Genomic DNA, 57,671 nt, shown 5'->3' with positions numbered 1-57,671 from the left:
TTTCGCGTGAGGATGAGTGGCAGGAACGCAGCGATGGTCAGGAGATCCTGCGTACCACTATCGGTGAATATGACCGCCGCCAGTGGGGCAACGGTGGTGAGGACTTTGACTGGTGGTGCACCAATGATCCCGCCTGTCACGGTGGGCCAGATGCGCAGCCGGTGTGGAAATCCATGAAGGCGGAGCTGACGCAGTTGATTGGGGAGGGGCCGTACGCGATCGTCGAAAAGCATTGCGCAGCACGTGCCGCCCTCCCCGCGGATGCGAAGGCGGTTCACCCAGCGACGCGCGCCGCTGAATCCTGATGCCCCCTAGTATCTTGATGCCCCTACTATCTTGATGCCCCTACAAGGGGCATCAAGCCTCGAACTTGTACCCCAAACCGCGGACTGTGATGAGCTGCTCTGGACGCGAAGGCTCCTTCTCAATCTTCGTGCGCAGACGCTTCACGTGCACGTCTAGAGTCTTCGTGTCACCGACATAATCTGAACCCCAGATCCTGTCGATGAGCTGCCCACGAGTGAGCACGCGCCCGGCGTTACGCATGAGGTACTCGAGCAAATCAAATTCCTTCAGTGGCATGGCCACCGGCTGATCCTCAACAAACACCGTGTGGCGCTCCACGTCGAGGCGGACGCGACCGCCCACCAGCACATCATCGCCCTCCGCTTCCTGCGCGGCCTCGGCGGCTCCATTGCCACGACGCAACACAGCGCGAATACGCGCGATGAGCTCACGGGTGGAATACGGCTTAGTCACGTAATCATCGGCGCCGAGCTCGAGGCCCACCACCTTGTCAATCTCCGAATCACGCGCCGTCACCATAATGATCGGCACATCCGACGTGGCGCGCAGCTTCTTGCACACATCCGTGCCAGACATTCCCGGAAGCATGAGGTCAAGCAACACCAGATCAATCTGGTTCTGCTCGAATTTCTTCAATGCCGTCGGACCGTCCACCGCAATAACGGCTTCAAAACCTTCCTTCTTCAGAAGGTACGCGAGCGGATCCGCCAGTGATTCCTCGTCCTCGACAATCAGGATGGTCGATGTCATCGATTCTTCCTACCTCTGCTTCACAGGTGCAGCTGATGGTTATTTATCTGGGTTTTCTTGTTCAATTTGTTCAATTTCTTCCGGCACCACCGCTGAGGCCATGGAGTCAGGAGCGAAAACCGGAAGTTCAATCGTGAACGTCGAGCCTGTGCCCAAGCGCGACCACACTTTGATATTACCGCCGTGGTTAGCCACCACATGTTTCACGATGGCCAAACCCAGGCCAGTGCCACCCGTCTGACGCGAACGGGCCTTGTCCACGCGGAAGAAACGCTCAAACACGCGCTTCTGATCCTCTGGGGCAATGCCGATTCCGCGGTCTGTTACACGGATGAGCACCACCGAATCACGTACAAGCTTGTGTGTGACACTGACCGGTTGACCCTTCGGCGAATAATTAATCGCATTTGTAATCAAATTGGCCAACGCCGTAGTCAACAGGGATTTATCCCCCATGACAAACGTGTCGCTCCGCTCGCCCCGGGTCAGCTCAATCTCATGGTTATCCGCCACGATGAGGTTGCGTTCAATCGCTGCATCAATCAGATCATCCACCCGCAACGGGGACATCTCCGGCAACGCCTCAGCGCCCTGCAGCTTGGACAGATTGATCAGATCCGTGATCATCGCGCCCATCCGATGAGCCTCACCGAGGAGCTTGTCGCCGAAGTACTTGACCATCTCCGGATCATCCGGATCTTCCAGCAGCGCCTCTGCCAGCAACGACATACCACCCACCGGAGTTTTCAGTTCGTGCGACACATTCGCCACAAAGTCCCGGCGCGCTGATTCCATGCGCACATTCTCCGACTCATCTGCCGCGTAGACGATGATGTAGGAATCCTCCGCCAACGACATTGGCTGGATGACTGCGCGAACGTTGTTCACCCGACTGCCCGTCGAGCGATGCCTCATGTTCAGGTCCAGCACCCGCGTTTCCCGGTCCTCAAAGACCTGCTGGCCAACCTCCCACACCTGCGGGTTGAGGGCTCGGTCATGCACGATGGACATCTCATGTGCTCGCGCGTTGGACAGGATCACGTCACCGTTGCGTCCCACCACAGTCACACCTGTCGGCGAGCTTTGGATGACTAGGTGCAGGATCTGACTGACCGTACGCACCCGATTCTCATCCGGGCCCGGGGCAGCACGACGAGGCCCTCGCCGTTCATTGAAGAGCTTTACTCCATAAGCGGCGAGGGCAACAACGAGGCCTCCAGCAAGGAAGGCAACAACCGTGTTCACCAGGACAAGCAGGCCTTACTTGTTGCCCTGGTTCGCAACAGCAGCGGCACCTGCAGCTGCTGCCTCCGGGTCCAGGTAGGTGCCGCCAGGGTTGAACACCTTGCCCTTGCCGTCAATCTCGTACACGAGCGGCATACCCGTCGGGATATTCAGCGCCGCAATGTCCTCGTCGGAGATGTTGTCCAGGTACTTCACCAGAGCGCGCAGGGAGTTGCCGTGCGCGGCCACCATGACAGTCTTGCCCTCGAGTACCTCTGGAAGGATCACGTCGATGTAGTAAGGCAGGAAGCGCTCCACAACATCCTTCAGGCACTCCGTGCGGGGGACCTCAGGCAGGAATGCGTAACGCGGATCATTCGTCTGCGCGTACTGGTCATCCACGTCAATCTCTGGCGGCGGGGTGTCGTAGGAGCGACGCCAGGACATGAACTGTTCCTCACCGAACTTGTCCCGGATCTCAGCCTTGTTCAGGCCCTGCAGTTTGCCGTAGTGGCGCTCATTCAAACGCCAGTTGCGCACAACCGGAATCCAGTGCCGGTCAGCCGCATTCAAGGAAATATTGGCGGTGCGAATAGCACGACGCAGCAGCGAGGTGAACACGATGTCCGGGAGGACGCCTTTCTCGGCCATCAACTTGCCAGCGTTGATAGCTTCCTGCACACCTTTATCCGTCAAATCCACATCCACCCAGCCGGTGAACTGGTTGGACTCATTCCACTTGCTTTGTCCGTGACGGACAAGGACTAGCTTTCCGTTACTCATACTGCCCAGCATGCCAAAACATCGGCTTCTTCGCCGGTGAAACGGGGTTCCCCTACCGAAATAGGGTAGTACGAAAACTTACCGGCGCTGTTATTCCCCAGATGTGCCCCCTGTGGTCTAAATTAACTGGTGTGAATTTGCGTCGTTTTTCCTCCCCCGCCATCGTTTTCGCCGTCCTGTGTAGTCTCATTCCCGCTACCCAGGCTCCTTCTGCCGCTGCTGAGCCAGTGAGTAATCAAGGAACAACGGCCAGCCCTGCCATTGCTGCTCCCGGCGCGCCCATGCGCCTGCGCCCCTTTGATGCGGCGTCCCCGTTTGGCCCCGGCAATGCAACCTTCAAGGAGGTCACCGGCCTTGACGTGCATCCGGACATGCTCGCCCGCGTGTGCACCCAGGGTCCTGTGGGCACTGTGACGCTTCCGGATGGCACACAACAGCGCATCATGGTGTCCGCCGGTCACTGCCTTGTTGCTGAAGATGTCAGCGGCATGCTCATGGGCCGTAACGTCGACGCGCCGGTGCGTGGCGGGTACAAGAAGCTCGGTTCCATCGACCTCGTGCACACCAACGGTCTGCCCAGCGGGTACGAGACGCTCGGCGAGTCCACGCAGAAAGCTCTGCGCGCGGAAGACTGGGGCATTGTGGTGCTTGACGACGGCGCGGGGGCCGACGGCTCCGCCTCCTCCCGCGACCAGTTCAACCGTGGACCCAGCGCCCCTGTCACCTTGACGGGTGTGCGTACGTACCGCACGCTCGCTCCGGGTGAGATTGCTCTGGATAACTTCGCGCAGCCGGTGTGCAAGGACGGTTCCACGAAGGGCCGCACCTGTGGCGTCCAGCTGTTCTACACGGCTAATAACGTGTGGTCCCTGAACCTGGGTTACGCCACCGGCGATTCCGGCGGTGTGAACTTTGACCCCAACACTGGGCAGATCATCGGCGTGACCTCGCTTGGTCTTGGCCCACTGGGTACTGCACAGCGCGCTGACCGTGCGATTGAATCCGCCTATGCACTGCCTGCGGGCAAAGTGAATGACTACTTCACCCCGGCTGCGCCGAATAGGAACCGTGCTGACTTCATGTCCATCAAGGATGAGGAAGTGGAGTTCAACCGGTACTTCACAGAGCACAACCCGGGTCTCTCCCCGGAGATGATTGCGCAGCCTACGCCACGCCAGCAGTTCGACCAGGCAGTAGCTAACGCCACTGCTGATGTGGATGTGATCGCCGCAGACCTGCGTGATTTCGCTGTTCTCGGCGCGGCAGCTGCCGTTGCCGGTGTACCCCTGGACCAGATCGCTGATGCCGGCAACACCCTGGCCAACGCCGTAGGTAACTACGCCGGCGCCCACGTCAACAACATTGTGAACACAGGCGTGTACGCCGCGCTCGACGGACTGAACTAACAGTTCCTGGCTCTAATTGCCCACTGCACGCCTTTGTGGAGTGGGCTCAAATCCTTTCACGGCCTCCCCGTACACCTGCGCAAGCGCTGCAGCGGAGGCAGCCCAACTGAACTGCGCTGCGCGCTCGACGGCGGCTTCGGCCATGGTGATGCGCCCGGAGTCGTCGATAAGCAACTGCTCTAGCGCATCAGCCCAGTCGACCGGGTCATGGCCGTCCACCAGCACACCGGTCTCCCCATCAGCCACCGCAATGGGCAACCCGCCCGCACGTGCGGCCACGACCGGGGTGCCCGTCGCCTGCGCCTCAATGGCAACAAGCCCGAAAGACTCGTTGTAGCTGGGCACCGCGACGACGTCTGCCGCCTGGTAAATCTGCACGAGCTCCTCCGGCGGGCGCGGACCGAGGAAACGAATCTTGCGGCCCACACCGAGCTTGTGCGCCATCGCGCGGTAATAATCCACCGACGCATCAGCACCAGACGCACCACCGCAAATGATGGCGCGCACATTGCTATCCGGATCCCGCTCCAGCAGCTCCGCAACCGCCCGGATGAGCACCTGTGGCCCCTTGAATTCCTGGAGCCGGCCCACAAAAGCAATCACCTTGCTATCCAGCGGAATACCCAGATGACGCCGAGCCACTTCCGTATTCCGGTTCGTACCCGGCGTGAACATCCGTGTATCCGCGCCCGGAGTGACCACGCGGATGCGGGCAGGGTCCGCGTCATAATGGCGGCCCAGCTGCGTGATCTCATCAGGCGTGTTCACCACCAGGACATCGGCATTGTCCACCAGCTGCTGCTCACAGATACGCCGCGCTTCTGTCTCCGGCGAATCCGCATCATCCGCAGAAGCCGCACCCAGGCGCGCCGCATTTTTCACGGCGGCCCACGTGTGCCCAGTGTGGATCAGTGGCACACGGACCAGATCCCGCAGGAGCCATCCCACCTGGCCGGACAGCCAATAGTGGGAATGAATGAGGTCATACTCCAGCCCCTCATCCCGCGTGAACTGCACGATCCCGCCAGCAAACGCCGCCATCTGCGTAGGCAGTTCCTCTTTAGCCAGGCCTTCATACGGTCCCGCCACAATGTTGATCACACGCAGGTTCTCACACACCTGCACCACATCCCCCTGGCTTGGCCGCGTGGCGCGGGTATACACATCCACGTCCATGCCAGTAGCGGCAAGCTCACGGGCGATATTCAGAACATAAACGTTCATACCGCCGGCATCACCCGACCCCGGCTGTTCAAGCGGGGATGTGTGCATGGACAACATGGCTACGCGCATGGTCCCCCAGCCTAGCGCGCATGCTTGTGCCACTGCTGAAAATCCGTGGCCAGTGTGGCCGCGAGCTCCCGGTAGGCACGCAGAGTGCGCCGGTGCATCCGTGCAACATCAATGCCAGATCCTTCCGCCAAATGCGCGTCATACGGAATGACGTGGACTGCCCGCGTACGCGCGGCGAAGTGCCCCACCACACTATCCATACACACCGCGACCTTGGGGGATGGGGAGGACACAACCACGACCGCATTCGCCGCCAAACGGTCATAGCCGTGCAGACTCAACCAATCCAGGGTGGCTGCCGCGGATTGCGCCCCATCCAACGCGGGTGAGGTCACCAGAATCAGCGTGTTAGCCAAATCCAGCACGCCCTCCATCGCCGAGTGCATCAACCCTGTCCCGCAATCCGTGAGAATGAGGTTGTAGTGGTGCTGCAGAATATCCACCGCGTGCCGGTAATCAGCCTCACTGAATGCTTCTGACACTGCCGGGTCGCGCTCACTGCCAATCACATCCAAGCGTGACGTGCCCTGCGTGGTGTAAGCGCGCACCTGTCCGTAGCGGTTGGTGTCCGGGGCACTCAACAAATCTCGAATCGTCGCAGCACCCGCCGCATCCGCCGCCACACGCTGCGCGAGGGTGCCAAAATCCGGGTTCGCATCAATCGCGATCACGCGATCCCCGCGCTCTTCCGCCAACACAGAACCCAATGCCACCGTCGTTGTTGTTTTACCCACGCCGCCTTTCAGCGACATCACCGCAATCCGGTAATCACCACGCAGCGGGGTGCGGATCAACTCGGTGAGATCATTGAGCTCCTGCTCGCGGGGAGAAGCACCCGGATTCACGCGCCCGCCTGTCACCCCGTGCACAAGCTTGCGCCAGCCAGACTTCGGGGGAGCTTTTGCAGGCTTAACGACGACTCCCCCATCCAACGCCTTCGGCCCCTCCATCACCGACGGTGGTTGGGCTGGCTCGGCTGGTGGTGTTGGTTGGGCCTGCTGCGCTGGTTGTGCTGGTTGCGGTGGCACTGGCTGCACCCCCACGGGACGCTGTAACTTCTGGCACCCACTCTCCCAATCCGTTGTGAGCGAACCGCCTGTAAGGCTGCTCACGGTGCTGCTGAGGATGGTCGTGCGTATCCGTCACTTAAAAAATCCCCCCCTTTACCGTGCGCGCTGCCCCTCTACAGCCCGCTGTGGCCCATCATCCTAGCGCGCCAATGCGCCTTACTCGGAACAAGCAAAGGTTGCGTGATTTAAGTTACAAAATTTCCCCCATAGCTTACGGATCACATATATACTTCGCGGGAGTAAACCAATTCACAACAAACGTGGAGGGCAGACAATAATGTCGGCATTCGAAGAAAGAGCCTGGCTATCCAGCTACGCAGAGTGGACTCCGCCGGAGGTAGAACTCGGCGATGACACCATCTTGGACATCTATGACGAAACGTTGGCCAAGAAGTCCCATAAGAATGCTCTGTACTTCTTCGGCAAAACCACCACCTACGCTGAGCTTGACCGTCAGGTCCGTAGCTGTGCTGCCGGCCTCCAGGCCTTCGGCGTCCGTCCAGGTGACCGCGTTGCACTGGTCATGCCGAACTGCCCGCAGTTTGTTGTCTCCTTCATCGCCACACTGAAGCTGGGCGCATCCGTTGTTGCACACAACCCGCTCTACACCGAGCACGAGCTGCGCGGACAGTTCCAGGACCACGGCGCACGCGTGGCCATCATGTGGGACAAGGCTGCAGGCAACCTCGCAGGCCTACGCAAGGACACTCCGCTGGAGACCATCATCTCCGTGGACATGACTAAGGCAATGCCTAAGTACATGGAGCTCGCGCTCAAGTACGTTCCGGTGAAGAAGCTGCGCGAATCCCGTGAGAAGCTCTCCGGCCCCGCACCGGACACCATCGCATTTGAGATGCTGCTGTCTTCCGCCATCGGCGGCGAAGGCCATGATCTTGCCCGCCCGGAGATTGACCAGGACACCACCGCCGTGATCCTGTACACCTCCGGCACCACCGGTGAGCCCAAGGGTGCCCAGATCACCCACGGCAACTTCAACTACCAGATGAAGGCCGGTAAGGCTTGGGTGAAGGGCCTCGGCGAGACCGATGAGAAGATCTTCGCTGTCCTCCCGCTCTTCCACGTCTACGGTCTGGCCCTCAACCTCGGCCTGGGCATCATGGTCGGCGGCGAGATCATCCTGCTGCCCGCACCAGAGCCAGACCTGATCCAGGACGCACTGAAGAAGAACCCGCCTACCTGGATGCCGGGCGTGCCCACCCTGTACCAGCGCATCAGCCAGTCCGCCATCAAGAACGGCACCACACTGGACTCCATCCGCAACTCCTTCTCCGGCGCATCCACGCTGCCGGTCTCCACGGTGGAGGCATGGGAGAAGGTCACCGGCGGTAACCTCGTGGAAGGCTACGGTCTGACCGAGACCTCGCCGATTGTCACCGCGAACCCGATGGACGGCACCCGTCGCCCCGGCTACATCGGCATCCCGTTCCCGAATACCCTCGTGCGCATTGTTAACCCGGACAACCCGACCGAGCTCATGCCGGACGGCGAGCCAGGAGAGCTCATTGTCAAGGGCCCGCAGGTGATGAAGGGCTACCTGAACAAGCCCGAGGCTACCGAGAAGGCGTTCGTGGACGGCTACTTCCGCACCGGAGACATGGGCATCATGGAAGAGGACGGCTGGCTCCGCCTAGTCTCCCGCATCAAGGAGATGATCATCACCGGTGGCTTCAACGTCTACCCGGATGAGGTTGAAAACGTCATGCGTGAGCACCGCGACATCGAAGACATCGCTGTCGTGGGTCGCCCGCGCGATGATGGCTCCGAGGATGTCGTTGCTTGTATCACCCTCGCCGAGGGTGCAGCGCTCGACCCGAAGGGGCTGCAGGACTACGCGCGTAAGCGCCTCACCGCGTACAAGGTGCCGCGCACCTTCTACCACTTCGAGGAGCTCAACCGCGATATGACCGGCAAGATCCGCCGCCGTGAGGTCCAGCAGTCTCTGATCGACCGCCTCAACGCCGGCACCGCTGCCGACGGTGAGAACGCCGCCGGCACCCCGGAGGCACCGAGCGAGGAGCAGATCGAGCAGGGCAAGCAGGACAACTAACGCCTAGCCCAACGCCACGCGAGCCTCTTCCCGCCAACGCGGGAAGAGGCTTCGTCGTTGTTGGCTGCGGAGCCGGTTTGACTATGCCACCGCACGCGCAGCAAAAACCCAGGTCAAAAACACACAGCGAAGTGCATAGTCAAACGGACCCGAAAGCCGCTCGAGGCGCCAAGCAGCGTGTGCACCAAGAACCTAGCTCTACCCCCGGCCACCCACTCAACATTTAGATTGATGTGACATTAGGCTAACCTTCATTCACCTGATCTGGTAATTTTCCAGGACCATTTTCCCAATCTTTTTAATCCAAGGAAGGCTCATGTCCATCTCCGCAAGGCGCACATGGGCGGCACTGTTCATGGTGCTCGCGATCATTTCGAGTGCGCTCATGCCACCGCCCAAAACTGCCCATGCCCAAGAAAGTTTCTCCATCACTCAAGGCCGAGTGACTTGGGGAATCTACGAGTCTTGGCGCAACTACGTCGGTGCCCAAGCAGCAACAGTATCTGGGGGCGTTGAAGTGCTACCCAGCGGTGAGTACAGCTGGCCAATTGAATCCGGCACGTACGACCCGGAGTCGAACACCCTAAAGGTGAAAACCAAAGGCCAAGTTAGGTTCACGCAGTACAAAATGCCTGACGGCACGTACCAGCTCGATTCGACCTATAAAAACGTTGAAGTTGTGATTTCTCCTACCTCCCAAGAGATTCGTTTGGACTACGTGGGCAACTCTCGGTCGACCGGGCAGCTGGAAGAAAAATCCGGCACGTACGCGACCCTGAATCTCTCCGACGTGAATCCCACGACGGAAAACAACACGACCACGTGGAATCGGATTCCTGCTTTTCAGGCCTCTCTCATTGACCTCTACCCGGAGGGCACACCCATCGACCCAGTGTCCATCGAGTATGAAGGACCTGGTGGCAAGCCCGATACATCCCAACCGGAACTCCCCGGTGGCATTCCCGTCTTGTCCCCGAATCAAACATGGGTGAGCAACACCCAGGACGAGCAACCTTTTGTCACCTTCGCCTCACCAACAAATGACCTGTTGCACGTCATCGAATATTCCAAGATCACCTCGGACACACCTGCGCTGACGCTCCGGCATATCAAGGCCAGCACGATGGAGGAACTTGCGTCCGAACCATTGCCGGTGAGCAAGTCAACCTCGGCCCGTTTTGCCTACGACCCGGAAAGCGAGTCGGTGTTTTACAGTGATTTATCGCTTGGTGCGAACCGCTCTGGCCTGAGCAATGTGGACATCAAGAGGGCTCAATACAATCCTGAAACCAAGCAGACGCAGGTCAGTACTGTCGCAACGCTTACCGACGACCCGGATTATCGCCGTATCGGCTCCATCGTCTGGGACTCCCACGAAAACGAGCTTGTTGTCGCAATCGACACTGGCACGAACAATCCGAAGAAGATCGGGTTCGTGTATCTGGACGGGGAGGACTGGAGCGAAACGATCGCACCGCTGAACCTTGAATCCCGTCGAATCGGCGAACAACAGCCCTTCATGCTCAGCCCGTCAATGTTCACCAGTGAGTCTTTCCAGCCAATGAATATCGTTCCCATCGGCGACGGTGTTTATGTGGCTGCACTCGGTGGCACCTACCAAACTGCGGGGAGCGCGAAACGTAAAGGTATGCCAGCGTTTCTCCTTGAGCGCGCCGGCAAGCAAACATTTGCAACACCGATCGCAGGCACCACTCCTTCAAAGCAGGCACTGCTAGGAACTGCATACTCCATTGCTCAACGAATAGACGATAAGCACGTCCTCCTTAGCACCGCTGACCTTTTCTACGGTGACCTGCAGGTAGTCACTGTAGAAGACGACGAGGCCGAGGCAGGCGAAGAATTCACCCTTCCTAACTGGGAAAATACTGCAGCTTACGCCGCAACCTTCGATCCAACATCGGGATTCCAGTATGTGCTCGGCCGGGATAAAGCCCTGTATGTTCTCCGTGACGGTGCGTTTGTCCACCGCTACCAATTCCCTGATACCTCGAATGCCGGCTTGTCTCCACAACCAACGTTCCCACTCACGGTCACCGCAGACGGATCCGTGGTCTTCCAGGTGACAGACCCTGAAACCAAAAACGCTGGCTTGAGGCGCTTTGAGCTGCTCGGAACATCGCCGTCGTTCACCGCTTCGCCAGCGTCCGCCACAATCAACCTCGGACGTGACTATGAAGGGTCCGTGACCCTGAACGCGGAGGCAACGAAGACAGACCTGGCTAGCACTCGCCAGTGGCAGGTCAAACGCCCCAATGAAGGCTCCTTTGAGGATATCGCCGGAGAAACAGGGGATGAGCTGACAATCAATGTCACCGCGGCCGATAACGGCACACAGTTCCGTGCGGTCGAACGCACTGCACGCGGGGACGTGGTGTCCGATGCCGCGACCATCACTGTGACAGGCGCACCGGCTGTGACCCAACACCCCAAAGACATCACCGTTAAGGCAGGTGATCAAGCCGCTTTCAGCGCGAGCTTCGCATCCCATCCGCCAGCAACCAAAGTCGTGTGGCAGCGCTACTCCAACGGGTTCTGGGCAGATATTTCGCTTGACGACGACACGACGGTAGAAACCCATGACACCACCTCGGTGCTTACCCTGTCCAAGATCACTCCCGACATGAATTCAGTGAGGGTCCGAGCACACGCAGTGAACGACGCGGGCGATATCTTCACCGCTCCGGCAACACTGACCGTGAAGCAGACAGGGAGCTCAGGCGAAACACCAACCCAACCAGAAGCGCGATCTGTCAAAGAGGCCAAAATGCGCTGGGCTTTCAACGACGAGCTCCAGCGCCGTCCACCCGCTGGAGGCGTTAACTACCTCTCGGCTGGCATTTCTGATGGAACGGAAGCAACTTACTCCGCCGACAACGGTGATGTATCCATCAAGATTCTCAACGGCGATTCCGTAGTGTCTCCTTCATGGGAGACCAAGGCTGACTTCCTCGGTACGGAAAAAGCACAACAGGTAGTGGAGCTTTCGGGCGGTCACGGTTCTATCAATCCAGATGGATCTGCCACGATCGTGTGGAAAGGCTCAATGAGCTTCAACTACTACGGAGGCTTGGCGGTATTTAGCATCACTAACCCCCGTCTCGTGACCAACGCAGATGGAACTGGAGAACTACGTGGCAACCTATCCGGTTACGAAACTGATCGCACTGCGTTAACAAAACGCCCACTACAGCCCCGCAAGGACGTTCAAATTGCAACATTCAAGCATGTCCATATTGATGGAGCTGGATCCATTACCGTCTCGCCTGAATTCGCGGGCCGGGAGATTGAAGTTCCCGAAGGACATCGACCGCAGAACCGTTCCGTAGCAGGATGGGGAGCATGGCCGCAAGAGTTTGTGGACTTCCAGTTCGAAACAGGCCTGTCCTCTTACTGGTACTCGTCGGGAGGCTCCTCTGACAGTGCCAAGGTTCCGCATCCGGTTACCTTCGACTTCGGCACTACGGCAGATCAGGACTCCACCACCACGCCAACTCCTACGCCGGAGCCGCCAATGCCTACCCCCTCAGAATCTTCTGATGGCCCCTCCTGGCTTCGTATCCTCGGCGGGACGTTGCTGGCCCTTTCAAGTGTGATTAGTGCGCTTTCGCTCGTGGGCATGATGCTTCTCAACGCATATCCAGACCTGCGAAAGTACCTGCCTTCAATCGGCCCCAACTAACGCCTCGCTCAACCGCTAAAGCCCCTTCCCGCCAATGAACTAGCCCCCGAAAGTTGGACTGAGAAATCAGTTACTGACTAGTGGGGAGCAGTTCAAACGCGGGAAGGGGCTTCGTCGTTGTTGGCTGCGGAACTGGTTTGACTATGTCACAGCACGCGCAGCAAAAACCCAGGTCGCGGATGGGCAGCGGGGCACATAGTCAAACCAGCCCGAAATCCAATCTGACATGCCCCCACAAACCACTCACCATTTCGATTGATACAGGTTTAGGTTACCCTTTATTCATCTGATCCCGCGGGTTCCCGCGGTCGTGTTCTCAATCCCCTCAACCTAAGGAAGGCTCATGTCTATCTCCGCAAGGCGTATATGGGCGACACTGTTTATGGCGCTCGCGATCATTTTGGGCCCACTCATGCCACCTCCCACAAGCGCTCATGCCCAGGAAGCCACCCCTGTTCCGCAGGAAGCACGGACCATCAAGGACGCACAGCTGCGTTGGTCTATTAATGATCAGCTTCAAAAACGGCCACCTGTAGGCGGTGTCAACTACCTCACAGCTGGTATTTCCGACGGAAAGAAGGGGACCTATTCCGCCAGCGACGGTGCCGTGGCCATCAAGATCATCAACGGTGATTCCGTCACTTCCCCTACCTGGAATACCAAGAACAACTTCCTGCGCATGGGCAATGCACAGCAGGTAGTTGAGTTTTCTGGCGGCCATGGCGTGGTCAATCCGGATGGTTCTGCCACAATCGCGTGGGAAGGCTCAATGAGCTTCAACTTCTTCGGAGGGATGGCGGTGTTCAGCATCACCAACCCCCACCTGGTGGTCAATTCAGGCGGCACCGGGGAATTGCGTGGGGACCTGTCAGGCTACAGATCTGATCGCGTCAAACTAACAAAACACCCACTGGCACCCCGTCAGGATGTTCAAATTGCGACATTCAAGAATGTCCACATTGACGGCACTGGATCTGTTGTTATTTCGCCTGAATATGCGGGACGCGAAATTGAGGTAGAGCAAGGGAACCGACCACAGGTGCGCTCCGGAGCAGCGTGGGGAGCGTGGCCACAAGAGTTTGTGGACTTCCAATTTGAAACAGGCCTGTCGTCGTTCTGGTACACCTCAGGAGGCTCCACGGACGCGGCTAAGGTTCCGCACCCCATAACCATCGACTTTGACGCCAAGACGGAGCAGGACCCTACCATCACACCGATTCCTTCGCCGGAGCCTCCGAAGCCCGTCCCTTCGGAATCGTCTGATGTTCCTGCGTGGCTTCGCATCCTCGGTGGGACGCTGGTGGTCCTTTCAAGTGTGATTAGCGCACTTTCGCTCATGGGCGTGCTGCTTCTGAACGCATACCCGGATCTGCGAAAGCACTTGCCGCCGATCGGCCTTAACTAACGCAAGCTAGTCCAGGGAAACACCCACCCACACCGGTTCCGGCACGAGGGTGACACCGAAGCGGTCGCGGACGCCGTCGCGGATGGTGCGGGCCAGCGCGACGATGTCGTCGGCGGTGGCGGTGCCACGGTTGGTTAGCGCCAGGGTGTGCTTGGTGGACAGGCGGGCGGGGGCGTCTTCGCTGGGGAAACCACGGGAGAAGCCAGCGCGCTCAATGATCCAGGCGGCAGACAGCTTCACCATGCCGTCGGGCTGGGGGTAGCGCGGCATGGTGGCGGCGTCGGGGCCGACGGTACGGGCGACCTCGTCAGCGACGGCCGCGGGCACGATCGGGTTGGTGAAGAAGGAGCCGGCGGACCAGGTGTCATGGTCCGCAGCCTCCAACACCATCCCCTTGGAGGCGCGGACGCGGAGGATGTCCGCGCGGGCGTCGGCAAGCGGAAGGCGCTCCCCGCCCAGGTGACGCAGTGGGATGGACAGGTCAGCGGGCGCGAGCTGCATCTCGATGTCCAGGACAACCGCGCGGCCGGTGAACTTCAGGTTGGAATAGCGGTATGCCAGTTCAAGAGAGCTGGCGGGCACCCACTCAGTCGCACCGGTTTCGCGGTTGTACAGGTGGACGCGAGTGAGCACGTCGGACACCTCCGCACCATAAGCGCCGACGTTTTGTACCGGCGTGGCACCGGCAGAGCCGGGGATCCCCGACAGGGTTTCAATACCGGACAGGCCCGCTTCCACCGTGACGGCCACAACGTCGTCCCACACAGCACCTGCGCCGGCGCGAACAAGACCCGGCACACCATCGGCGTTCACCTCAATACCGTCATTGGCGGCGATCACCACAACAAGATCAAGGTCCCCCTCAGCCACGACGAGGTTGGAGCCGCCGCCGATGATGAGGAGGGGGGTACGGGAGGCGTCGATAAGCGAAACGGTGCGCGCAAGCTCGTCAGAGGTGCGGGCGCGATATGCGTAGCGCGGGGAACCTCCCACACGCAACGTAGTCAGGTCGGCTAAACGCACGTCGTCAATTTGCTCGGCCGGTGGAGTCGCTGAATGTTCATGCACTCAAACAACGGTAGTCTGTTTGGCATGGCAACTCATAGCGAAAACACCGTGACCATCAACCAGCCCGTAGCAAAGGTGCACGAGGCATACTCCTCCCGCGCATACTGGGAGTTCATCGCCGCAAACCTGTCGCCTGAGGCAGGCGAGGTCAACGAATTCACCGATAACTCCGTTACCCTCTTCGAGGTTCTACCCACTACCGTCCTGCCAGAGGCTGTGCAGTCCATGGTTTCCCAGGCGCTGAAGGTCAAGCGCGTGGTCAACATCGGCGCGCTCGAGGGCGACGCAGCTGAGGTCTCCTACACCGCTGACGTCAAGGGCACCCCGGTGGATTTCGGTGGCACCATCAAGCTCGCCGGTGCTGGCGAGACCACCACGCTGAGCTACGACAACGAGGTTTCCGTGAACATCCCGTTCATGGGCCCGGCGATCGAGCCGAAGGTGGGCGAAGCCCTGGGTGACCTGTTCAACCAGGAGGGCGAGCTGACCGAGAAGTGGATCAGCGAGAACCTCTAAACCCCGCCTCACGCCACACCGCTTCCCCCCAGGAAACTCACAGGATCTTTGGTGGGAGCACACGTGGCAATGTCAAGTGTGTGATGAACAATAACGTTCCATGACGCGCACGAAATCACGCCGAGGACTCAAAATTGTCCTTGGAATCCTCGCTGCGCTGATCGTGCTGTTTTTCGTTTTGGAAATAGCCATCCGAGTGTTCATCACGCAGCAAATCAAAACAAGTTTTCTCGATGGCGCGCCCGAAACCGTGACCGTGGAGCGTGAGCCCAAGGTGTACTTCGGTGCGCAGCCAGTTTTGTTTGGGCTGGCCACTGGGAAGATCCACCACATCAACCTGGATCTGCCGTCCACTCTCACCCCTGATAGCACCTCTATTGCTGGCACCCCAGCTGCGAAAATCAATGCGACTGGGTTCATTCTTGATCCTGATGATCCTCGGGCAGACCGGGTTGAGGTGCACACTATTTTGCCGCAGGCGGTTGTCCGCGACATGCTGCAGCGCGAGCTTGGGGCCTCGCTGGAGGAGACCAGCGATGGGCAGTTCCCCGGCTACAACAAGATCCTTAATGTCTCCAACGTGCAGGCAAACCCGGATGGTGGCACCTTCACCATCGTGTTTTCCAGTGGTGCTTTTGCCGTAGAGTTACGCCCGAATATTCAGAACGGCCAGCCCGTGTTTGAGGCGGTGTCCACTCAGCTTCTGGGGCGTAGTTTGCCGGACTTCTTCTCAGACGCAGTGAGCGTTGCGCTCGAGCGTGGCCTCAATGACCAGGTGGTTGGCCCCATGAAGGTGGAACGTTTTGACGTGGTTGATGGCGGTTTTGCCGTGACCATCATCGGAGAGAACGTTCACTTCAACGACTTGCAGGTGTAATAAACACGCGGTGCGCGCCAGCGTAGAGCGCGTCCACTGCCCCCTCAAGGGTCTCCACACCATAGACCGCCAGTTCACAGGCCGTCGACGGTAGATCCGCCCCAGCAGGCACCGCGAGGACAGCTACCTCTGCACGTTGCGCGATGCGCGCGAGAGCTTCAATTTTTTGCTTATCGACGCTCCCTGCAACCACCCCCACCCTCGCCGGCTCATCCACCACCTGGCTTACTGCAATGATGTCCGCCAGCACGGCGCTGGCACTGCTGTTGTCGCCGGCGACAAGCAGATCAGTATCCACCGCTAGCCAAATCTCCCCTGCACCTTCCTGGACCGCCAGGCGTGCCTCAGCCGCTTTGATCAGGCTGTGGTGGCGTCCCGTTGGCCACCCCACGAGCGCGATGACGGGGGCTGCTGACCCGGCCACTCCGGTGGGTTCGACGACAAGGCCTGCCTGAGGGTCGTCGATAATGCTGCTGCTTGATGGCGCTTTGGCCCCCGGGTCAAAGACTCCGATGCGCTGTGAGAGCCACGCAAGATCCTCAGCGGAAACGTCCACGCCGACTACCAGCCGTAATTACCGCGCAGGATGTTATTGATCTGGGGGCGCACATCGAAGAAGTAAATACCGATGAACACGCACCCAATCAGGCCGAGGAAGCCGAAACCGCTCAAGCAGGCAGCACCACTGCCTACGAGGACGGCCACCCACGCCCACTTCTGCATACGGTCTGCCGCAGTAAACGCATCATCGCGCGTGACACTCGCCATCCCCGCCCCCACGAGGCCTGCGAGACCCACGAGCGCCATAACCAACTGGCGCAGCAAGGTGGGTGAAAGCATGATCCACGCTTCAAGCGGAAGGTTCGAGAGCTGGAGCAAGGTCATGGCGGGATCAAAGCCTTTCTACGGTCAGGAATTGTCTTGGGTTTGAGCTTAGAGCAGGAAGTGACTCACCGTGTAAATAGCAATGCCGGCGAGCGCACCGACAATCGTGCCGTTCAGACGAATGAACTGCAGATCCTTACCCACCTCCACCTCAATCTTCTCCGCGGCTTCCTGGCCATCCCAGCTCTGAATCTGCTTAGCAATCATTCCAGTGATTTCGTCCGCGGCATACTTCGCCGACCAGCGGGCTAGGCCCTCAATACGGCGGTCCAAGTCTTCCCGCAGCAATGCATCATTGTTGATGCGCTCACCCAACCTTTGAGCGGAGGCGGCACCACGGCGACGGAGGTAGGAGTTGGGGTCCACCGCAGCGTCGATAAGCGACTCTGAGGCCGCATCCCACAACTCTCCCGCAAGATTCGCTGCTGCACGCGACCCCATTATGTCCTGCTTCAGCTCCTCGATGCGCGTGATCATCTCCGCATCAAACTGGAGGTCCTGCGCGAACTGCGAAAGCGTACGGCGGATCGCGCCACGCGCCTCATGCTGCGGATCAGTATCCACCTCCGCCATGAACACAACCAGCTCGCGGTACACCCGCTCCCCCACAAGCTCCTTGGCAAAACGCGGTGCCCAACGTGGCATACGCTCATCAATCAAGGTGACCACCGTGGGTTCCATCTCCCGCACCTTGACGCGGCCCCATGAAATGATCTCCTGCACAACCGGCTCAACCTTGCCGTCCGCAATGAGTGCATCAAGTATCCGCCCCAACGGAGGCCCCCACGCTGGTTCCGTAAACCGGCTGATCACCTGCTGATTAATCAGGGCCTCTGCCTCCGTACAATCAATCGCATTGATGGCGTGCACAGTGAACTGGCACGCCTTGTCCGTAACCAGCTCCGCATTCTCCGGCTGCGCTAAGAATGAACCCAGTTTCTCCGAGAGATTCGCATTAGAGATCTGCTGCGCGATCTGATCCGCATTCAGAAAATTATCCCCAACGAACTTAGACAAGTCCCCAGCGATCTGATCCTTCTTACGAGGCACCAACGCGGTGTGCGGGATTGGCAGTCCCATCGGGTGCCGGAACAGCGCTGTAACAGCGAACCAATCCGCCAAACCACCAACCATGCCGGCCTCAGCGCCTGCGCGTAGCAGACCAACCCACCATGCAGCATTTCCATCCAGGTGCTTTAGCCACAACGTGCAGATGATAAAAATAATCGCCGCCACGACGAGCAAGCCCGTCATGATCGTTTTATGGATCCGCAGCGAACGGCGCTTCTCTGCCTGGTCCGCAAGGGACAAGCCCGGAACCCCCAACCTATTCAAATCGGCGGCGGCACTATCGAGAGTGTATTCAGCCATAGCTTGATTAAAGCGCAAAGAAACCTCCCACTCACGTTTACACACGTGAAGTGGGAGGTTTCCCTGTTTAGGCTTTCGTGGCGCCGTTAGTTCCGGCGACCAGTCTCCTTACGGTAAGCCTTGTAGTCCTTGCGACCAACAGCGATCAGAACAATCGAACCAATCACCATCACCGCAGTCATCACCGCACCAGCGATGAAGAGCTCGTTGGTGATGTTGTCCGAAGCACCGTGGCCCCAAATGTAGGTGCCAGCACCGTAGATCAACGTGCCCATGCCAGCCAGGGAAGCCAGCATCAGGCCCATGCCGATCCAGGTGGCATTACGCATCAGCGAAGAGTGCGGTGCACCCAACGAAACCGGGTCATAGCCCTCGATGTAGCTGTCCTGGATCTTCTGGCCGTACTCCGGGAAGGTCTCGACGGAACGATCCGCAACAGGTGCAGGTCCGTGGTGTCCACTCATGGAAATTCCTCTCTTCCTTTAAAGCGAAGCCTAGTCGTCCTTACCGCGGAATGCCGCGCGGGCACGCTCACGGTTGACAGCGCCGACAGCCTCAAGCGGGATACCAGCCGGGCACACATCCGCACACTCACCGAAGAGGGTGCAGTGGCCGAAGTTGGTCTCCAGCTCATCAACCATCTGACGAGCACGCTTGCCGCGCTCCTCCTTGCCCAGTGGCAGGAGCTTCAGATGGCTCAGCTTAGCGCCGGTAAACAGGTGTGCAGCACCGTTCGGGCAGGCAGCCACACAAGCACCACAGCCAATGCAGGCAGCGAAGTCGAGCGCCTTCTCAGCGGTCTCGTGGTTCACGTGCAGAGTATCTGCATCCGGAGCGGTACCAGCCTGGATGGAGACGTAACCACCCTGCTGCATGACGCGGTCCAGTGCGGAGCGGTCAACGGTGAGGTCCTTGATCACCGGGAAAGCAGCAGAACGGAACGGCTCAATCTTCAGCGTGTCGCCGTCCTTGTAGTTGAACAGACGCTGCAGGCAGGCAGTGATGTTCTGGCCAGCACCGTGCGGACGACCGTTGACGGTCAGACCACAGGTACCACAGATGCCCTCACGGCAGTCAGATGCGAAGGTGAAAGGCTCCTTGCCCTCCTCAACGCGGGCGTTGTTCACGTGATCCAACAGCTCCAGGATGGACATCTGCTCAACAGCGTCATCCACCTGAACGGTCTCGAAGGATCCTTCAGTGTCGGGTCCGGCCTGACGCCAGATCTCAAGTGTCAGTTTCATTACTTGTAGTTCCTTGTCATCAGCGGGATCGAATCGAAGTACAGGGGCTCAGCGTGGCGGACGAACTTCTCCTCACCAGCCGGCTCCCAAGCGGAGACGAAGCACCAGTTCTCGTCATCACGCTCGGCCTCGCCATCCTCAGAGAGGTGGTCTTCACGGTAGTGCGCACCACAGGACTCGTCACGGTCCAGGGCGTCAATGATCATGAGCTCACCCAGGTTGATGTAGTCCGCCACACGGATGGCGTTCTCCAGCGTCTGGTTCATGTCCATTGCGGCACCCGGGATGTTCACGTTTGCCCAGAAGTCACGGCGCAGCTCACGGACAGCCTTGAGGCCCTTCTCCATGAGCTTCACGTTACGGGCAACACCGCACGATTCGTAGAGGATCGCGCCGAGCTGCTCGTGGTAGTAGTCCGGACCGTGCGGCTCATCACCGTTGATGTTCATCAGGCGGTCAATGAGCTCCTGGGAGCGGGTCACAGCTTCGGTGACTTCCTTCGCCTCAAGGTCGAGCAGTGGCTCGTTGAGGTGGCCAGCCAGGTAGTTCGGCACCGTGAACGGGAGGGTGAACCAACCGTCAACGGAAGCGGACAGCAGGGAGTTCGCGCCAAGGCGGTTAGCGCCGTGGTAGGTCCAGGAGCACTCACCGGCAGCGAACAGGCCGTCGATGGAGGTCATCTCGTTAAAGTCCGTCCACAGACCACCCATGGTGAAGTGAACAGTCGGGGCAATGAGCATCGGGGACTCGTACGGGTCCTCGCCCACGGAGTCGAAGTACATCTCGAACAGGTTCGAGTAGCGCTCCTTGATCGTGTCCTTGCCCAGACGCTCAATCGCGTCAGCGAAGTCCAGGTACGCAGCGTTGTGCAGGGCACCAACGCCACGGCCAGCGTTGATCTCCTGGGAGATAGCGCGGGACGCAACGTCACGTGGAACCAGGTTGCCGAAGGCCGGGTAGCGGCGCTCCAAGAAGTAGTCACGATCCTCTTCCGGGATCTCATTCGCCGGACGGTCATCGCCCTGCTGCTTCGGCACCCAAATACGGCCGTCATTACGCAGGGACTCCGACATCAGGGTCGTCTTGGCTTGCCACTTGGCGTTGACCGGAAGACCCGTCGGGTGGAACTGCACGAAAGCCGGAGATGCCAGGTACGCACCGTGCTCGTACGCACGCATGATGGCGGAAGCATTCGAGTTCTTCGCCAGCGTGGTCTTGTGGTACACGTTGCCGTAACCGCCGGTAGCCAGAACCACAGCGTGCGCGGTGAACGGAACCAACTCACCCGTGATCAGGTTACGGGTAACAATGCCCTCGCAGCGCTTCTTGCCGTCCTTCTCGGTGATGATGAACTCAACCAGGTCATTGTGGGTGAAGATCTCCACGTTGCCCAGGTGGATCTGGCGCTGCAGTGCAGACGCCGTGGACAGCTGAAGCTGCTGGCCTGTTTGACCACGGGTGTAGTAGGTACGGGAGACCTGCACACCACCGAAGGAGCGGGTAGCCAGAGCGCCACCGTACTCACGAGCAAACGGAGCACCGATCGCGTTCATGTGGTCGATCACGCGGACCGACTCAACGGCGAGGCGCCAGCAGTCGGACTCGCGGCAGCGGTAGTCACCGCCTTTGACGGTGTCCTTGGTGTGGCGGTACGCACCGTCGTTATCCATCTTCTTACCGCGGGCGGAGTTCACACCACCCTGAGCAGCAATGGAGTGCGCACGGCGCGGCGCATCGTGGTAGGTGAAGTTCTTCACGTTGTAGCCCAGCTCGCCCAGTGCGGCTGCGGCAGCACCACCAGAAAGGCCGGTACCCACAACGATGACCGTGAACTTACGACGGTTCAGCGGGGAGACCAGCTCCATGTGGTCCTTCTGGTAGCTCCACATGTCACGCATCGGGATGCCCTTGGGCTCATTGTTCTCCAGGATGGTGCCCGGAGTTACACCCTTGGCCTTGGACTGCGGGTTAGTGAAGTCCTTCTTGTCGGCGTCAGTAGCCGGGTTAGTTGCAGTAGTCATTGACGTTCCTCCAGCAGTTCCTAAGACACCAATCCGAATGCGATAGCCAGCGGCATCGCAATGTTGGCAATCACAACGATGGCCGGGATCCAGTAAGCCAGGACGACCATGATCGCGTGGCCTCGCTTACCCAGCCAGCCCAGGTCAGACACAGCCAGGTACACACCGTGGGTGATGTGCATGAAGAGCGCGAGCATTGCCACCACATAGAACAGGGTGACCGGCCAGCGAGCAGGATCGAACGTAGCGATCATGTTCGCCTTGATGGAGCCTGCGACGAAGCTGTCGGAGGCCACAACCTCACCAATGGTCAGGTCCAGCAGGTGGAAGATGATGAACAGCAGCAGAATCGCGCCGGTCACCAGCATCCAACGAGCAGCGGTGGACTGCAGGCCGCCCATCAGGTTGGTGCGACGGAACTTACCGCGCGACTGACGGGAACGACCGTGCAGGGCGAATGCGCCCCACACGTGCAGCACCAAGCAGGCAAGCAGCACGATGCGGATGATCCACAGCAGCGACTCACCTGGGAAAATGGGCTGGCCCATCGAGCGCAGGAACTCACCGTACTCGTCGATAGCCGGCTGCGCGCCGTGGTCCGGCATGAAGATCTTGAGGTTACCGACCATGTGGCCGATGACGAACAAGAAGAAGAACAGGCCGGTCACGGCCATGATGAGCTTGAGTGCCCAGGTAGGCACTCCGGGCCGCTCACGCAGCGGCTCCTCAGTGATTTTGCCGTGACGAATTGCGTCACGATCTGCGTTTTTTACAGTCATGGCACCTCCAGTGTCGATTTAACTTTACGGTTTCTTTGAGATTTCTCACGAGTCAAACAGGTTTGCTTCTGGTTATTACCCCCGCTTCTCACCACTTTTTAGGCCATTTGACGCGCATCTCTTCACAGTTACTTTCGGGCGCCCCACGGTCCCCCGACCCAATCCCCCTCATTTACCCCCTTTGCGCTGTCGTTTCTCTCCCACCCGGCAAGCCTGGCAACACTTGCCCCATTGCCCCCACCCATAGCTGTGAGGTTTCCCACTTTCAACCCCTAATTTTGGTCACCCCCACCAGGTTCACCCCGAAGGGTGTCAACCTTTGGTTGGTTAGATGAACCTAAGTGAATATGGCCTGCCAATCGGCATAAAACCGCCTGTTGTTCACGCTTTCATGGCAATGCCCCCGGCTCCATTTCGGAACCGGGGGCACAGTATCAGGCTTTTATTTCACAGCACTATTTCACAGCGACGAACTTCTTGTCACCCATGAAGTCCGCGCGGACAGACAGAACGCCTTGGTCCTTCGTGTCCTTCGGCACTGCGATAGCCATGTTGCCGGTAACGCTGCCACCCTTGTACAGGGTCTTGTACAGTTCCAGATCATCCGGAACCACAGCTACGTGGTCGGTCCAGGAGTAGGTATTCCCGTCCACTCCCACATAGTCCACGTCCGCCATAGCGTGGTCACCATCTGCCTTGTCACCGACATACTCAATAGTCAGATTCAGCATGATGTACTCCATGTCAGCTCCCGGTTCATCATTGAACGGGTTCTCAGACATGACCGTGTTATGCGCGTTCAAGTCAACGGAATTCACCGTGATCACCCAGTCACCGGACTGAATCGGAGTGCCGATCGGCAGCGGATCTTCACGCGTCCCCTTGTGCGAGCTGTTCGGATCCGGCTTGTTATCAGACGACGGCTTTGCCGCTGAAGTGTCCGTAGCAGCCGGAGCCTCCGTACCCTCTGTGGTGCTTGGCGCAGTAGTGGTCGGCTCCGGATCATCAGTGCCGAGTGCCGCCCCGAGAATGCCCAAGGACACGACCGTTCCCACGATGCCACCCAGAACCGAAGCTACAATCGCCGCGATAGCCGGAACCTTCGACTTGGACTGAATAAACAGACCGACGATACCCAGGACAAATGCCACAAACAGCACGACCCAGCCGATGACCTGAATAACCGGAATGCAGGCGAGAATGAAACCGAAGACCGCGAGAATCAGACCAATGATGCCCGCAATATTCGGCTTCTCCCCATCCGCCTGCTGCGTCATACCCGGGTACGGGTTCTGGTAGCCGCCACCACCATATGGGCCCTGCTGGCCGTACTGGCCCTGCTGGCCAGGTTGCCCCTGTGCCCCGTACTGGCCGCCCGCGTACTGCGAGCCGTAACCACCCTGCTGGAAGCCCTGCTGACCAGCCTGCTGTCCGCCCTGTGGCCCACCTTGGAAGCCAGAGTTCTGACCACCTTGCGCATACGCCGACTGCGGTGCACCAAACTCACGGGTCTCATTCACGCCACCCGGCGTAGTCGGGCGACTCTGACCACCCTGGCTACCCTGCGCACCGAAGCTGGAGGCACCGTAACCGGAACCTGACTGCTGTCCGCCGTACTGCTGCCCACCGAACGAGGAACCAGCACCCGCACCGTAGTGGCCGGGCTGGCCTGACTGCGTCGGCTGGCTTGGCTCGCTCGGCTTGCTGGGCTGGCCAGACGAAGCTGGCTTATCGGACTGGCCCGAAGCACTAGCAGAAGCCGACTGGTTGGCCTGGCCGAAGGGGGTTGTGGGGCTCGAGCTGTTCGATGACGGCGTGCTGCCGTACGGGGAACTCGTGTACCCAGAAGAAGTGCTGGCGCTGCTGGTGCTACCAGTGCTGCTAGTGCCATTGGTGCCGCCGGCGCCGGTGGAATACCTCGACGGGGTGTAGCCACTCGTGCCGGACGAGCCGGCTTGAGAGTCATTACCAGTCTTCGGATCCTTGGGATCTACTGGACCCTTCGGATCGTTCGGGCCCGGGGTGGGGCCGCCATTGGGGTTGTTCGTTGACACGTCTTGACCCTTCTTGCTCAGTTCATACGGTAAATAACATCGCTAACTTTACCGTCCACAAAACAGTTTGGCTTAATAGGCGCTTAAAAAACCCCAAACTCTACCTGCGCAGGTGGAGTTTGGGGCCTACCAGCCGTCGATAAGCAAGTGCTTACAGGTTGATCATGTGGCCTTCAACGCCGTGAGCGATCTCCTTGAGCACCTCAGACAGGGTCGGGTGAATGTGCACGTTACGTGCGATTTCACCAGCGGTGAGGTCAAAGCGCTGAGCAAGGTTGACCTCCGGGAGAAGCTCCGAAACATTGGCGCCAACGAGGTGGCAGCCGAGGATCTCGCCGAACTCACCGTCAACAACGAGTTTGCCGAAGCCCTGGGACTCAGCGAGGCCAAGCGCCTTACCGTTCGCGGAGAACGGGAAGGTAGCAACCTTGATCTCCTTGTCCGCGAACTTCTCGCGTGCCTGCTCCTCGGTGTAACCCATGGAAGCGACCTGCGGGTTGCAGAAGGTAGCGCGCGGCATCATCTGATAATCGCCGAGCTCCATCGTCTCTGCATCCGCGATCGTCTCCGCAGCGACGATCCCCATGGCCTCAGCCACGTGAGCGAGCTGCAGCTTCGCGGTGACATCGCCAATGGCGTAGATGCCCTCAACGTTGGTGCGCATGCGCTCGTCCACATCAATTGCACCGCGCTCAGTGAGCTCCACGCCGGTGTTCTCCAGGCCGAAGCCCTCCGTGCGTGGCTGGAAGCCAACAGCAACCATGACACGGTCAACGGTCAGGGTCTCCGTGTCGTCAGAGCCCTTCTTCTGAATATCAACCTCAACCGAGTCACCATTGTCGCGCACAGCCGTGGTGGCATGACCCGTCAAGAGCTTCACGCCGAGCTTCTTGTACGCCTTCGCAATCTCGCGGGAGACATCCTTGTCCTCATTCGGCAGGACACGGTCCATAAACTCAACGACAGTGACGTCCACGCCATAGTTGGACAGCACGTACGCAAACTCCATGCCGATTGCGCCCGCGCCGACGATGACCATCTTCTTCGGGGCCTCCGGGTTGAGGATCTGCTCCTCATAAGACACCACGTTCTCAGACAGCTCAATGCCCGGCAGGGTCTTCACCACAGAACCGGTAGCGATGATGCAGTTATCAAAGGAGATTTCCTTCCCCTTGTCATCGCCCTCAGTGATCTCAATCGTCTTAGCGTCCTTGAAGGAACCCAGACCATGGATCTCCGTGATCTTGTTCTTCTTCATCAGGTAGTGGACGCCACCCACGATCTTCTCGGAGACCTGGCGGGAACGCTTGTGCGCGTCCTCATAATCAAAGGACACCTCACCCTTAATGCCAAAGGTCTTCGCCTCATGGTTGAAGATATGCGCGACCTCAGCGTTCTTAATGAGGGCCTTGGACGGGATGCAGCCCACGTTCAGGCAGACACCGCCCCAATACTGCTTCTCTACGACTGCAACCTTCTTACCCAGTTGAGCCGCACGGATAGCGGCGACGTAGCCACCAGGGCCCGCGCCGAGTACTACAACGTCATAATGTTCATTAGCCACGCCCACTAGGATACGTGCGCTTGCGCCTAAACGCTCGGACAGGTTTACTCAAACCGAATTTTCCGCGCCCAAATAGGGGCCTTTACCTCTGATTCAGAGCCTTCCTGAACGGTTTGGCATGATGTACGAAGTTGCCCCGTCATCCAAGAAGGACCCCCTATGAAGCCCTCCCGCCCCGTGCTGGCCGCTGCCACCGCAGGCGCACTCATCGCAGGCTCATTCGTCGCCAGCGAGTCAGCTCCAGTCTTCGCACCGCTTGTCGACGCGACCGAGGTCACCGCTAACAGCGACGCCGACACGCCCGAAACCCCCGAGGCCAAGGACGAGCAGGAAGTCTCTACTACGGAAGAAGACGCGTCTGATCTCCCGGTGGAGGTTGTGGACGAGGCTGATGTTGCTGAGGCTGATGCTGCTGAAACTCACGTTCCCGAGGAGATTGTCCAAGAGGCCCAGTCCCAGCCGGATCACGCTGCCCAAGCCCCGGCCGCCGCGCAGATGCGTAAGCTAACCACCCCACCACGGACGGCAAGTGGTGGAACCCAAGCGTGGTTTGCCACCACCACAGGCGCGGACTCCCACGTCGAAGCCTGGGAAGTCTGGTCCGAGTCCATGAACCGCTGGATCCCAGTGGCCCTCATTCCGGCCACCGGACCGGATAAGACAACGCGTATCCCCAACGCACCGACGTTGTACATGCTCAATGGCGCCGGTGGCTCTGAACAGAACGCTGACTGGGTCAACGTCGGTAAGGCTCATACCTACTTCCCTGGCAAAGGCGTCAACGTAGTGATCCCCATGGAGGGAGCTTTCTCCTACTACGTGGACTGGCTCGCCGATGGTTCGGAGCTGGCACAGAAGTCCAACTACTTCAAGGGCGCTCAAAAATGGACCACCTTCTTGGGCCGCGAACTGCGCGAGCCGGTGGAGAACTACTTGGGGGCTGACGCCACCAAGCGCGGCGTTGTTGGCATGTCCATGTCCGCCACATCTTCACTCCTCCTGGTAGAGCACTACCCGGGCGAGTACCAGGCCGTTGGTTCTTTCTCCGGCTGCGCCGCCACCTCCACCTCTATACCCTGGGCTTTTGCTTCACTCACCGTGAACCGTGCTGCTAAGAACCCGAATTACGCCTCCATCACCCCGGCAGATATCTGGGGCCCAATGGGCAGCCCATACAACCGGTACAACGATGCTTTGGTGAATGCAGACAAACTCGTGGGTTCTGCACTGTACATCTCCAACGCGTCCGGCCTGGCCGCAGAACAGGACATGTACGGCTACCGCCGCAACGATCGTGGTCAAAGCCCCTCGGATGCCCTTAGTGGTTCCATGACCACCACTATCGAAGGTGGCGTCATCGAGGCAGCAACCAACGCATGCACCCATGACCTACGCGCGAAGCTCAACAGCCTGAATATTCCTGCCCATTACGAGTTCAAGAATGCCGGCACACACTCCTGGCCGGTATGGAAGGACGACATGCGTCGCTCCTGGGAAACCGTGATCGGGCCCGCCCTGCTCGGCGACAAGTTCGTGGCCGACTCGGAGGAACTGCCGGACTCCTCGTCCTGGGATGCTGATAAATCCAGCTGATAGCTCCGCGTTTAAGCCAAGATCGGCCATCCCCGCTGCCTCGTGAAGACGGTGGGGACGGCCGATTTCTATCTGCAGTTATCTGCAGTGAGCTTGTTCTTAGAATTAGAACATGCCCAGAGCCAGTGCGATGCCCGAGGACATAGAGGATGCCCCGTGGACCAGGCCGCCGAGGAACTCGTTGATCGTAAGCTGGATCTGCTCGATGGGATTCATGGTGTCCTTTTCCTTGAGTGTTGGTTCTCGATGCCCCGTGGGCCGAACCGTTTTAAGTTACCTTCACGCGGTTATTCGTGAGGAAACAAAGTGTCGTTACAGCCAATCCCCACAATAACATGATTCACTTGGGTCACTTTAGTAACTTTTATCGCTTGTCGGTCAGGGATCGCACAGTTAAAGTCAAGTGCGATCTTAAAGTATCTCTCGGTAACACCCACCGCCACTCAAGCGAATAATGTGAGTGAACCCGAAGCAGTAAAGGAACACCATGAAGCTTTTCCGCTCCGCCCTCGCCATCGCGGCAGCATCCGCGATTGCTTTTGGCGCCACCGTTACCACCCCAGCGAACGCCGCAACCGTCACCGCCGAGCAGGCAGCCGGTGATGCCGCACTGGGCACCGTGAAAAATTGGAATGCCAACCCGGCACCCAAGGCCATCTCCACCGGCGAGACCGCAGAGTGGGTCAATGAGGTTGACGGCAACAAGGTGCAGGCCTACTGGGTCACTTCCCCGTCCATGGGACGCGACATCCCAGTCGCGGTCATCCCGGCGCGCAATGAAGCTGGCCAGCCGGTGCAGAACGCACCGACGATCTACCTGCTCAACGGTGCCGGTGGCGCGGAGCAGAACAATGACTGGTTGACCTACGCGGACACCCAAAAGTTCTTTGCGGATAAGGGCGTGAACGTGGTCATCCCGATGGAGGGCGCGTTCTCCTACTACACCGACTGGCTGAACACCCCGAAGGCACAGTACTTCCGTGGCCCACAGAAGTGGGAGACGTTCCTGACCAAGGAGCTTCCGGGCCCGATCGAGAAGCAGCTCGGCGCAGATAGCCGCCGCGCCATCGTCGGCTTCTCCATGTCGGGTACCTCCGCACTGGTGCTGCCCACCAAGATCCCGGGCTTCTATGACGCTGCTGCTTCCTTCTCTGGCTGTGCCGCAACGTCCACCTGGGCTCCGTACAACTTCGCTCGCCTGACCGTGAACCGTGGTGCAGGCGCTGCTGGTGCGAATTACCAGAACGTCACCCCGGAGCAGATGTGGGGCCCGATGGGCGGCGACTACAACCGTTGGAATGACGCACTGGTCAACGCCGACAAGCTGCGTGGCACCGCACTGTACGTGTCCACCGCTACTGGCCTTGCCTCTGAGAATGACATGATGGGCACCCTCATAGGCAAGGGCGCAACCCCGGCTGAGGCTTCCGCCGCTGCCATGACCCTGCAGATTGAAGGTGGCGTCATTGAGGCCGCTATCAACTCCTGCAACCATGACCTGCGCGCCAAGCTGGAGAATCTGCAGATCCCGGCGCACTACGAGTTCCGCAACGTGGGCACCCACTCTTGGCCGGACTGGCGCAAGGATCTGGAGAATTCCTGGTGGAAGACCATTAAGCCAGCCTTCAAGATGTAAGAACACTTCCCTACCCCTTGCTAGGCAGCCCAATCCCCTGCTTGCCAGCTTGAGCTGGCTAGCAGGGGCTTTTCGCTGTTTCGAGCACGTGATTAGTGTGGGGGCATGAGCACACAGTTCACCCCTGACCTCAGCATTAAGCCGGAGCTTCTCGACGAAATCACCGGCCCCGCAGCCCTCACCTGGGCCACCACATGGTCGGATGCCACTGAGGAAGCCGTCCGCGCCCAACTCGGCACAGCCGAGCTGGAGCAACGGATGCGTGAGGCCTTAGATACGGAAGACAAAATCCCCTATGTCAGTCGCCGTGGGGAGCACCTGTATAACTTCTGGCGTGACCGGAATCATCCCCGCGGGGTGTGGCGCCGCACCACCACGGAGGAGTATCTCGCTGGTGGGGAGGGGTGGGAGGTGCTGGTGGACGTCGATAAGCTTGCGCATGCTGAAGATGAGGATTGGGTGTGGAAGGGTGCGACCGTGCGCCCACTGCATCATGACCGCGCGCTGCTGCAGCTTTCGCGCGGCGGGGCGGACGCGGTGGTCGTGCGCGAGTTTGATCTGGCGCGCGGCGAGTTCATCGAAGATGGCTTCACACTGCCGGAGGCGAAATCTGATGTGAGCTGGGTGGACCTGGACACGCTGCTCGTGGGCACGGACCTGGGCGCGGATTCGGTGACGGAGTCCGGTTACCCGGTTGAGGTGAGGCGCTGGACACGTGGCACTGAGCTGGCCGACGCACCGATGATTTTCCGCGGCGAGCGCAGCGATGTTGCCGTGGGCGCGCGGATGGACCACACCCCCGGTTTTGAGCGCGTAACCTTCTCGCGCGCGCTGGATTTCTACACGTCGCTGACATTCGTGGGCGATGCGACCGGCCGCATGACGCTTATCGACGCCCCCACCGATTGCACGGTTGTCCCCCACAAACAGTGGCTTTTCCTCGTCCCCCGCACCCCCTTCGCGGGCCTGCCCGCCGGCGCGCTCGGCGTCATCGAACTCGACGCGTTCCTCGCTGGCGACAGGGACATCCGCACGCTTATCAGCGACTCCCCCATCGACGACCTCTCCATCACCTCCACCCACCTCCTGGTGACCACCCTGGACAATGTGGTGACGCGTATTTCCCGCTTTGAGCTGGGCACTTGGGAGCGCTCTGAGGTGGAGCTGCCGGATGCTGCCACCGCGTCCGTCGTGGCCACCAGCCCACTGGACCCAATTCATGGTGAGGAAGTGTGGATCAACGTGTCCAACTTCACCACCCCCTCAACACTGCTTCGCGACGGTGCGGTGGTGCGCCAAGCCCCAGCCCAGTTCGACGCTTCGGGGCTGGAAACCCGCCAGCACTGGGCAACCTCAGCCGATGGGACGAAGATCCCCTACTTCATCACCGGTGATTTCAGACGTGGGCCGCGCCCCACCCTTGTCGGCGGCTACGGCGGATTCGAGGTCTCACTGACCCCGGGCTACTCCGCCATCCGCGGCATGGCCTGGCTGGAACAAGGCAATTTCTTCGTGCAGCCCAACCTACGCGGTGGTGGAGAATTCGGCCCAGAATGGCACTCCCAAGTAGTGAAAACCAACCGGCACAAAGTGTGGGAAGACCACCGCGCCGTCCTCGAAGACGTGGTGGCTAGGGGTTACAGCACCCCTTCGATGCTGGCCATTCGCGGCGGCTCCAACGGTGGCCTACTCACCTCCGGCGCACTGGTCCAATACCCGGAGCTCTTCGGCGCCGCCGTCATCCAAGTCCCGCTCACGGACATGCTGCGCTACCACACGCTGTCCGCCGGCGCGTCCTGGATGGCCGAGTACGGTGACCCAGACATCCCCCTGGAGCGGGCAGCAATTGAGACATGGTCGCCCTTACAGAATATTGCCTCCAACGTCCCATACCCGCCGGCGCTAGTGACCACCTCCACTCGCGATGACCGCGTTCACCCAGCCCACGCACGCACCTTCGCCCTTGCACTGGCCAAGGCCGGGCAACCGGTGGACTACTTTGAAAACACTGCCGGCGGTCATGCCGGTGCCGCGGATAACCAACAGGTCGCACGGGTAGAAACACTCATCTATCAATGGATCAATAAAAAGTTGGAAGAAAGGTAAACTTTTCGGGAACTTTCCGGATTCTTAACGCGACTAATCCAACACATCGTTCCACCGACAGAAGGACCACTACGATGCTGAACTCAAAGAAGACCATTGCTCTGGCCGCTGCACTCTGCGCCGGCTCTCTCGGCTTGGCCGCCTGCTCTGACAACGGCGACTCAACTGACACCTCTACAACCACCTCCGCCGTGGAAAGCACCACAGCTGTTGAGGCTGACAACAGCGCAGCAGCTATCCAGCTGGTCGACGGCTACTGTCGCGCCAAGGCAGCTGTGGAAGACACTGATGCACATGAGCACATGACCGAGAAGGACATGAAGCACGCCGACATGACTGCTTGCTTCGGCCAGTTCAAGAACATGTCCGACAAAGACATCAACGTGGTTTCCTTCTCCTCCCCGACCCTCGAGGGCGCAAGCACCGAACTCCACGAGACTGTGGACGGCATGATGCGCGAAAAGGAAGGCGGCTTCACCATCCCGGCCGGCGGCACCTACGACCTAGTCCCGGGTGGGGACCATCTGATGATCATGAACTACCCTGACGCCATCCCGGCCGGTGATAGCCTGACCGTCGAGCTCAAGCTGGATGATGGTTCCACCATCACCACCGAAATCCCGGTGCGTGAACAGCCTTCCGGTGAAGAAAACTACGCAGGGGACATGGACAACATGGAACACATGGACCACGGCGACCACGCCGGCCACTAAAGCCCGAAAGGAGCAGCGCCACCCGCCATGACTGAACAGCACCATCCAGAGAACGCGAAACAGCAGCCAACCGAAGCAACCCGCCGCCAATTCTTACGTGGCGCAGGTACTGCCGGTGCGGCAGGTGTCGCTGGACTCACGGTGATGGGGTTGGGCGGGTGCGCTGAAGGCTCCCCTTCAAGCGAGACATGGCCGGGCCAAGGTGCAAACGAATCCGGCGATAATGACTTTCTTGCGGAAGCCCGGGTTCCTTTCGATGGCCCCCACCAAGCGGGTATTTCCACGCCCGAGCAGGCCTTCATCAAACTCATCGCGTTCAATCTCAAGGACAGCAAAACCAACCGCGACGACGTGATCCGGCTGATGCGCCTTTGGACCGATGATGCACGCCGCATGTGCAGTGGTGTAGCCGGGCTCGCCGACTTGGAGCCCGAAAATCTCGAATCAACTGCGAACCTAACCATCACGGTTGGTTACGGGCGTAGCCTGCTGGACAAAATCGGTCTCAGCGATAAAGCGCCGGACTGGCTCGATGATCTGCCTGAGTATTCCCGCGATGAGCTCGTAGACACCTGGAGTGGCGGTGATATCTGCCTCCAGATTTGTTCCGATGACCGCTTCACCCTGTCCCACGCTGCCCGGTTCATGACCAAGACGGCACGCACCTACGTTGACGCCGCATGGGTCCAGGATGGCTTCCTGCATGCCCGTGGCTCCATCGAGCCGGGCACCACGCCACGCAACCTTTTCGGTCAGCTCGACGGCACCGCCAACCCAGCCCTGGACGAGCTGGACGATATCGTGTGGATCAATGAAGGCCCCGAGTGGCTCCACGGTGGCACCGCCATGGTGATTCGGCGCGTAGCCATGCTGATGGATGAATGGGACATTCTTGACCGCGCATCCCGTGAAGTGGCCATGGGCAGAACAATCGATACCGGCGCCCCACTGACTGGCACCGACGAATTCGATCAACCCGATTTTGATGCGCTCGATGAATACGGCCTGCCCGTCATCGACCCGAATTCCCACATGGCGCGCGCTTTTTCCACCGACCGTTCCGAGCGGATTTACCGCCGGCCCTACAACTACGACATGCCACCGGGCCCAGACACACGCGGTACTTCCAACGCCGGCCAGATCTTCATCTGCTTCCAAAAGAACCCGCTGAAACAGTTCGACCCCATCCAAAAACGCCTCGACGAAGCGGATCGCCTCAACGAGTGGATCACCCACATCGGTTCCGCTGTGTTCGCGGTGCCACGCGGCACGAAAGAGGACGAGTACTGGGGCCAGGATCTGTTTGAGGTCTAGCTAAGACTCTGCCGGGTGAAGGATGTGCGCCTTCCCGCGGAGGCCACCGACAACCAGATTGCGATGACCTGCGCTTTTACAAAAACTGGCGCGCGTCCGGATGCTAAATCTTTCACCCTCTCAAAGTTTAAGGGAACCGAAGCGGGGTCAGCGGCGGTCTAAGTAGGTATGAGCAACGTTCAGAAAAACCTACCGAACAACCTACGGACCTACCGCGAACTACACGATTCCATGGATGTGACCCCCTCTGTGCCGGGTGGCCTCTTCCGTGGTGGTCCTGGAACCCAAGTCACTGAGAACATCTACACGTCACTACCCACAAACCTCGCGCGCCCCCTCTATCCCGCACCGGCTGCGGCGCGTGCAATAGCCATGGCGATGGAACACCCCGGCCACATCATTGCGGGGATGAGTGCGTTGGCTGTTTTCGGGATGCCCTACTTTGCTGATCACTGCCACACCACACTGTTCGGCCCCGTAAAACGGAACAAACCGCCAACCCAGTTCAGCCCCCTCGTTCAAAGGCCAACCAGCTTGGAACACTGGTATGTCTACTTCGAGGGAGTGCCCCTCAAAATTTCACCACCGTCCATTGCCGTTATTTCTGCTTTGAACATGATCCGGGCAAACGTTCACCGGTGGGCAGCCTCGCATATTGATGGAATTACGCACCAGGAAATGCAGTCCATCCAGCTCATTGACGCTGCACGTCGGTTCCTAGCTATTAGTCCTGAGGACATTTTCACCGCTGGAAAGGACAGAGTGAACAAGCACTGGCTCCAAAAAGTTGCGGGGTTCTCTACAGCCAAAGCGGACTCACCCAAAGAAACTGAGATGCGCCTATTGGCCCACGCATTGTGCAAAAAACTTGGCTTGATGGTTGTTGAGCAGCACCCACTGTGGGCTGCCGGTTCTCTGGTCACTGTGTTTGATCTGGCGATTCCGGAATTGAAAGTGGCCATCATGTACGACGGCGAACACCACCTGAAACGGGAACAGCGTGATTGGGATTCGCTGGTCAATGTTGAAGCCGCATTGCAGGGTTGGACTGTCATCCGAGTGACTGCCGGTACGCTCCCACGTTTGCCTGAGTTCCTGACACGGGCGGCGCAGGCGGCCTAATCAGGCTGGGTGAAGGATTTAGTGCCGCGCGAAGCGCCACCCCAACACCAGTTTCCATCAGTGCAGGTCAGGCCACTGCGATCCCTGGCCACATCTCGGCCGGATGCAAAATCTTTCACCGCCCGAACGGAGCCAGCCCGAACCGAGCCAGCCCAAACGGGGCCAGCTAGCATGAGTGCCATGACTATGCTCGTCACCGGTGGTGCCGGTTTCATTGGCTCGAACTTTGTGCACATGGTGGCGCAGCGCTATCCGGATACTCGCGTCATTGTTCTGGATGCGCTGACCTACGCCGGTAACGCGGAAAACCTCAAAGGTGCAGGCAACCAGGTCGAGCTGATCAAGGGCTCTGTTGCGGACCCCGTACTGGTGGATGAGCTGTGCCAGCGGGTAGACACGATCGTGCATTTTGCAGCGGAGTCCCATAATGACAATTCGTTGCGCGATCCGTCCCCCTTCCTAAAAACAAATGTGGTGGGCACATTCACACTGCTGGAAGCGGCACGAAAATATGACAAGCGCTTCCACCACATTTCCACAGATGAGGTTTTTGGGGATCTGGCCATCGATGATCCGGCTAAGTTCACAGAAACGACGGCGTACAACCCGTCCTCGCCCTACTCGGCGACAAAAGCGGGGTCAGATCACCTGGTCAGAGCATGGGTGCGCAGCTTTGGGGTGCGGGCGACGATTTCGAACTGCTCCAACAATTACGGCCCTTACCAGCACATTGAGAAGTTCATCCCGCGGCAAATCACCAATCTGCTCACTGGTCGCCCGGCTAAGTTGTATGGCACCGGCGAGCAGGTGCGCGATTGGATCCACGTGGATGACCACAATGATGCTGTTCTGGCCATCTTGGAGCGCGGCCGCATCGGCGAGACCTACAACATCGGCGCCAACGGCGAGCACTCAAACAAGGACGTCATCGAGCTCATCTGCGAATTAATGGGAGGCACCTACGAGCATGTCGCGGATCGCCCGGGGCATGATCAGCGCTACGCGATGGACGCCACCAAACTCACTGAGGAACTCGGCTGGAAACCCCGCTACACGGATCTGCGCGAGGGGCTCGAGCAGACGATTGCCTGGTATCGCGAGAACGAGGCCTGGTGGCGCGACGCAAAAGATGCTGTTGAGCAGGGCTACGCCGCGCACGGCCAGTAGGCCACGGACAACAAGCCATGGCCTACTAGCCCCTTAGTCCAAATGCCTCTCATCCGGCCCGTTGTACGCGGCGAGCGGGCGGATGATGGTGTTGTTCTCAAACTGCTCAATGATGTGGGCGGTCCACCCGGTGATGCGCGCCATGACGAAGAGCGGGGTGAAGAACTCGATGTCGAATCCGAGGATGTAGTACGCCGGCCCCGCTGGGAAGTCCAGGTTGGGCATGATGTTGATTGACGTGTTCTCGTACATGGTTTTGGCCATGATGTCGTACATCTCTACCCACTTGTCGGCGTTCTTCTCTGGGTGTTCGGAGGCGAGTTTCTTGAACGCGGCTTCCATGGTGGGCACGCGGGAGTCGCCCTTTTTGTACACGCGGTGACCGAAGCCCATGACGAGCTCTTTGTTCTTGAGCTTGTTCAGGGTCCACTCTTCGGTCTTGGCCGGGTCGTCGATTTCAACGAAGTTGTGCATGACAAACTCGTTGGCGCCACCGTGCAGTGGCCCCTTGAGCGCGCCGATCGCGCCGGTGACGGCAGACCAGGTGTCGGACTGGGTGGATGTGATCACACGCGCGGTGAATGTGGACGCGTTGAAGGAGTGCTCCGCGTACAGGATCATGGATTTCTCAAAGGCTTCCACGTCAGACGGGATGGTGGCGGGTGAGCCTTCACCGTCGCCGAAGACCATCCACAGGAAGTTCTCCGCGTAGCCGCGGTTCACGTCGGGCTCGATGTAGCCCTCCCCGCGTCGGCGGCGAATGTCCAGCGCAATGATGGTGGGCAGTTTGGTCAGCAGGGTCAGCGCGATGTCGCGGATGTGGTCAGAATTCGGGGTGAATTTCTCCGGGTCGCGCGTGCCCAGGAAGGACACGGCGGTGCGCAGCACGTCCATCGGGTGGCAGTCCTTCGGCATCGCCTCGATGACGCCAATGAGCTCTTCATCAAGACCACGGCGCGCGCGGGCAACGCGGTAGAACTCGTTGAGTTCGTCTTCGTTGGGCAGCTCGCCGTTCCACAGGAGCATGGCTACTTCTTCGAAGCTGGCGCCCTCGGCAAGCTCATGCACGGGGTAGCCGCGGTAGAGCAGCGAGTTGGTGTCAGGGTTGACTTTGGAAATCTGGGTGTAGTCAGCGACAACACCGTAGAGGCCTTTGCGGATGTCGGGTTGCTCAGTCATGTTCAGCTCCTTAGTCGGGTTAGAAGATGCCCTCAGGCGTTGCCGGGGCTGTGGCGAGCGCGTCCTGCGTGAGACGCACGTTGAGTTCGCTCAAATCAGTGAGGTTTTCCAGATTTTCAGCGGCCGCGAGGAAGCGGTCTTGCTCTTGCTTATCGACGAGCCCCTCCGCCAACGTCCTAAACTTCCGGATGTAATCCGGGCGGGTGAAGGGGCGGGCGCCGTCCGGGTGCGCGTCCGCAAGCGCGAGCTCATCTTCGATGACCTCGCCGTCGGTGAAGGTGATCACGGCGCGGGCACCGAAGGCCTTCTCGGCGGGATCGGTGGAGTGATAGCGGCGTGTCCACTCGGGGTCTTCGACGGTAGAGATCTTGTGCCAGAGTTCCACCGTCTCCGGACGGCCAGCACGCTCCGGCGAGTAACTCTCCACATGGTGCCATGTGCCGTCTTCCAGGGCCACGGCGAAGATGTACATGATCGAGTGGTCCAGCGTTTCGCGCGACGCGGTGGGGTCCATCTTCTGCGGATCATTCGCACCGGTGCCGATCACGTAGTGGGTGTGGTGCGAAGTGTGCAGCACGATGGAGGCAATATCCGTCGTAGAACGTCCCGCGTCAATAAGCGTCTGGTGCATGCGACGCGCAAGGTCGATCGGGGCCTGGGACTGGTATTCCGCGGAGTGCTCCTTGGTGTAGGTGTCCAGGATGGCGCGTTTGGGTTCGCCCGGCGCGGGCAGCGGGACCGTGTACGTGCGGTCCGGGCTGTGCAGCATCCACGCGATGACGCCGTCTTCCCCTTCCCAGATCGGGGCGGGTGCGCCTTCGCCGCGCATGCACCTATCGACGGCCTCGATGGCCATCTTCCCCGCGAACGCTGGCGCATAGGCCTTCCACGAGGAAATGAGGCCCTTACGGGACTGGCGGGTCGCGGTGGTGGTGTGCAGCGCCTGGCCGACTGACTGATAGATCGTGTCCACATCCAGATCAAGCATCGTGCCCAGGCCGGCGGCCACGCTGGGGCCGAGGTGCGCCACGTGGTCGATCTTGAACTCATGCAGGCAAATGCCCTTGACCAGGTTCACTTGGATCTCATACCCGGTGGCAATGCCACGGATGAGCGCCTTACCATCCAGCCCCTTGTGCTGCGCCACGGCGAGCAACGGCGGAATGTTGTCGCCCGGGTGGGAGTAATCCGCGGCGAGGAACGTGTCATGGAAGTCCAGCTCACGCACCGCGGTGCCGTTAGCCAGGGCAGCCCATTCGGCGGAGTAGCGGCCATCAATGCCAAAGACGGTGGCGCCCTGCTTGTCCACCGGGTGGGCTTGCGCCATCACGCGGGCAGAGGTCACCGGGCGGCGCACCACCGATGCCACGGCCACCGCCGCATTGTCGATGATGCGGTTGATGATCATCTCCGTCGTCTCGGCCGGCACCTCCACGGGATCAGCCGCTACCTGGGCAACCTTGTACGCGAGGTGTTCTTCATACGGGAAATCTTCTGCGGAACGGTGCGTGCGCACCTGGTGGTTGATCATGCGTGGTCAGCCTCCTCAAAGGGTCTCCAAAGTGGATGCTGGTTAGTATTGCAAAACTAGCTATCTGGCGTGTGCGATTCAGTGAATATTCAGGGGATTAAGATGGCGGGCATGACTGACACGAACACGGGCATCGATGGGCTTGTTATCAGAAAACTGCAGGTCCACGGCGATAACCGCGGCTGGTTCAAGGAGAACTGGGCCGGTCAGCCACCGATGCGCGTGGAGCAGAACAACGTGAGCTTCAACGCCTCGCGCGGGGCGACCCGTGGCATGCACGCGGAGCCGTGGGACAAGTACGTGTCGGTGGCCACGGGTCGCGTGTTTGGTGCGTGGGTGGACCTGCGGGAGGACTCCCCTACCTTCGGTGCGAAATTCGGCTGCGAGATCGGCCCCGATACCGCCGTGTTCGTGCCACGCGGGGTGGCCAATGGCTTCCAGGCGCTCGAGGATGGCACGACGTACATCTACCTGTGCAATGCGCGCTGGAGCCCAGATGCGCAGTACGCATTCTGTTCCTATCGGGAGATCGAGTGGCCACTGGAGCCCACCGAGGTATCGGAGAAAGACCTGGCCCACCCACCACTGAGCGAAGCACAGCGCGTGGCACCGCGCCGCACGCTGGTGACGGGTGCGAATGGGCAGCTCGGCAGGGCTTTGCAGCAAGTTTTGCCTGGCGCCGACTTCTGCACCCGCGAGGACTTTGACCTCACCGCACCCGTGGAAGATCTGCTGGCGGCGCGGGACTGGACGCAGTACTCCACCATCATCAACGCCGCTGCCTTCAACGACGTGAACAGCGCCGAAACCGCAGAAGGCCGAACAGCCGCATGGGAGGTCAACGCGCTCGGCCCGGCGAAGCTGGCTCAGATCGCTGCGCGCTATGACCTGACATTGGTACACGTCTCCTCGGACTACGTCTTCGACGGCACCGTAAAAGAGCACACGGAGGAAGAGGTGCCGAGTCCGTTGTCGGTGTATGGGGCGTCGAAAAGCGCGGGTGAGGCGGCGGCTGCTGTGTGCCCGCGCCATTACGTCGTGCGCACGGCCTGGGTCTTCGGTGACGGAGCGAATTTCATGGCCACGATGGCACGGCTGGCCGCCAATGGCACAACGGTCAAGGTGGTCAGCGATCAACGCGGGCGGCCAACGTGGGCGGAGGACCTAGCCAAGGGCATCGTGCACCTGTTAGATGTGAACGCGGAGTATGGCATCTACAACATCACCTCCGGCGGGGATCCAGCATCGCGGAATGAGATCGCCATGGCCACCTTCATCGCCACCGGCTCCGACCCAACGGGCGTGACCCCGGTGACCACCGCGCAGTACCAGGAGCTCAACGGCCCAGAAGCTGCCCGCCCGGCGGAATCAACGCTGGCGTTGGACAAGATTGAGGCTACCGGGTTCACACCGACGAATTGGCGCGTGGCACTCGCCTTGTATCTGGGCTAGCTAGACTTCCAAACATGAAGGGCATCATTCTCGCCGGCGGTTCCGGCACACGGCTGTACCCGATTACAAAGGGCATCTCGAAACAGCTGATGCCTATTTATGACAAGCCAATGATCTACTACCCGCTGTCCACGCTGATCAGCGCGGGTATCCGGGAGATCCTGGTGATCACCACGCCGGAGGACCGTGAGGCTTTTGAGCGTTTGCTTGGTGATGGCTCCGCGTGGGGCCTCATGATCGACTACGCGGTGCAGCCCTCCCCCGATGGCCTGGCACAAGCCTTCCTCATCGGGAAAGACTTCATCGGGGATGATTCGGTGGCCCTCGTCCTTGGGGACAACATCTTCGACGGCACGGAACTCACCCGCCTCATGAATGAGGCGACGGCCCCTGACGGCGGCGCGATTTTCGCCTACGAGGTGAGCGACCCGGAACGCTACGGCGTGGTTAGCTTCGATGACAGCGGCACGGCCACCGCCATTGAAGAAAAACCCGAGCATCCCCAGTCCAACTTCGCCGTGGTCGGACTGTATTTCTACGACAATGACGTGGTGGAGATAGCCGCATCCATCGAGCCCAGCGAGCGCGGGGAGCTGGAAATCACCAGCGTCAACGATGCCTACCTGAAGCAAGGCAAGCTCAAGGTTCATCGCCTGCACCGCGGGGATGTGTGGCTGGATACAGGCACGATCGATTCCATGAGCGAGGCCAGCGCCTACGTCGAGGTGTTGCAAAAGCGCACGGGCACGGTCATCGGATCGCCCGAGGTTGCCGCGTATCACCAAGGTTTCATCGATGCGGAGACGCTAGAGGAGCTTGCCGCACCCATGCTGAAGTCGGGCTACGGGCAGTATCTACTCGATGCCGCCCGCGAGTAAGAATTGCGGTATCGTGCGGTCGCACGCTTATCCGCGAATCACCCCTCAACCGGAGACCCCATGACCAACAACACCCCAAAGACCAAGATTCCGCCCTTGATGTGGGCTTTCACCATTGTTTTCGCCCTGGCTTCCGCCGTAGGCGGCTACGTCATCGGTGAGCGCGATGGGCAGCAGAACGCCCTGAACCAGATGGCGGAGCAGGTCGGTGGCGTTGGTCCGGACGGTGCGGTGGTTGAAGGAACCAGCGCCGGTATTCCTGATGGCGCCACCCCGGGTACCGATTTCAGCCCGGTGAAGGCCAATTCCAATGGCTTCTTCGACGCCACCATCCACGGGCCGAGCGCCCCCATCACCTCCCAGGATGAGATTGATAACGCTGCTCGCCGCGACCCCAAGGACCCGATGGCGGTTGGTGCTTTGGACGCACCCGTCGTTATCGCTGAATTCAGCGATTGGGAGTGCCCGTTCTGCATTCGCCACGCCACCACCGTGGAACCGGAACTGATCAAGGAATACGTGGACGAAGGGTACGTGCGCATCGAGTGGAATGACCTGGCTGTCCAGGGCCCTGCATCCATCGCTGCTGCCAAGGCTGGTCGCGCGGCTGCTGAGCAGGGCCGTTTCGCCGCCTACAAGGATGCCTACATGGCTGCCGCGGCTGAGAAGGGTGGTCACCCGGGCTTTGAACTCGAGGACTTCATCGGTTTTGCCAGGAAGGCTGAAGTCCCTGACATCGATAAGTTCATCGCCGATGCCCAAAGCGATAAGTACGACGACGCGATCGATGAGGCCCGCAACTACGCACAAGGCCTGGGTATCACGGGGACGCCCGGGTTTATCATCGGTAAGAAATTCCTTGCCGGTGCGATGCCTATCGACGATTTCCGCTCCGCCATCAACACCCAACTCGCCGCCAACTAACCGGGCTGAGTGTGATCCACACCTCACCCCGCACCCCGGTATAGTTAGCTCCGTTTGATCCATGATTACCAACACTCAGACGGAGCTTTTTCATGCCCCACTACACTGCACGCCAGCTGAAAAACTTCATGAGCTTCTGGCCTCCCTTCTTGGGCGCCGGCGTGAAAGTCAAGGAATTCGCCGATGATGGCACCCGCGTCGTGGTCACGCACAAGGCAAACATCCTGACCAAGAACGCCATGGGCGTGGCCTTCGGCGGCACCATGTCCGCCATGACGGACCCCTTCTTCATGCTTGCCTCCATGCACCGCCTGGGCAAGGAGTACCGCATCTGGGATACCGCCGGCGAGATCAAGTACGTCAAGCCGGGCCGCGGCAAGATCACCGCTGACATGCGCATCCCGGAGGAAACCTACGCGCTGATCAAGGAAAAGACCGCGAACGGCGATAAGTACCTCCACTGGTTCGACGTGGACATCGTCGATGAGGAAGGCGATGTCGTCGCACACGTGCGCCGCCAGGTCTACTACCGCCGCAAGCAGCAGTAGATCGGGTGGCTCCCCGCGATCAGATTTTGAAAACGCTACAGGATTTCACTAAACGCGCAGGACGTGCAACCGACTTTTGAAAGTTGAGAACAGGTGACCGCGCTTGGACGACGAAACCCCAGCCGAAACAGTTTTCGTGCTGGGGTTTTGGTGGAGCCGCCTGCGAGAATCGAACTCGCGACCTTTTCATTACGAGTGAAACGCTCTGCCGACTGAGCTAAGGCGGCGCGGAAAGCACAGCGTGCAATCCGATGGCTTAGCTTAGTGGAGAAAGATCCCCGAGCAAAAATCGCCGGTCAGCTCACACCACAAGCGAGCCGGATGCGGCCCAACATTCCGTTGAAGGCAATGACCGGCAGCACGGACTGATCCAGGCGTTCGCGGCATTCGACGATGGCATCGAGGCATTCGGTCAGCCCGGCCACATCAACGCGCTCGGCTATCTCACGCGAGAGTCCCTCAAAGTCTGGGTGAACGAGCTCGACCCCGCTACCGCTGCGGATCACAATGGCATCGCGGTAAATCCCCGCCACATCTACCAAGGTGAGGTCCAGCACGTCGCGCAAACGACGCGTACCGCGGGCCTTCTGCGCTGCTTCCAGCTCCTTGATCGAGGACGCTGTCCCCCGCAGTGCCCGCGCAGCACCCTTTCCCTTCGCGCCCATGCCGAGGGCATTTTCCAGTTTGTCGCGCTCCTCCTGGTCCGCGTCCGCGTAGGCATCCTTCGCCGCGGCATCCGCCGACTTCACCAACGCGGCCACCGCCTTGAACGCCTGGTCGCCGTGGAAGACCAGCTCCGCTAGGTTGATCGCGATGCCCCTGCGCAGTTGCGCCTCCTCCGAGCGCACCAGTCGACGCGCCCGCCCCACATGATGCAGCGACGTCACCGCAGCAAGCCGGGCGACCTGTTCCGAGGCTCCTTCCTCCTCCATCAGCAAGCGCACAATTTCGCTTGTCGACGGAGCCGGCACATACAAATGCCTACACCGCGAACGCAACGTCGTGGAGAAGTCCTCCGGATCCGTCGACGGTGCACACATGATGATCACCGTGGATGCCGGTGGTTCCTCCACCGTTTTCAGGAACGCGTCGGCTGCTTCGAAGGAGAACCGGTCGGCGTCGTCGATGATGATGATGCGGTACGGGGAAATCGTCGGCAAGCGAGAAGCTTGAGCGATGATCTCGCGCACCGTCTTGACTTTGATGACGAGCTCTTGTGGCACAACATGCACAACATCCGTGTGCGCACCGGCGAAAACATCCCGACAACTCTGGCAGCGCCCGCACCCGAGCTCCTCCGGATCGGTGCACACGAGCGCCGCCGCGAACGCCAACGCCGACGTCGAACGCCCCGCACCCGGCGGACCGGTGAACAACCACGAATGCGTCATCGCATGTGCCGGCGCCCCCTCCACCCCACGCGCAGCGGCTGCGGCGGCGAGGATCACCGAACGCACCGACGGAATATCGGCAAGACGCTCAGCCACAGAACGCGAGGCAGGAAGATTCGGCGCAGTCACGTCACCCACCCTACAACCGCGGGGCGACAAGCAACGTAGAGTAGATGATCGTGGAACGGATGTGGCGCGGTATTCGGTGGATCATGGGCACCCCATGGCCCTTGTACGCCTCCGTGCTGCTGTTCACCAACGTTGTCAGCGCGATGGCCATCATGGCCTTTGTCCGCTACCTCATCCCCATGCCTGGGGCGAAAGAACTCGGCGCGGTCGCGTCCGGTTTCGCTCCCCTGGGCATCGTGTACTTGATCCTTGCCGTGGTTGTGGGCGGGATCGTGTCCTACACGCTCTTCCGGCCCGTGCTGCACTTCGGGCGGCGGCCCGACCGGTACGACGCCGCTGCTGTACGCACCCTCGTATTGCGCATCCCCGTGCTACAAACGCTGGTCGTGGGGGTGATTTGGCTCGTTGGCATTATCATCGCCACCGCCGCCACCGCCCGACATGACGCCCAACTCGCCTTTGTGGTGGCCATCTCCACCATCATGGCTGGACTGCTCACCTGCGTGCTCACCTTCGTCCAAGCCGAACGACTCGTGCGGCCCATCGCCGCCAAAACCCTGTCCAACCGCGCCGAAGACACCATGCTCGAGCCGCCCATCAAACAGCGGCTCTACCTGGTCTGGTTCATGACATCCGGGGTGCCCCTCCTTGGCATCCTCTTCCTGCTCGCCGCCCAGCGCTACGGCTTCTTCCAAGACACCCCCGGCGAGCTCATGCCGTCCGTCTCCGCCATTGCCATCACCGCCATCATCACCGGCATGGCCGGCACCATGTTTGCCACCATGAGTGTGGTTGACCCCATCAAGGAACTCCAGCACGCCATCAACCAGGTGCGCAGCGGCGATACCTCCGCGCAAGTAGACATTTACGACGGCTCTGAGCTCGGTGTCCTCCAAGCCGGCTTCAACGAAATGATGCGCGGCCTCAACGAAAGGGAACGCGTCCGCGACATCTTCGGCCAATACGTTGGCTCCGAAGTTGCCCAGAAGGCGCTGGAGGAAAAACCGGAACTCGGTGGTGAGGCACGCCAAGTCGCCGTCGTGTTTGTTGACGTCATCGGCTCCACCAAACTCGCCGTGGACCGCACCCCTGAGGAAGTGGTGGAGGCCCTCAACGGCTTCTTCGAAATCGTCGTCGACGTGGTGCACCGCAACAAGGGCGTGATCAACAAATTCGAAGGTGACGCAGCACTGGCCATCTTCGGCGCCCCGGTTAACCTGCCAGACTTCGTCTCCTACGCGCTCAAGGCCGCCCGTGAACTACGCCAGGAGCTGCGCGGACTTGAGCTTGACGCCGGCATTGGTGTCGCCGCTGGCCACGTTGTTGCTGGCCACATTGGTGGCCAAGACCGCTTCGAATACACCGTCATCGGCGACGCCGTGAACACCGCCGCCCGCCTCACCGAGCTGGCCAAAACCACTCCAGGCCGAGTGCTCACCAACACCTCAACGCTCACCGAAGCGAACGAAATCGAGCACGCCCGCTGGACCCGCATGAAATCCATCGAGCTCCGCGGCCGCAACAAGATGACCCAACTCGCCCGCCCCGTGCGCCCGACGTTGGCGGAGCGTCACTAGGGAGACTGAACTATCGGTGCCTGTGTGTAAAACTTTACATTGCACCGGTAACTATCCAGCACTAGAAATCCCTGACCAGCGGGTTTAAATTTGCCCGAAAGGCCGGTTGTAAATTTTTACACAACCGACCCTCCGAAGACCCGGGTTAAGCCCTACTTCCGGCGGGAACCCGCCTTGATCACACGTTTGGTGGTCTGCGGGGGCTTCTTCGTGGTCTTCTTGGCTGTCTTCTTCGCAGCCTTCTTGGCGGTGCGCTTGGTTGTCTTTTTGGCCTTCTTGGCGGTCTTCTTTGCACGGCCGGTGCCACTGGTGCCACCGGCCTCAGCATCCTGGGCCTCGCGGGCGCGGCGGGCAGACAGAAGCTCGTTGGCGCGGGCGTCCGTCATGGTTTCGGGGGTGTCGCCGCGCTGGAGGGAGGCGTTGGTGGTGCCGTCGGTGACGTAGGGGCCGAAGCGGCCGTCTTTGACGGTCATGGGTTTGCCGGAGACGTCGTTATCACCAAGCACCTTGAGCGGGGGCTGGGCGGCGGCACGCCCGCGACGCTTGGGTTCGGCGTAGATGCGGCGGGCCTCGTCCAGGGTGATGGAGAAGATCTGCTCTTCATTGGCTAGGGAGCGGGAGTCGCTGCCCTTCTTCAGGTACGGGCCATAGCGGCCGTTCTGAGCAGTGATCACTTCACCATCGGACGGGTCCACACCGACTTCGCGCGGCAAGGACAGCAGCTGCAGTGCCTCTTCCAGGGTGACCGTGGATGGTTCCATGGTGGAGAAGAGGGAGGCGGTGGCGGGTTTGAGGTGCTCGTCGATAAGCTGCTCGACTCGCTTTTCTTTTTGCGCGGTCGCGGTTTTGGTTTCCCAGTTCTTGGCGCGCTTGCCCTCGGCGGCGCGCTGGGCGTCCTCTTCGGCGCGCTCAGCAGCGACGATCTCAAGCGCACGGGCCTCGGCGGTGGCGCGCTCATCGTCGCGGACAAGCTCGGTGACGTACGGCCCGTAGCGGCCCTCCTTGGCCACGACCATACGGCCGTTGGCGGGGTTGGTGCCCAGCTCACGGCCCGTGGGTGGGGTGGCAAAGAGCTTCTCTGCCATAGCCGGGGTGACCTCATCCGGGGTGGTGGATTCGGGCAGGTTGGCGCGCTGGTACTCAGGCTCGCCGTCCGCATTGACGCCGATCTGGCGCTCCAGGTAGGGGCCGTAGCGTCCGACGCGGACGTGGACGGGGCGGCCTTCGTCGTCAACGTAAAGCTCGAGTGAGTTGACCTGGCGGGCGTCGATGGATTCGAGGTTGGTCTCGATGATGGACTTCAGGCCGCCGCGGCGCGCGATGGCTTCGGCAGTGGAATCGTCCGCATCAGCGTCGCCGAAGTAGAAGCCGGTGAGCCACTCGGTGCGGTCCTCGGTGCCGCGAGCGATCTCGTCGAGTTCGTCTTCCATGGAGGAGGTGAACTCGTAGTCCACCAGCGCATCGAAATTCTGCTCCATGAGCCCGACCACGGAGAACGCAACCCAGGTGGGTACGAGTGCGTTGCCACGGGTGGCCACGTAGCCGCGGTCCTGGATGGTTTTGATGATGGAGGCGTAGGTGGACGGGCGGCCGATGCCGAGGTCCTCCATCTTCTTCACCAAGCTGGCCTCGGTGTAGCGGGCCGGCGGGTTGGTGGAGTGGCCGTCGGCGGTGACTTCGCGGGCGGTCAGCGCGTCACCCTTGGCCAGCTCAGGCAGGTGCTTTTCCTTGCTGTCTTGGTTGTCGGAGTAGGCGCGCAGCCAGCCCGGGAAGGTGATGGTGCGGCCGGAGGCGGACAGTTCAACGTGTTCGCCGGTCTTGGCATCGCCGGCAACGGTGACGGTGACGGACGTGCCGCGGGAGTCTTCCATCTGGGAGGCGACGGTGCGCTGCCAGATGAGCTCGTAAAGCTTGAATTCCTCAGCATCAAGAGACTGAGCCAGCTCGCCGGGGGTGGCAAAGCGCTCGCCGGCGGGGCGGATCGCCTCGTGTGCCTCCTGGGAGTTCTTCACCTTCCGGTCGTAGCGGCGCGGGGCATCGGTGACGTAGTTGGCTCCATACAACTCCGTGGCGGCGGCGCGCGCAGCCGCCACGCCCTGCTGGGACAGCGAGGTCGAGTCCGTACGCATATAGGTAATGTGGCCGTTTTCATACAGGCGTTGCGCGATGCGCATGGTGCGGGCCGAGGTGAAGTGCAGTTTCGCACCGGCTGCCTGCTGCAGAGTCGACGTCATGAAAGGCGCGTACGGCTTGCGGGTGTACGGGCGGGACTCCACGTTGGATACTTCCATCGCCTGGCCAGTGAGATTCTCGGCGAGGTTCTCGGCGTCCTGCTTGTCCACCACCACGAGGGAGTCGTTCTTCAGCCGGCCACGGTCGTCAAAATCGCGGCCTTGGGCGATCTTGGAGCCGTCGATAGCAATGAGCTTGGCGTCGAATTCATCGGGCTGACCTGCACCCGTGGCACCCGCGTTGAGGGTGGCGGTGACATCCCAGTATTCGGCGGAGACAAAGGCCATGCGTTCTCGCTCGCGTTCGACGATCACACGCGTGGCCACGGATTGCACGCGGCCAGCGGACAGGCGCGGCATGATCTTCTTCCACAGCACCGGGGAGACTTCGTAGCCGTACAGGCGGTCCAGGATACGGCGCGTTTCCTGCGCGTCCACAAGGTTCATGTCCAGCTCACGGGTGTTTTCCGCGGCTTCCTTGATGGCGGATTCGGTGATCTCATTGAACACCATGCGCTCCACCGGCACCTTCGGCTTGAGCACCTCAAGTAGGTGCCACGCGATCGCTTCGCCCTCACGGTCCGGGTCTGTTGCCAGCAGCAGCTTGTCGGACTGCTTCAGCTTCGCGCGCAGATCTGTGACCTTCTTCTTTTTATCCGCGCTGACCACGTAAATCGGCTCGAAAGAGTTCTCCGGGTTCACGCCTAGGCGCGCCCACGGCTCCTTCTTGTACTTCGCAGGAATGTCAGCAGAGCGGCCGGGAAGGTCGCGAATGTGCCCCACGGAAGCCTCAACAAAGTAGTTGTTGCCCAGGTATTTCTGGATCTTCTTCGCTTTCGTCTGCGACTCCACGATGACCAGGGTTTTGCCCTGTGCGTTCTTCTCCGTCACGCCGGGTGACTCCTTAATGCGGTGCTTGATTAACTCACTACAGACAACTACCACGTATTTTGCAGCACGTGAAACTTACGGCTCCAAATTTTAGGAGGCAATTGCTTATCGACGGCCCCTTTTTACAACCGTCATTTTCTAGCACCGTAACACTTCGCCCGACCAACGAGCGTGAGTAAACTTGCCAAAAAAGTGCTGAGGGAACCTGTCATGGAAAGGAGGCCGACCGCGTGACCGAGATCGTCGACGGGCTCATTGCCTTTCTTGAGCAATTGATGACGATGCCTATTTTCTATCCCCTCGTCGGTCTCCTCATCACCATTGATGCCCTGTTCCCCGTCGTGCCATCTGAAACGGTGCTTAACCTGGCGGGAGCTTTTTCTGCGTCTCAAGGTGTCCCCGATGTGAAGTGGGTGATGGTCGCCGCCGGCATCGGCGCGATTATTGGTGACAATTTGTGCTTCATGCTGGGCAGCCGCCTGATTGGCCTGGTCAACCGCCTCGACCCGGAGTCCCGTGCTGGTAAAGCAATCACGTGGGTGCGCGCGAACATGAACGAGCATGGCCCGGTGACCATCATGGTTGCCCGCTTCTTGCCCTGGGCCCGCTGGGTGGCCACCATCGTATTGGGGTCCGTGCGCTACAACTGGTTCCTGTTCTTCTTCTTTGACACCATCGGCGTCATCCTGTGGGTGCTCATCAGCGTTGGTACCGGCTACCTCGGCGGCACTCTTTTCTCGGATTACCCACTCCTCGCCATGATCGTGGGCGTGACCTTAGGCAGCCTCGTCGGTATGGCCATTCAGCGCCTGCAGGCCGCCGCAATGGAATGGTTTGACGTCCGCCGTGGGGTATCCAGCATCTAAAAAACCGGCCACACCCGTTTTGGGTAGACCGGTTTAGAAAACTGAGGGGCGTCGCGCGCCTCTCAGCGCAATTAGAGCGCGCGCACCTGCTGAGCCTGCGGGCCCTTGGCACCTTCGCCGACCTCAAACTCAACCTTCTGATCCTCTTCGAGGGTGCGGAAGCCGCTGCCCTGAATCTCGGAGTAGTGCACGAACACGTCCGCGGAACCATCATCAGGAGCGATGAAGCCGAAACCCTTTTCGGCGTTAAACCACTTCACAGTACCTGTAGCCATTATTGAAAACCTTCCGTATATGCCGGTTGTCTAACTAAAACCGGCCTATCCGGTTTCATGGCGGCGGATCTTCTTATCCGCAACCGCCACTAAGTCTGCCATGATTTATGCTTTCACGTCGGACAAGTTCATTATTCACTCGTTTTTCCAAGGAGGTGCCACCATGACTGCGCCCGGCTCATTCGCCAGCGAACTCATTGACAGCATCTCCCGCACCCTCCCCGCCGGCACCCTCACACATGTGCGAACACTGCCTGCCCAACACGCCCGCACCGCGCCCTGGCCGGGATGGGCAGATGCCGAACTGCGCCGGCGGTGGGAAGAATCAGGAGTGCATGCGCTGTACACCCACCAAGCACGATGCGCGCAGCTGGCGTGGGAAGGCACAGACGTTGTAGTGGCAACAGGGACTTCTTCCGGCAAGTCCTTGGGATACCAGCTGCCAGTGTTGACCACCTTGGCCACTGACCCAACGGCCTGCGCGATGTACCTCACTCCGACGAAGGCACTGGGCTCGGACCAGTTGCTGGCTGTCAGCTCGCTGATCAAGGGACACCCAGTGTTGGGGAACGGCACCAAAACTGCCGCCAATCCCGCGCCTTATGACGGGGACACCCCCACCGAAGCCCGCTCCACCATCCGGGAAACCACCCGGTTCGTGTTCACCAACCCCGACATGTTGCACGCCGGGATCTTGTCCAGCCACCCCAAGTGGGTGCGGCTACTGCGCAATCTCAAGTACGTGATCGTGGATGAATGCCACACCTACCGGGGTGTTTTTGGTGCGAACGTGGCGTTGGTATTACGACGCCTTGATCGTCTTGCCCGTTCCTACGGCGCGGAGCCGGTGTTCATCTTGGCCTCGGCCACCGCCGCTGACCCAGCCGCCCATGCCGGTAACCTCACCGGCCGCCAAGTCACCGCCGTGACAGACGACGGTGCCCCTACCGGTGAGAAAACCTTCGCCCTGTGGGAACCCGGCTTCATCGAAGGCGCGGAGGGCGAAAACGGTGCACCCGTCCGGCATCCAGCCACAACGGAGGCAGCCGCGATGATGGCCGAACTCGTCGCTGCCGGCGCACGCACGCTCACCTTCGTGCGTTCCCGGCGCGCGGCCGAAACAGTGGCCATGCGTGCAGCAGAAGACCTCGTGGCCAAGGGTCGAGCTGACTTCGCTTCCCGCATTGCCTCCTACCGCGCTGGTTACTTGGCGGAGGACCGTCGCGCGTTGGAGAAGGCACTGGACAACGGCGATCTTCTAGGCATGGCCACGACGAATGCCCTGGAATTGGGCATTGACGTTGGCGGGCTCGATGCCGTGGTCATGGCAGGGTTTCCTGGCACGGTTGCGTCTTTCCGGCAGCAGGCAGGCCGCTCTGGCCGCCGAGGACAGTCCTCCTTGGTGGTGATGGTGGCTCGGGATGAGCCGATGGATACCTACCTGGTGCACCACCCCGAAGCGTTGCTGGACAAACCGGTGGAAAACAGTGTGTTCAATCCGCAGAATCCTTTCATTTTGCGGGGACATGTGTACTGCGCTGCGGTGGAGCGCCCGTTGACGGACGCGGACGTGGTGGCGTTTGGTGCAGCCGATGTCGTCGCGGAACTGACATCCGCTGGTTTTTTGCGCCGTCGCCCGCGCGGGTGGTTTGCGGTGCCACAGCTCACGGGTGATATCACCCCGGAGACGGCCCACGGGATGATCTCGCTGCGCGGTGGCACGGGAGAGGAAGTAATGATCGTGGATGCCACCGATGGGCGCCTGCTGGGCACCATCGATTCCGGCCGCGCCGCCGCGCAGGTGCATGATGGCGCGGTGTACATCCACCAGGGCGAGTACTTCATCATCGATGAACTGGACTTGGACAATTACGTTGCACTCGCCCACCCGGAGATGCCGGACTATTCCACCATGGCGCGTTCCACCACCGACATCGCGGTCATTGGGGAACCACACGCGCGGGTCAATCCGTCGCCAGGTTTGTGGGTGGCCAACGTGGACGTCGAAGTCACCGACCATGTCACGGGCTATGTAGTGCGGCTTGCGGACGGCACCGTCTCCGAACACATCCCCCTCGACCTACCCGAACAGACCTTGGTTACCCGTGCGGTGGCGTACACCATTGATCCGCTGGTGCTCGATGAGTTAGGTATCGCTGCTGGGGATGTCTCCGGCGCGCTGCATGCCGCGGAGCACGCCGCCATTGGCCTCCTTCCTTTGTTAGCCACCTGTGACCGGTGGGATATCGGTGGTGTGTCCACTGCACTGCATCCGGACACGATGCAACCCACGGTGTTTGTCTATGACGGGCACCCGGGCGGTGCGGGTTTTGCCGATGAGGGTTACGCCCGCTTCCACGAGTGGATTGAGGCCACCTATGAGGCGGTCAAGTCCTGCGGGTGTGCATCCGGCTGCCCGTCATGCGTGCAATCCCCCAAGTGCGGCAACGGTAACCAGCCTTTGGATAAGGCTGGGGCGTTGAAGCTCCTGGGCGCGTTGGTGACCATGACGGCGGGGCTCTCCGCACGTGTCGCCCCTCCAAGCTCTTAGCCCGCCGAGCGTTTAGATCGGTCCGGCCCGCGCTGTAGCCTCAGCACGCCCAACCTTCACTGTGAGCACGGTGTCGGACTCGATCACCTGACAGCTCAGTACATGCGCTTTGTTCAGCTCGGCGGTGAAGGTGGCTTTTCCGCACGGATCATGCCCGGCATACAACGCAGTTGCTGCTGTCACGGCGGAAAGGTCCGCTGCGACTTGGGCGCGGTGAGAATTCACCACTTGGCTGACTATTCCGGCAACAACAACAGCCAGGCTCACCACCGCGGCCACGATGCTGGCGGAGAGGATGGTGGCGTACCCGTGATCGCCGATAAGCAATTTGTGCTTCACCGCACCTCCACTGGATAGACCGCTGTGGCATGCATGTCTCGCACGACAGCGGGCACGCGTGCGGTCACGGTAACCATCTCTGCGTTCTCCGAGATCGTGACATCGATGTTGGCCCGCGGCGGGGAATACTCCACCCCGATCGCGTGCGAACGCGCGGCAGCACCGGCCACATCCACCGCGGACACGTACGCCGCCATGGTGGAGATACCCGCGATGATCGCCGCGGCCACCGTCACCAACACAGCCAGCGATAATGCGGCTTCAATGGTGACGGAACCGCGATCATCCATCACCTTAGGACGGCTTGTTGCTAAGCGCATCGGTGATGATTCCTTCAATCGCATCGACCACGCCGTTGCCGTTGATCACCATGTAGAGCACCGCGGCCAGTGCCGCGGCTGCCAATGACCCCATGGCGTATTCAATGGTGGACATTCCGGCATCATTCCGCACCACCTGCATCCGCGCGGTGGCATGGGCATAAGCGCGGGTCAGTGCCCGGTCAATCGGCTGGCTAAAAGCATCCTTGAGGTTCGTCAGTGTTTTCATTGTTCTTCTCCTTGATGTGTTTGTTGGTTGTCTTAGTTCAGTCTTTATTCAGTGGTTGTAAAAGGTTTTTTGTGTCACCCGCCGAGCACCCCGGCGCCAAGCCCGATAACCACCGGGGCTAGGCCAAGGACAAAGAAGGCGGGAAGGAAGAACGCGGCGAGCGGAATGCTGATGAGCACCCCTGCGCGTTCGGCAGCTGTTGTCGCATCATCGGCGGCCGCGTCACGGAGTTCCGTGACAATGCGGTCGCACCCCTGCGCGACGGCAGTGCCCGAAGCGTGAGACAAGGTGACCAGCGAGGCGAGCTCTTCCAGCCCTGGGGTTCCGTCCATGACGGCCCAGGCCCGGTCAGGTTCAACCCCGAGCGAGAGGTAGGAAACCACGCGCCGCCACATGTCAGCTGTGGTGCCCTGCCCCGGTTGAACGCCGCCATAACTGGCAGCAACCGCTTCCGCTGCTGTGGCGGCCGGTAGCCCGGCGCGGTAGCAGGCGGCGAAGAGCTCAATATCGCTGGCGATCCTGTGGCGCACACCGGGGCCATCGCGCGGGGTTTTAGGGTTCGGGCCGCGGCGAAGCAATAGAGTGAATGCGCCACGTGGCACGGGATCATCCACGTCCAATCTGCCGTGTGGCGGTGGTGGTGCCACGCTCGCACCGGCACCGAGCATCACTGCTGCGACCAGGCTTAATGCAACTGTTCCACTCATGCGGCTGCCCTCCCGATGATCGTCTGGGATGTTATGAATCCGGCACACACCAGCGCTGTTCCGCCGACGAGCAAGATCCCGCCTAACCCACCACTGGTGAGCAGCGCGATGGGTCGCGCACCCATCGCTTCGCCCATGAGCACTCCTGCCAGTGGCAGGACCGCGAGGATGGCGGCTGTTGCACGCGGGCCTGAAAGGGCAGCTTTGGTTGCATTCCTGTGGCGCAGCGTGTGGTCAATGCGGGTGCGGGCGCTGGTGAGAAGATCCGCCGCCGGAATACCCAGCTGGGCAGACAGCGCCCACACATTGCGCACTTCACGCAGTTCGGGCATGTCAGAAGACGTCAACGCTGTGGCACCTTGCCCACCGCCACGGCTCAGTGCGGCAACGCGACGTAGCTCCTTTGTCAGTTCTGCTGGGGTGTTCGCCGGTAGTTGTTCCACTGCCCGGCTACATGCGTCCGGCATCGCGGACCCGGCGCGTACCGCGGCAACAACGTGGCCGAGGAATGTGGATGTGGCGGCCAGAGCTATCTCCCGTGTTTTTCTTTCACGGGCCTTGGACAAGGTGCGCAAAGCGACGAACCCAGCCATGCAGGCACTGATCAGCAGCGTTGAGCGGTCCGTAGCCAAGATTGCAAGGACCACAAGCACCATGGCCACCGGAAGGACAACGGGGTGAATGCGGCGCTGGGAGTGCTCCATGACGCGGCCGGATGGACTGATGGGCAGTATGAACACCGCGGCAGCGACGAGGATGAGCGGGATCATGCGGCCACCCCCAGTTCCGCAAGGAGGTCTTCGTAGCCTGCTTGCGGTCCGCGATCGGAGTCCCACACCACCTCAGGCACCACGGGGTTGCCTCGTAGCACGCCAATCTGGTGGACGATGCGCGTGCCATCTGGCTGCCGCTTCATCACTACAACCCCGTCCACCGCAGCGGCGAGCTGCGAATGCAGCGCTGCCCGGTCAAGGCCACCCAACGCTGCGAGCGCTTCCAACCGAGCGGGCACTTCCTCAATCGAGTTGGCGTGCACGGTGCCGGCACCGCCGTCGTGGCCCGTGTTCAAAGCGGCGAGAAGATCCACCACCTCAGGGCCGCGGATCTCCCCCACCACGATGCGGTCCGGGCGCATACGCAATGATTGTTGCAGCAGGTCAGACATGCTGATTTCGCCCGCACCTTCGGCATTTGCGCCACGCGATGTCAGGTTGACCACGTGTGGGTGGGTGGGCACAAGCTCCACCGTGTCCTCAATCGCCACAATCCGCTCATGTGGCGCGACTTGGGCCAACATCGCAGCGAGCAACGTTGTTTTTCCCGTTCCGGTTCCGCCGACAACGAGAAAAGCTTTTCGCTTATCGACGATCCCCCGCAACACCCCCACCCTTTCCTCATCCACCGCCCCTGAGGCTTCCAACTGCTCAAGCGTGGCCGTTTTGCTCCGCAGTACTCGCAGGGAAATGCAGGTTCCTGCCGCGGAGGTGGGTGGCAGCACGGCGTGGAAGCGTACGAGGGTGCCATCATCTCGCGTTAGGTGTCCGTCGGCGAAGGGCCGGGCATCATCAAGCCGGCGCCCACACGTCGTGGCCAGTCGGGTGGCTAGACGGCGCACATCCGCATCATCGGGCAGGGTAAGCCCACTACGTTCGAGTCCTGCACCCCGGTCAATGAAGATGTCATCGGGGCCGTTGACGCAGATGTCGGTAATGCCGTCAATAGCAAGCAACTGCTCAAGCGGACCAATTCCCACTGTCTCATCGCGCAAGGCACGCATGATGTCCAGCACGTCTAGGTCACTGATCACCACCGCTTCCTCCCGAATGACGGCGGCAAGTTCAGCAGGATCGACGCGGCCGTGTGTGGGTGCTAGGCGTGGATCATCTGCCAAGCGACGTTGCACCGCGGTGATGATTTTGGTGCGGTCCATCACGTCACCGCCCCAATGATCGCTTCAGTAGCCACACTCAAACCACGGGGTAAGCGCGCTGGCAACCCAAAGATTTCGGTGTCTTTGGTCAGGGACCGAACCGTGGGGACCTCCGCGATGACCTCCGTTTTGGTCACGTGTTGTACCTCTTCTACGGTCATCCCTGACCATGCGCGATGGCGGAGAACAACCGATGCTGGCACAGAGTTTGCCCGGCACTCCGCAGCAATGAGCGCAGCCGACGCTGCAGCACGCACCTCCGCCGGGGTGACAATGAAAGTGTGATCACTACGCACCATGTGTCTACCCGGCGGTGCATCCACGACGGTCACCCCGCCCCCACCAAGCACCGCCACCGCCCGCTCCAATGCTGCTGGTTCCGTGCTCACATCCTCTATCGGCGCCGGCAACGTTGAACGTGAGTGGGTCAGCACCGCAATCCCATCGGAGGTGCGAGGCAACGCACGGACGAAGGTCCCGCGGTCCACATTTCCATCCCCGATTTGAATATCACCCCACCGCGCACCCACGGAATCTTCCACCCCCAGGAGAAGATCTAACCCACCGGAATATCGGTGCCCATCCACCAACACCGGATCAAGTCCTGCACCAGAACCAGTTGCCACCTTGCCCGCTAATGTGCGCGCCACCGCCCCAGCCAAAGTTGACGTCCCTGCTCCTCCTGCTGCGCCGACGAAGGTGAGCACCACACCAGATCCCGGAAGAGCCGGGCCACCATTCCTGTGCGGTGACCGCTGCTCCAATTCCCCGAGAGCTTTCAACAAAGAGGCTGCCTCTGCTGGGAGCATGAATGAGTCCCGCACCAAGCCAGATCCCTCGCTAGCTTTCCCAGTCCCAGCCTCAGCCTCAGCATCCGCATTCCCACAAATCCGGAACATTCCCGGATGCGCTAGCGCATCAGCTTCACTGGAGGGGGCGAGAGCGGCTAAAAAAGTGTCGTCGATAAGCACGGCGAAGCCCCGCGCGATGTGACGTGCTGTCTCCGCTGGGTCGCGAACATCAATCACAAGCCGACCGGTGACCGCGGCGAGATGCATCGCCTCTGGGTGGAGAAGCGCATCGTCTACGGCGACGACGATGGGTGCTGTTTCATTACGCATGACCCCACGATGAACCACATATTCAGCATGCTCAAGAGGCGTTCCTACAGGCTGTGGATAACCCTCTTTTATGTGGATGCATCACCAAAAAGTTGTGGATAACCTCCCCATAATCACGCTCGCTGCACACTCAAGTGGGCTTAAGGGACATTTCGTGTGGATAAACCGATACGGATTCCCGAGGCAGCCTGGGATAATACGGTGATCTTGATTTTGAATCGGTTCCAACGGCCCGATCTGTGGAATCAACACTGGATAGTCCTAGGTCTGTGATAAGGGGACTGCTGCTGGTGCGGTAAGGCCAATTCCTATGGCTAATAGGAATCGGCCGTCGTGTGACATGTGCGGCCACGGACTGGTTAAGAACGGCAAAACCGCGGCAGGAACCCAGCGCTGGTTGTGTCCTAAATGCAACGTTTCATCGATTAATGCCCGCGCACACACCAGCGAGATTCGGCACTTCAAAATCTTTATTGACTGGATTCTTTCCGGCGAATCCGCAGACCATTTAGCCAAACGCCTTGGGGTAACAAGGCGGACTTTGACCCGGTGGTTCAAGCTGCTGTG

At 60.2% G+C, this 57,671-nt stretch carries 49 protein-coding genes and 1 tRNA gene (1 of these 50 running past the window's edge); 22 read left to right on the top strand and 28 right to left on the bottom strand.

Annotation, left to right across the window (positions count from 1 at the left end):
• Positions 1-305 carry the 3' portion of a DUF3109 family protein gene (locus QP994_RS08640; RefSeq protein WP_284855978.1) on the top strand. Its footprint begins 565 nt before the window's first position, so only the last 305 of its 870 coding nucleotides appear in the window; its start codon lies off the left edge, out of view; its stop codon occupies positions 303-305.
• 52 nt (positions 306-357) lie between these two features.
• Here the strand turns inward: QP994_RS08640 and QP994_RS08635 are convergent, their stop codons facing one another.
• From QP994_RS08635 to QP994_RS08625, 3 genes are read right to left on the bottom strand one after another with little or no spacing between them, the layout of a single operon-like run.
• Positions 358-1,056 carry a response regulator gene (locus QP994_RS08635; protein ID WP_284855977.1) on the bottom strand — a complete coding sequence of 233 codons (699 nt, stop codon included), beginning with the start codon at positions 1,054-1,056 and terminating at the stop codon, positions 358-360.
• A 39-nt stretch (positions 1,057-1,095) separates the two neighbouring features.
• Entirely contained in the window at positions 1,096-2,301 is a 1,206-nt protein-coding gene (locus QP994_RS08630; protein WP_284855976.1) for a sensor histidine kinase, read from the bottom strand.
• A gap of 15 nt (positions 2,302-2,316) precedes the next feature.
• Positions 2,317-3,063 carry a phosphoglyceromutase gene (locus QP994_RS08625; RefSeq protein WP_284866235.1) on the bottom strand — a complete coding sequence of 249 codons (747 nt, stop codon included), beginning with the start codon at positions 3,061-3,063 and terminating at the stop codon, positions 2,317-2,319.
• 131 nt (positions 3,064-3,194) lie between these two features.
• Between QP994_RS08625 and QP994_RS08620 the strand changes: the two genes are divergently transcribed.
• Complete coding sequence (locus QP994_RS08620) at positions 3,195-4,469, top strand: chymotrypsin family serine protease (RefSeq protein WP_284855974.1); 1,275 nt, start codon at positions 3,195-3,197, stop codon at positions 4,467-4,469.
• A 12-nt stretch (positions 4,470-4,481) separates the two neighbouring features.
• On the opposite strand, the gene mshA is transcribed toward QP994_RS08620, so the two are convergent.
• Positions 4,482-5,762, bottom strand: coding sequence for a D-inositol-3-phosphate glycosyltransferase (gene mshA / locus QP994_RS08615; RefSeq protein ID WP_284866234.1), 1,281 nt, complete (start codon positions 5,760-5,762; stop codon positions 4,482-4,484).
• A gap of 11 nt (positions 5,763-5,773) precedes the next feature.
• Complete coding sequence (locus QP994_RS08610) at positions 5,774-6,790, bottom strand: MinD/ParA family ATP-binding protein (protein WP_284855972.1); 1,017 nt, start codon at positions 6,788-6,790, stop codon at positions 5,774-5,776.
• A gap of 319 nt (positions 6,791-7,109) precedes the next feature.
• On the opposite strand from QP994_RS08610, the gene QP994_RS08605 reads away from it, so the two are divergent.
• The 3 genes from QP994_RS08605 to QP994_RS08595 all read left to right on the top strand — a co-directional run bounded on the left by QP994_RS08605 (position 7,110) and on the right by QP994_RS08595 (position 14,005).
• A complete protein-coding gene (locus tag QP994_RS08605; protein ID WP_284866231.1) occupies positions 7,110-8,900 on the top strand; it encodes a long-chain-fatty-acid--CoA ligase in 1,791 nt (596 codons plus the stop codon).
• Positions 8,901-9,216: 316 nt separating this feature from the next.
• Positions 9,217-12,600, top strand: a complete 3,384-nt coding sequence (locus QP994_RS08600; protein WP_284866229.1) for an HtaA domain-containing protein — start codon at positions 9,217-9,219, stop codon at positions 12,598-12,600.
• 343 nt (positions 12,601-12,943) lie between these two features.
• Positions 12,944-14,005 (top strand): hypothetical protein, encoded by a 1,062-nt coding sequence (locus QP994_RS08595; RefSeq protein ID WP_284866227.1) that lies wholly within the window; start codon positions 12,944-12,946, stop codon positions 14,003-14,005.
• Positions 14,006-14,011: 6 nt separating this feature from the next.
• On the opposite strand, the gene QP994_RS08590 is transcribed toward QP994_RS08595, so the two are convergent.
• Positions 14,012-15,073: a UDP-N-acetylmuramate dehydrogenase gene (locus QP994_RS08590; RefSeq protein ID WP_284866225.1), complete on the bottom strand. Its 1,062-nt coding sequence runs from the start codon at positions 15,071-15,073 to the stop codon at positions 14,012-14,014.
• 24 nt (positions 15,074-15,097) lie between these two features.
• Between QP994_RS08590 and QP994_RS08585 the strand changes: the two genes are divergently transcribed.
• The gene (locus tag QP994_RS08585) at positions 15,098-15,589 is read left to right on the top strand and encodes a DUF2505 domain-containing protein (RefSeq protein ID WP_284855967.1); all 492 of its coding nucleotides are present in this window, start codon (positions 15,098-15,100) and stop codon (positions 15,587-15,589) included.
• Between the two features lie 100 nt (positions 15,590-15,689).
• Entirely contained in the window at positions 15,690-16,466 is a 777-nt protein-coding gene (locus tag QP994_RS08580) for an LmeA family phospholipid-binding protein (protein ID WP_284855966.1), read from the top strand.
• Here QP994_RS08580 and QP994_RS08575 read toward each other — a convergent pair.
• From QP994_RS08575 to lpdA, 9 genes are all read right to left on the bottom strand, one after another.
• Positions 16,447-17,022, bottom strand: a complete 576-nt coding sequence (locus QP994_RS08575; protein WP_284866223.1) for a hypothetical protein — start codon at positions 17,020-17,022, stop codon at positions 16,447-16,449. The genes QP994_RS08580 and QP994_RS08575 overlap by 20 nt on opposite strands.
• Before the next feature lie 5 nt (positions 17,023-17,027).
• A complete protein-coding gene (locus QP994_RS08570) occupies positions 17,028-17,351 on the bottom strand; it encodes a DUF2516 family protein (protein WP_502870033.1) in 324 nt (107 codons plus the stop codon).
• Between the two features lie 48 nt (positions 17,352-17,399).
• Positions 17,400-18,722 carry a DUF445 domain-containing protein gene (locus tag QP994_RS08565; RefSeq protein ID WP_284866221.1) on the bottom strand — a complete coding sequence of 441 codons (1,323 nt, stop codon included), beginning with the start codon at positions 18,720-18,722 and terminating at the stop codon, positions 17,400-17,402.
• 86 nt (positions 18,723-18,808) lie between these two features.
• A complete protein-coding gene (locus QP994_RS08560) occupies positions 18,809-19,186 on the bottom strand; it encodes a hypothetical protein (RefSeq protein WP_284866219.1) in 378 nt (125 codons plus the stop codon).
• Positions 19,187-19,216: 30 nt separating this feature from the next.
• Positions 19,217-19,966, bottom strand: a complete 750-nt coding sequence (locus QP994_RS08555; protein WP_284855962.1) for a succinate dehydrogenase/fumarate reductase iron-sulfur subunit — start codon at positions 19,964-19,966, stop codon at positions 19,217-19,219.
• Positions 19,966-21,987, bottom strand: a complete 2,022-nt coding sequence (locus QP994_RS08550; RefSeq protein WP_284866216.1) for a fumarate reductase/succinate dehydrogenase flavoprotein subunit — start codon at positions 21,985-21,987, stop codon at positions 19,966-19,968. The genes QP994_RS08555 and QP994_RS08550 overlap by 1 nt, the downstream gene beginning before the upstream one ends.
• Positions 21,988-22,007: 20 nt before the next feature.
• Positions 22,008-22,766, bottom strand: a complete 759-nt coding sequence (locus QP994_RS08545) for a succinate dehydrogenase cytochrome b subunit (RefSeq protein WP_284866214.1) — start codon at positions 22,764-22,766, stop codon at positions 22,008-22,010.
• Positions 22,767-23,221: 455 nt separating this feature from the next.
• The gene (locus QP994_RS08540; RefSeq protein ID WP_284866212.1) at positions 23,222-24,820 is read right to left on the bottom strand and encodes a DUF4352 domain-containing protein; all 1,599 of its coding nucleotides are present in this window, start codon (positions 24,818-24,820) and stop codon (positions 23,222-23,224) included.
• A 151-nt stretch (positions 24,821-24,971) separates the two neighbouring features.
• The gene (gene lpdA / locus QP994_RS08535) at positions 24,972-26,384 is read right to left on the bottom strand and encodes a dihydrolipoyl dehydrogenase (protein WP_284866211.1); all 1,413 of its coding nucleotides are present in this window, start codon (positions 26,382-26,384) and stop codon (positions 24,972-24,974) included.
• A gap of 159 nt (positions 26,385-26,543) precedes the next feature.
• Here lpdA and QP994_RS08530 point away from each other — a divergent pair, with 159 nt between their 5' ends.
• The 7 genes from QP994_RS08530 (at position 26,544) to rfbB (ending at position 36,035) form a co-directional block, all read left to right on the top strand.
• Positions 26,544-27,977 (top strand): alpha/beta hydrolase, encoded by a 1,434-nt coding sequence (locus QP994_RS08530; protein ID WP_284866209.1) that lies wholly within the window; start codon positions 26,544-26,546, stop codon positions 27,975-27,977.
• 487 nt (positions 27,978-28,464) lie between these two features.
• Positions 28,465-29,613, top strand: a complete 1,149-nt coding sequence (locus tag QP994_RS08525) for an alpha/beta hydrolase (protein ID WP_284866207.1) — start codon at positions 28,465-28,467, stop codon at positions 29,611-29,613.
• Positions 29,614-29,718: 105 nt separating this feature from the next.
• Complete coding sequence (locus QP994_RS08520; protein WP_284866205.1) at positions 29,719-31,719, top strand: prolyl oligopeptidase family serine peptidase; 2,001 nt, start codon at positions 29,719-29,721, stop codon at positions 31,717-31,719.
• 74 nt (positions 31,720-31,793) lie between these two features.
• A complete protein-coding gene (locus QP994_RS08515) occupies positions 31,794-32,432 on the top strand; it encodes a copper chaperone PCu(A)C (protein WP_284866204.1) in 639 nt (212 codons plus the stop codon).
• Between the two features lie 27 nt (positions 32,433-32,459).
• On the top strand, positions 32,460-33,746 hold the full coding sequence (locus QP994_RS08510) for a Dyp-type peroxidase (RefSeq protein ID WP_284866202.1): 1,287 nt from the start codon (positions 32,460-32,462) through the stop codon (positions 33,744-33,746).
• A 372-nt stretch (positions 33,747-34,118) separates the two neighbouring features.
• Positions 34,119-34,868: a putative endonuclease domain-containing protein gene (locus tag QP994_RS08505; protein ID WP_284866200.1), complete on the top strand. Its 750-nt coding sequence runs from the start codon at positions 34,119-34,121 to the stop codon at positions 34,866-34,868.
• Positions 34,869-35,048: 180 nt separating this feature from the next.
• Positions 35,049-36,035 (top strand): dTDP-glucose 4,6-dehydratase, encoded by a 987-nt coding sequence (gene rfbB, locus QP994_RS08500; protein ID WP_284866198.1) that lies wholly within the window; start codon positions 35,049-35,051, stop codon positions 36,033-36,035.
• A gap of 33 nt (positions 36,036-36,068) precedes the next feature.
• Here rfbB and QP994_RS08495 read toward each other — a convergent pair whose 3' ends face one another.
• Entirely contained in the window at positions 36,069-37,214 is a 1,146-nt protein-coding gene (locus QP994_RS08495; RefSeq protein ID WP_284855950.1) for a bifunctional 2-methylcitrate synthase/citrate synthase, read from the bottom strand.
• A 19-nt stretch (positions 37,215-37,233) separates the two neighbouring features.
• Positions 37,234-38,745: a 2-methylcitrate dehydratase PrpD gene (gene prpD, locus QP994_RS08490; protein ID WP_284866196.1), complete on the bottom strand. Its 1,512-nt coding sequence runs from the start codon at positions 38,743-38,745 to the stop codon at positions 37,234-37,236.
• A 111-nt stretch (positions 38,746-38,856) separates the two neighbouring features.
• Here prpD and QP994_RS08485 point away from each other — a divergent pair, with 111 nt between their 5' ends.
• The 4 genes from QP994_RS08485 to QP994_RS08470 all read left to right on the top strand — a co-directional run bounded on the left by QP994_RS08485 (position 38,857) and on the right by QP994_RS08470 (position 42,547).
• On the top strand, positions 38,857-40,197 hold the full coding sequence (locus QP994_RS08485; protein WP_284866194.1) for a sugar nucleotide-binding protein: 1,341 nt from the start codon (positions 38,857-38,859) through the stop codon (positions 40,195-40,197).
• Between the two features lie 14 nt (positions 40,198-40,211).
• Positions 40,212-41,075 carry a glucose-1-phosphate thymidylyltransferase RfbA gene (rfbA, locus tag QP994_RS08480; RefSeq protein ID WP_284855947.1) on the top strand — a complete coding sequence of 288 codons (864 nt, stop codon included), beginning with the start codon at positions 40,212-40,214 and terminating at the stop codon, positions 41,073-41,075.
• A 60-nt stretch (positions 41,076-41,135) separates the two neighbouring features.
• Positions 41,136-41,999 (top strand): DsbA family protein, encoded by an 864-nt coding sequence (locus QP994_RS08475; RefSeq protein WP_284855946.1) that lies wholly within the window; start codon positions 41,136-41,138, stop codon positions 41,997-41,999.
• A 92-nt stretch (positions 42,000-42,091) separates the two neighbouring features.
• Positions 42,092-42,547 carry a DUF4442 domain-containing protein gene (locus QP994_RS08470; RefSeq protein ID WP_284855945.1) on the top strand — a complete coding sequence of 152 codons (456 nt, stop codon included), beginning with the start codon at positions 42,092-42,094 and terminating at the stop codon, positions 42,545-42,547.
• Between the two features lie 151 nt (positions 42,548-42,698).
• On the opposite strand, the gene QP994_RS08465 is transcribed toward QP994_RS08470, so the two are convergent.
• Both QP994_RS08465 and QP994_RS08460 read right to left on the bottom strand, forming a co-directional pair.
• Positions 42,699-42,774: transfer RNA gene (locus tag QP994_RS08465), tRNA-Thr, on the bottom strand.
• Between the two features lie 69 nt (positions 42,775-42,843).
• Positions 42,844-44,067, bottom strand: coding sequence for a DNA polymerase III subunit delta' (locus QP994_RS08460; protein ID WP_284855764.1), 1,224 nt, complete (start codon positions 44,065-44,067; stop codon positions 42,844-42,846).
• Positions 44,068-44,117: 50 nt separating this feature from the next.
• On the opposite strand from QP994_RS08460, the gene QP994_RS08455 reads away from it, so the two are divergent.
• Positions 44,118-45,644 (top strand): adenylate/guanylate cyclase domain-containing protein, encoded by a 1,527-nt coding sequence (locus tag QP994_RS08455; RefSeq protein WP_284855763.1) that lies wholly within the window; start codon positions 44,118-44,120, stop codon positions 45,642-45,644.
• 152 nt (positions 45,645-45,796) lie between these two features.
• Here QP994_RS08455 and topA read toward each other — a convergent pair whose 3' ends face one another.
• Positions 45,797-48,766, bottom strand: a complete 2,970-nt coding sequence (gene topA / locus QP994_RS08450) for a type I DNA topoisomerase (RefSeq protein ID WP_284866192.1) — start codon at positions 48,764-48,766, stop codon at positions 45,797-45,799.
• 230 nt (positions 48,767-48,996) lie between these two features.
• Between topA and QP994_RS08445 the strand changes: the two genes are divergently transcribed.
• Positions 48,997-49,632, top strand: coding sequence for a DedA family protein (locus QP994_RS08445; RefSeq protein WP_350309334.1), 636 nt, complete (start codon positions 48,997-48,999; stop codon positions 49,630-49,632).
• A gap of 71 nt (positions 49,633-49,703) precedes the next feature.
• Here the strand turns inward: QP994_RS08445 and QP994_RS08440 are convergent, their stop codons facing one another.
• Positions 49,704-49,907 (bottom strand): cold-shock protein, encoded by a 204-nt coding sequence (locus QP994_RS08440; protein WP_284855761.1) that lies wholly within the window; start codon positions 49,905-49,907, stop codon positions 49,704-49,706.
• A gap of 163 nt (positions 49,908-50,070) precedes the next feature.
• Here QP994_RS08440 and QP994_RS08435 point away from each other — a divergent pair, with 163 nt between their 5' ends.
• Positions 50,071-52,458 (top strand): DEAD/DEAH box helicase, encoded by a 2,388-nt coding sequence (locus QP994_RS08435; RefSeq protein ID WP_284866190.1) that lies wholly within the window; start codon positions 50,071-50,073, stop codon positions 52,456-52,458.
• Positions 52,459-52,470: 12 nt separating this feature from the next.
• Here QP994_RS08435 and QP994_RS08430 read toward each other — a convergent pair whose 3' ends face one another.
• From QP994_RS08430 to QP994_RS08400, 7 genes are all read right to left on the bottom strand, one after another.
• On the bottom strand, positions 52,471-52,797 hold the full coding sequence (locus QP994_RS08430) for an Rv3654c family TadE-like protein (protein ID WP_284866188.1): 327 nt from the start codon (positions 52,795-52,797) through the stop codon (positions 52,471-52,473).
• Positions 52,794-53,087: a hypothetical protein gene (locus tag QP994_RS08425; protein WP_284855758.1), complete on the bottom strand. Its 294-nt coding sequence runs from the start codon at positions 53,085-53,087 to the stop codon at positions 52,794-52,796. Before QP994_RS08425 ends, QP994_RS08430 begins: the two co-directional genes overlap by 4 nt.
• Positions 53,088-53,091: 4 nt before the next feature.
• A complete protein-coding gene (locus QP994_RS08420; protein ID WP_084576506.1) occupies positions 53,092-53,259 on the bottom strand; it encodes a DUF4244 domain-containing protein in 168 nt (55 codons plus the stop codon).
• Positions 53,260-53,420: 161 nt separating this feature from the next.
• Complete coding sequence (locus tag QP994_RS08415) at positions 53,421-54,053, bottom strand: type II secretion system F family protein (protein WP_284866186.1); 633 nt, start codon at positions 54,051-54,053, stop codon at positions 53,421-53,423.
• Entirely contained in the window at positions 54,050-54,823 is a 774-nt protein-coding gene (locus QP994_RS08410; protein WP_284866185.1) for a type II secretion system F family protein, read from the bottom strand. The genes QP994_RS08415 and QP994_RS08410 overlap by 4 nt, the downstream gene beginning before the upstream one ends.
• A complete protein-coding gene (locus tag QP994_RS08405; RefSeq protein ID WP_284866183.1) occupies positions 54,820-55,983 on the bottom strand; it encodes a TadA family conjugal transfer-associated ATPase in 1,164 nt (387 codons plus the stop codon). The genes QP994_RS08410 and QP994_RS08405 overlap by 4 nt, the downstream gene beginning before the upstream one ends.
• The gene (locus QP994_RS08400; RefSeq protein WP_284866181.1) at positions 55,983-57,104 is read right to left on the bottom strand and encodes a CpaE-like family protein; all 1,122 of its coding nucleotides are present in this window, start codon (positions 57,102-57,104) and stop codon (positions 55,983-55,985) included. Before QP994_RS08400 ends, QP994_RS08405 begins: the two co-directional genes overlap by 1 nt.
• Before the next feature lie 310 nt (positions 57,105-57,414).
• Here QP994_RS08400 and QP994_RS08395 point away from each other — a divergent pair.
• The coding region (locus tag QP994_RS08395) for a transposase-like zinc-binding domain-containing protein (protein WP_502870032.1) at positions 57,415-57,671 on the top strand (257 nt) is incomplete at its 3' end.

Origin of the sequence: Corynebacterium sp. MSK044 (genome assembly GCF_030232825.1) — a bacterium.
Classification (GTDB): Bacteria; Actinomycetota; Actinomycetes; order Mycobacteriales; family Mycobacteriaceae; genus Corynebacterium.
The sequence above is the reverse complement of the archived record's forward strand: the minus strand, read 5'-3'. Positions and strand labels throughout refer to the sequence as shown.

What these genes read in the sequence shown, in the direction of transcription:
- QP994_RS08525 (WP_284866207.1), top strand. Translation starts at nt 28,465, where the DNA reads ATGAAGCTTTTCCGCTCCGCCCTCGCCATCGCGGCAGCATCCGCGATT.
- QP994_RS08545 (WP_284866214.1), bottom strand. Translation starts at nt 22,766, where the DNA reads ATGACTGTAAAAAACGCAGATCGTGACGCAATTCGTCACGGCAAAATC.
- QP994_RS08635 (WP_284855977.1), bottom strand. Translation starts at nt 1,056, where the DNA reads ATGACATCGACCATCCTGATTGTCGAGGACGAGGAATCACTGGCGGAT.
- QP994_RS08505 (WP_284866200.1), top strand. Translation starts at nt 34,119, where the DNA reads ATGGCGATGGAACACCCCGGCCACATCATTGCGGGGATGAGTGCGTTG.
- QP994_RS08580 (WP_284855966.1), top strand. Translation starts at nt 15,690, where the DNA reads ATGACGCGCACGAAATCACGCCGAGGACTCAAAATTGTCCTTGGAATC.
- QP994_RS08530 (WP_284866209.1), top strand. Translation starts at nt 26,544, where the DNA reads ATGAAGCCCTCCCGCCCCGTGCTGGCCGCTGCCACCGCAGGCGCACTC.
- QP994_RS08595 (WP_284866227.1), top strand. Translation starts at nt 12,944, where the DNA reads ATGTCTATCTCCGCAAGGCGTATATGGGCGACACTGTTTATGGCGCTC.
- QP994_RS08410 (WP_284866185.1), bottom strand. Translation starts at nt 54,823, where the DNA reads ATGATCCCGCTCATCCTCGTCGCTGCCGCGGTGTTCATACTGCCCATC.
- QP994_RS08425 (WP_284855758.1), bottom strand. Translation starts at nt 53,087, where the DNA reads ATGGATGATCGCGGTTCCGTCACCATTGAAGCCGCATTATCGCTGGCT.
- QP994_RS08515 (WP_284866204.1), top strand. Translation starts at nt 31,794, where the DNA reads ATGCTGAACTCAAAGAAGACCATTGCTCTGGCCGCTGCACTCTGCGCC.
- QP994_RS08555 (WP_284855962.1), bottom strand. Translation starts at nt 19,966, where the DNA reads ATGAAACTGACACTTGAGATCTGGCGTCAGGCCGGACCCGACACTGAA.
- QP994_RS08600 (WP_284866229.1), top strand. Translation starts at nt 9,217, where the DNA reads ATGTCCATCTCCGCAAGGCGCACATGGGCGGCACTGTTCATGGTGCTC.
- QP994_RS08495 (WP_284855950.1), bottom strand. Translation starts at nt 37,214, where the DNA reads ATGACTGAGCAACCCGACATCCGCAAAGGCCTCTACGGTGTTGTCGCT.
- QP994_RS08510 (WP_284866202.1), top strand. Translation starts at nt 32,460, where the DNA reads ATGACTGAACAGCACCATCCAGAGAACGCGAAACAGCAGCCAACCGAA.
- QP994_RS08550 (WP_284866216.1), bottom strand. Translation starts at nt 21,987, where the DNA reads ATGACTACTGCAACTAACCCGGCTACTGACGCCGACAAGAAGGACTTC.
- QP994_RS08470 (WP_284855945.1), top strand. Translation starts at nt 42,092, where the DNA reads ATGCCCCACTACACTGCACGCCAGCTGAAAAACTTCATGAGCTTCTGG.
- rfbA (WP_284855947.1), top strand. Translation starts at nt 40,212, where the DNA reads ATGAAGGGCATCATTCTCGCCGGCGGTTCCGGCACACGGCTGTACCCG.
- QP994_RS08520 (WP_284866205.1), top strand. Translation starts at nt 29,719, where the DNA reads ATGAGCACACAGTTCACCCCTGACCTCAGCATTAAGCCGGAGCTTCTC.
- QP994_RS08420 (WP_084576506.1), bottom strand. Translation starts at nt 53,259, where the DNA reads ATGCAGGTGGTGCGGAATGATGCCGGAATGTCCACCATTGAATACGCC.
- QP994_RS08415 (WP_284866186.1), bottom strand. Translation starts at nt 54,053, where the DNA reads ATGAGTGGAACAGTTGCATTAAGCCTGGTCGCAGCAGTGATGCTCGGT.
- QP994_RS08570 (WP_502870033.1), bottom strand. Translation starts at nt 17,351, where the DNA reads ATGACCTTGCTCCAGCTCTCGAACCTTCCGCTTGAAGCGTGGATCATG.
- prpD (WP_284866196.1), bottom strand. Translation starts at nt 38,745, where the DNA reads ATGATCAACCACCAGGTGCGCACGCACCGTTCCGCAGAAGATTTCCCG.
- QP994_RS08605 (WP_284866231.1), top strand. Translation starts at nt 7,110, where the DNA reads ATGTCGGCATTCGAAGAAAGAGCCTGGCTATCCAGCTACGCAGAGTGG.
- QP994_RS08475 (WP_284855946.1), top strand. Translation starts at nt 41,136, where the DNA reads ATGACCAACAACACCCCAAAGACCAAGATTCCGCCCTTGATGTGGGCT.
- QP994_RS08435 (WP_284866190.1), top strand. Translation starts at nt 50,071, where the DNA reads ATGACTGCGCCCGGCTCATTCGCCAGCGAACTCATTGACAGCATCTCC.
- QP994_RS08440 (WP_284855761.1), bottom strand. Translation starts at nt 49,907, where the DNA reads ATGGCTACAGGTACTGTGAAGTGGTTTAACGCCGAAAAGGGTTTCGGC.
- QP994_RS08625 (WP_284866235.1), bottom strand. Translation starts at nt 3,063, where the DNA reads ATGAGTAACGGAAAGCTAGTCCTTGTCCGTCACGGACAAAGCAAGTGG.
- QP994_RS08560 (WP_284866219.1), bottom strand. Translation starts at nt 19,186, where the DNA reads ATGAGTGGACACCACGGACCTGCACCTGTTGCGGATCGTTCCGTCGAG.
- QP994_RS08565 (WP_284866221.1), bottom strand. Translation starts at nt 18,722, where the DNA reads ATGGCTGAATACACTCTCGATAGTGCCGCCGCCGATTTGAATAGGTTG.
- QP994_RS08485 (WP_284866194.1), top strand. Translation starts at nt 38,857, where the DNA reads ATGACTGACACGAACACGGGCATCGATGGGCTTGTTATCAGAAAACTG.
- mshA (WP_284866234.1), bottom strand. Translation starts at nt 5,762, where the DNA reads ATGCGCGTAGCCATGTTGTCCATGCACACATCCCCGCTTGAACAGCCG.
- QP994_RS08405 (WP_284866183.1), bottom strand. Translation starts at nt 55,983, where the DNA reads ATGGACCGCACCAAAATCATCACCGCGGTGCAACGTCGCTTGGCAGAT.
- QP994_RS08400 (WP_284866181.1), bottom strand. Translation starts at nt 57,104, where the DNA reads ATGCGTAATGAAACAGCACCCATCGTCGTCGCCGTAGACGATGCGCTT.
- rfbB (WP_284866198.1), top strand. Translation starts at nt 35,049, where the DNA reads ATGACTATGCTCGTCACCGGTGGTGCCGGTTTCATTGGCTCGAACTTT.
- QP994_RS08585 (WP_284855967.1), top strand. Translation starts at nt 15,098, where the DNA reads ATGGCAACTCATAGCGAAAACACCGTGACCATCAACCAGCCCGTAGCA.